The sequence below is a fragment of the Desulfobacterales bacterium genome, from assembly GCA_034003325.1.
GTDB lineage: Bacteria > Desulfobacterota > Desulfobacteria > Desulfobacterales > JAFDDL01 > JAVEYW01.
The window spans coordinates 230,489-274,560 of the sequence record JAVEYW010000006.1 but is presented as its reverse complement, the minus strand read 5'-3'; the positions used below and the strand labels follow the sequence as shown (position 1 = coordinate 274,560).

General features: G+C 47.5%; 47 protein-coding genes and 1 tRNA gene (1 of these 48 cut by a window edge). 26 read left to right on the top strand and 22 right to left on the bottom strand.

The annotated features are described in order from the left end of the window. The first annotated feature begins 147 nt into the window (after positions 1–147). A complete protein-coding gene (locus RBT11_08885) occupies positions 148–504 on the top strand; it encodes a DUF1801 domain-containing protein (protein ID MDX9786878.1) in 357 nt (118 codons plus the stop codon). A gap of 165 nt (positions 505–669) precedes the next feature. On the opposite strand, the gene RBT11_08880 is transcribed toward RBT11_08885, so the two are convergent. The 3 genes from RBT11_08880 to RBT11_08870 form a co-directional block, all read right to left on the bottom strand. Next, a complete protein-coding gene (locus tag RBT11_08880) occupies positions 670–1,962 on the bottom strand; it encodes a GMC family oxidoreductase (GenBank protein MDX9786877.1) in 1,293 nt (430 codons plus the stop codon). A gap of 211 nt (positions 1,963–2,173) precedes the next feature. Next, positions 2,174–2,620: a universal stress protein gene (locus RBT11_08875; GenBank protein ID MDX9786876.1), complete on the bottom strand. Its 447-nt coding sequence runs from the start codon at positions 2,618–2,620 to the stop codon at positions 2,174–2,176. Positions 2,621–3,302: 682 nt separating this feature from the next. Further along, entirely contained in the window at positions 3,303–3,533 is a 231-nt protein-coding gene (locus RBT11_08870; protein MDX9786875.1) for a hypothetical protein, read from the bottom strand. Positions 3,534–4,304: 771 nt separating this feature from the next. On the opposite strand from RBT11_08870, the gene RBT11_08865 reads away from it, so the two are divergent. Together RBT11_08865 and RBT11_08860 are read left to right on the top strand one after the other, a co-directional pair. Next, complete coding sequence (locus tag RBT11_08865) at positions 4,305–4,751, top strand: tetratricopeptide repeat protein (protein MDX9786874.1); 447 nt, start codon at positions 4,305–4,307, stop codon at positions 4,749–4,751. A gap of 43 nt (positions 4,752–4,794) precedes the next feature. Beyond that, positions 4,795–6,723, top strand: a complete 1,929-nt coding sequence (locus RBT11_08860) for a ParB/RepB/Spo0J family partition protein (GenBank protein MDX9786873.1) — start codon at positions 4,795–4,797, stop codon at positions 6,721–6,723. A 515-nt stretch (positions 6,724–7,238) separates the two neighbouring features. On the opposite strand, the gene RBT11_08855 is transcribed toward RBT11_08860, so the two are convergent. Together RBT11_08855 and RBT11_08850 are read right to left on the bottom strand one after the other, a co-directional pair. Next, positions 7,239–8,009: an ADP-ribosylglycohydrolase family protein gene (locus RBT11_08855; GenBank protein ID MDX9786872.1), complete on the bottom strand. Its 771-nt coding sequence runs from the start codon at positions 8,007–8,009 to the stop codon at positions 7,239–7,241. 5 nt (positions 8,010–8,014) lie between these two features. Next, a complete protein-coding gene (locus RBT11_08850) occupies positions 8,015–8,722 on the bottom strand; it encodes an SOS response-associated peptidase (GenBank protein MDX9786871.1) in 708 nt (235 codons plus the stop codon). Positions 8,723–8,966: 244 nt separating this feature from the next. On the opposite strand from RBT11_08850, the gene RBT11_08845 reads away from it, so the two are divergent. After that, positions 8,967–9,560, top strand: coding sequence for an AP2 domain-containing protein (locus RBT11_08845; GenBank protein MDX9786870.1), 594 nt, complete (start codon positions 8,967–8,969; stop codon positions 9,558–9,560). 204 nt (positions 9,561–9,764) lie between these two features. On the opposite strand, the gene RBT11_08840 is transcribed toward RBT11_08845, so the two are convergent. The 3 genes from RBT11_08840 to RBT11_08830 form a co-directional block, all read right to left on the bottom strand. Continuing rightward, positions 9,765–10,931, bottom strand: a complete 1,167-nt coding sequence (locus RBT11_08840) for a DUF262 domain-containing protein (GenBank protein MDX9786869.1) — start codon at positions 10,929–10,931, stop codon at positions 9,765–9,767. Next, a complete protein-coding gene (locus RBT11_08835; protein ID MDX9786868.1) occupies positions 10,928–12,136 on the bottom strand; it encodes an adenine-specific methyltransferase EcoRI family protein in 1,209 nt (402 codons plus the stop codon). The genes RBT11_08840 and RBT11_08835 overlap by 4 nt, the downstream gene beginning before the upstream one ends. 98 nt (positions 12,137–12,234) lie before the next feature. Then, positions 12,235–12,999: a DUF1883 domain-containing protein gene (locus RBT11_08830; GenBank protein ID MDX9786867.1), complete on the bottom strand. Its 765-nt coding sequence runs from the start codon at positions 12,997–12,999 to the stop codon at positions 12,235–12,237. Between the two features lie 863 nt (positions 13,000–13,862). Between RBT11_08830 and RBT11_08825 the strand changes: the two genes are divergently transcribed. Continuing rightward, complete coding sequence (locus RBT11_08825) at positions 13,863–14,084, top strand: hypothetical protein (protein MDX9786866.1); 222 nt, start codon at positions 13,863–13,865, stop codon at positions 14,082–14,084. Here the strand turns inward: RBT11_08825 and RBT11_08820 are convergent. Continuing rightward, positions 14,081–14,383 (bottom strand): hypothetical protein, encoded by a 303-nt coding sequence (locus RBT11_08820; protein ID MDX9786865.1) that lies wholly within the window; start codon positions 14,381–14,383, stop codon positions 14,081–14,083. The two genes, RBT11_08825 and RBT11_08820, sit on opposite strands and share 4 nt — an antisense overlap. On the opposite strand from RBT11_08820, the gene RBT11_08815 reads away from it, so the two are divergent. From RBT11_08815 to RBT11_08785, 7 genes are all read left to right on the top strand, one after another. Further along, complete coding sequence (locus RBT11_08815) at positions 14,270–14,518, top strand: JAB domain-containing protein (GenBank protein MDX9786864.1); 249 nt, start codon at positions 14,270–14,272, stop codon at positions 14,516–14,518. The genes RBT11_08820 and RBT11_08815 overlap by 114 nt on opposite strands. Continuing rightward, on the top strand, positions 14,464–14,715 hold the full coding sequence (locus RBT11_08810; GenBank protein ID MDX9786863.1) for a JAB domain-containing protein: 252 nt from the start codon (positions 14,464–14,466) through the stop codon (positions 14,713–14,715). The genes RBT11_08815 and RBT11_08810 overlap by 55 nt, the downstream gene beginning before the upstream one ends. 293 nt (positions 14,716–15,008) lie before the next feature. Continuing rightward, complete coding sequence (locus tag RBT11_08805) at positions 15,009–15,743, top strand: Rad52/Rad22 family DNA repair protein (protein MDX9786862.1); 735 nt, start codon at positions 15,009–15,011, stop codon at positions 15,741–15,743. A 334-nt stretch (positions 15,744–16,077) separates the two neighbouring features. Beyond that, complete coding sequence (locus RBT11_08800) at positions 16,078–17,016, top strand: DUF932 domain-containing protein (protein MDX9786861.1); 939 nt, start codon at positions 16,078–16,080, stop codon at positions 17,014–17,016. Between the two features lie 136 nt (positions 17,017–17,152). Continuing rightward, the gene (locus RBT11_08795) at positions 17,153–17,629 is read left to right on the top strand and encodes a hypothetical protein (GenBank protein ID MDX9786860.1); all 477 of its coding nucleotides are present in this window, start codon (positions 17,153–17,155) and stop codon (positions 17,627–17,629) included. A 78-nt stretch (positions 17,630–17,707) separates the two neighbouring features. Beyond that, positions 17,708–17,980, top strand: coding sequence for a hypothetical protein (locus tag RBT11_08790; protein ID MDX9786859.1), 273 nt, complete (start codon positions 17,708–17,710; stop codon positions 17,978–17,980). A gap of 225 nt (positions 17,981–18,205) precedes the next feature. Then, a complete protein-coding gene (locus RBT11_08785) occupies positions 18,206–18,379 on the top strand; it encodes a hypothetical protein (GenBank protein ID MDX9786858.1) in 174 nt (57 codons plus the stop codon). 474 nt (positions 18,380–18,853) lie between these two features. On the opposite strand, the gene RBT11_08780 is transcribed toward RBT11_08785, so the two are convergent. Together RBT11_08780 and RBT11_08775 are read right to left on the bottom strand one after the other, a co-directional pair. Continuing rightward, positions 18,854–19,786, bottom strand: coding sequence for a universal stress protein (locus RBT11_08780; GenBank protein ID MDX9786857.1), 933 nt, complete (start codon positions 19,784–19,786; stop codon positions 18,854–18,856). Between the two features lie 84 nt (positions 19,787–19,870). Further along, positions 19,871–20,893: a magnesium transporter gene (locus RBT11_08775; protein MDX9786856.1), complete on the bottom strand. Its 1,023-nt coding sequence runs from the start codon at positions 20,891–20,893 to the stop codon at positions 19,871–19,873. 1,767 nt (positions 20,894–22,660) lie between these two features. Here RBT11_08775 and RBT11_08770 point away from each other — a divergent pair. The 3 genes from RBT11_08770 (at position 22,661) to RBT11_08760 (ending at position 23,954) form a co-directional block, all read left to right on the top strand. Next, positions 22,661–22,921 (top strand): MerR family transcriptional regulator, encoded by a 261-nt coding sequence (locus RBT11_08770; GenBank protein MDX9786855.1) that lies wholly within the window; start codon positions 22,661–22,663, stop codon positions 22,919–22,921. Beyond that, complete coding sequence (locus RBT11_08765) at positions 22,914–23,099, top strand: hypothetical protein (GenBank protein ID MDX9786854.1); 186 nt, start codon at positions 22,914–22,916, stop codon at positions 23,097–23,099. The genes RBT11_08770 and RBT11_08765 overlap by 8 nt, the downstream gene beginning before the upstream one ends. A 219-nt stretch (positions 23,100–23,318) precedes the next feature. Further along, entirely contained in the window at positions 23,319–23,954 is a 636-nt protein-coding gene (locus RBT11_08760; GenBank protein ID MDX9786853.1) for a hypothetical protein, read from the top strand. A gap of 1,102 nt (positions 23,955–25,056) precedes the next feature. Here the strand turns inward: RBT11_08760 and RBT11_08755 are convergent. The 3 genes from RBT11_08755 to RBT11_08745 are packed head-to-tail and all read right to left on the bottom strand — an operon-like array spanning position 25,057 to position 26,795. Continuing rightward, a complete protein-coding gene (locus RBT11_08755; GenBank protein ID MDX9786852.1) occupies positions 25,057–26,265 on the bottom strand; it encodes a ThiF family adenylyltransferase in 1,209 nt (402 codons plus the stop codon). Next, the gene (locus RBT11_08750; protein ID MDX9786851.1) at positions 26,240–26,509 is read right to left on the bottom strand and encodes a multiubiquitin domain-containing protein; all 270 of its coding nucleotides are present in this window, start codon (positions 26,507–26,509) and stop codon (positions 26,240–26,242) included. Before RBT11_08750 ends, RBT11_08755 begins: the two co-directional genes overlap by 26 nt. A 55-nt stretch (positions 26,510–26,564) precedes the next feature. Then, entirely contained in the window at positions 26,565–26,795 is a 231-nt protein-coding gene (locus RBT11_08745) for a DUF2188 domain-containing protein (protein ID MDX9786850.1), read from the bottom strand. A 170-nt stretch (positions 26,796–26,965) separates the two neighbouring features. Here RBT11_08745 and RBT11_08740 point away from each other — a divergent pair, with 170 nt between their 5' ends. The 7 genes from RBT11_08740 to RBT11_08710 all read left to right on the top strand — a co-directional run bounded on the left by RBT11_08740 (position 26,966) and on the right by RBT11_08710 (position 33,324). Then, positions 26,966–27,628, top strand: a complete 663-nt coding sequence (locus RBT11_08740) for a hypothetical protein (protein MDX9786849.1) — start codon at positions 26,966–26,968, stop codon at positions 27,626–27,628. Continuing rightward, positions 27,619–28,041 carry a hypothetical protein gene (locus RBT11_08735; GenBank protein ID MDX9786848.1) on the top strand — a complete coding sequence of 141 codons (423 nt, stop codon included), beginning with the start codon at positions 27,619–27,621 and terminating at the stop codon, positions 28,039–28,041. Before RBT11_08740 ends, RBT11_08735 begins: the two co-directional genes overlap by 10 nt. Next, a complete protein-coding gene (locus RBT11_08730; protein ID MDX9786847.1) occupies positions 28,031–28,804 on the top strand; it encodes an ImmA/IrrE family metallo-endopeptidase in 774 nt (257 codons plus the stop codon). The genes RBT11_08735 and RBT11_08730 overlap by 11 nt, the downstream gene beginning before the upstream one ends. A 438-nt stretch (positions 28,805–29,242) precedes the next feature. Continuing rightward, the gene (locus RBT11_08725; protein MDX9786846.1) at positions 29,243–30,106 is read left to right on the top strand and encodes a hypothetical protein; all 864 of its coding nucleotides are present in this window, start codon (positions 29,243–29,245) and stop codon (positions 30,104–30,106) included. A gap of 47 nt (positions 30,107–30,153) precedes the next feature. Further along, positions 30,154–30,333 carry a hypothetical protein gene (locus RBT11_08720; GenBank protein ID MDX9786845.1) on the top strand — a complete coding sequence of 60 codons (180 nt, stop codon included), beginning with the start codon at positions 30,154–30,156 and terminating at the stop codon, positions 30,331–30,333. A gap of 855 nt (positions 30,334–31,188) precedes the next feature. After that, on the top strand, positions 31,189–31,476 hold the full coding sequence (locus RBT11_08715; protein ID MDX9786844.1) for a hypothetical protein: 288 nt from the start codon (positions 31,189–31,191) through the stop codon (positions 31,474–31,476). Between the two features lie 654 nt (positions 31,477–32,130). Then, a complete protein-coding gene (locus RBT11_08710; protein MDX9786843.1) occupies positions 32,131–33,324 on the top strand; it encodes a tyrosine-type recombinase/integrase in 1,194 nt (397 codons plus the stop codon). A gap of 27 nt (positions 33,325–33,351) precedes the next feature. Here RBT11_08710 and RBT11_08705 read toward each other — a convergent pair. The 6 genes from RBT11_08705 to RBT11_08680 all read right to left on the bottom strand — a co-directional run bounded on the left by RBT11_08705 (position 33,352) and on the right by RBT11_08680 (position 37,404). After that, positions 33,352–33,428 (bottom strand) — tRNA-Met (locus tag RBT11_08705). A gap of 47 nt (positions 33,429–33,475) precedes the next feature. Beyond that, complete coding sequence (locus RBT11_08700) at positions 33,476–33,790, bottom strand: DUF167 domain-containing protein (protein ID MDX9786842.1); 315 nt, start codon at positions 33,788–33,790, stop codon at positions 33,476–33,478. A gap of 40 nt (positions 33,791–33,830) precedes the next feature. Continuing rightward, positions 33,831–34,259 carry a thioesterase family protein gene (locus RBT11_08695; protein MDX9786841.1) on the bottom strand — a complete coding sequence of 143 codons (429 nt, stop codon included), beginning with the start codon at positions 34,257–34,259 and terminating at the stop codon, positions 33,831–33,833. 5 nt (positions 34,260–34,264) lie between these two features. Then, complete coding sequence (thrH, locus tag RBT11_08690) at positions 34,265–34,864, bottom strand: bifunctional phosphoserine phosphatase/homoserine phosphotransferase ThrH (protein MDX9786840.1); 600 nt, start codon at positions 34,862–34,864, stop codon at positions 34,265–34,267. 29 nt (positions 34,865–34,893) lie between these two features. Next, positions 34,894–36,207 carry a homoserine dehydrogenase gene (locus RBT11_08685; protein MDX9786839.1) on the bottom strand — a complete coding sequence of 438 codons (1,314 nt, stop codon included), beginning with the start codon at positions 36,205–36,207 and terminating at the stop codon, positions 34,894–34,896. A 27-nt stretch (positions 36,208–36,234) separates the two neighbouring features. Next, positions 36,235–37,404, bottom strand: coding sequence for an aminotransferase class I/II-fold pyridoxal phosphate-dependent enzyme (locus RBT11_08680; GenBank protein ID MDX9786838.1), 1,170 nt, complete (start codon positions 37,402–37,404; stop codon positions 36,235–36,237). Positions 37,405–37,599: 195 nt separating this feature from the next. Here RBT11_08680 and purM point away from each other — a divergent pair, with 195 nt between their 5' ends. The 4 genes from purM to tsaD all read left to right on the top strand — a co-directional run bounded on the left by purM (position 37,600) and on the right by tsaD (position 41,904). Then, entirely contained in the window at positions 37,600–38,643 is a 1,044-nt protein-coding gene (gene purM, locus RBT11_08675; protein ID MDX9786837.1) for a phosphoribosylformylglycinamidine cyclo-ligase, read from the top strand. 5 nt (positions 38,644–38,648) lie between these two features. Further along, positions 38,649–38,801: a hypothetical protein gene (locus RBT11_08670; GenBank protein ID MDX9786836.1), complete on the top strand. Its 153-nt coding sequence runs from the start codon at positions 38,649–38,651 to the stop codon at positions 38,799–38,801. A 91-nt stretch (positions 38,802–38,892) separates the two neighbouring features. Continuing rightward, on the top strand, positions 38,893–40,719 hold the full coding sequence (locus tag RBT11_08665) for a glycosyl transferase (protein ID MDX9786835.1): 1,827 nt from the start codon (positions 38,893–38,895) through the stop codon (positions 40,717–40,719). Positions 40,720–40,854: 135 nt separating this feature from the next. Further along, positions 40,855–41,904: a tRNA (adenosine(37)-N6)-threonylcarbamoyltransferase complex transferase subunit TsaD gene (gene tsaD, locus RBT11_08660; GenBank protein ID MDX9786834.1), complete on the top strand. Its 1,050-nt coding sequence runs from the start codon at positions 40,855–40,857 to the stop codon at positions 41,902–41,904. Between the two features lie 161 nt (positions 41,905–42,065). Here tsaD and nagZ read toward each other — a convergent pair whose 3' ends face one another. Then, positions 42,066–43,070: a beta-N-acetylhexosaminidase gene (gene nagZ, locus RBT11_08655; GenBank protein MDX9786833.1), complete on the bottom strand. Its 1,005-nt coding sequence runs from the start codon at positions 43,068–43,070 to the stop codon at positions 42,066–42,068. An 8-nt stretch (positions 43,071–43,078) separates the two neighbouring features. Beyond that, a protein-coding gene (mltG, locus tag RBT11_08650; protein ID MDX9786832.1) for an endolytic transglycosylase MltG crosses the window boundary here: on the bottom strand, positions 43,079–44,072 show its 3' portion. It continues 14 nt past the right edge of the window; 994 of the gene's 1,008 nt are visible here — the last part of the coding sequence; its start codon lies beyond the right edge, outside the window — the gene reads right to left on this strand; the stop codon is at positions 43,079–43,081.

The window sequence follows — 44,072 nt, the reverse complement described above, 5'->3', positions numbered from 1 at the left end:
TTTTTGAGCATTGTTCTCTCCTTTTTTTGAATTTTTTACTGATACAAAAGAACAATGTATTTATAGCATAACAGATTGTATTTTTAAAGTATTAACGCATTTAAGTTCCTTAAGGAAACGGCATTGGCCGTAGACTAAGGGAATCATATGAAGGAAACTACAACACCAAAGGAAATTGACGAGTACATCGCGGCCCTTCCCAAAGACGTTCAAAAGATACTCGAAAAGATCAGAGCAACGATCAGAAAGGCAGCGCCGGAAGCCAAAGAAACGATTACGCATCGAATACCGACATTCAAGTTAGAAGGCAATCTGGTTCATTTTGCTGCTTTCAAGACACATGTCGGGTTTTATCCTACCCCGACAGGAATCGCGAAATTCAAAACCGAACTATCTATCTACGAAGGCGCGAAAGGTTCAGTGAAGTTTCCGTTGAATAAGCCGATTCCCCTTGGGCTAATTGGTAAAATCGTCAGGTTTAGGGTGAGTGCTGATCGCAGTTGATTTCAGAGGCCTGAGATATTTATGACAGATCACAGCCGCACTGAACCCTTTGATATGAGAATAATATTCAAAAACTCGGCGATAAGCTTTTGTCCCAGATAATGGATCTTATGGGATCACCGGGGAGTCCTTGCTGCTTGGCAAACTCCCATAAATCCGGATTTTTTATTTCCGGGGGACTAAGTGTTTGGCCAGGCGCTTGGCCAGGCAGACCAGCGTAAATGTGGGCGGAAGTCCAAGAGCTTCCGGAATCACGGAATTATCACATACATAAAGATTGTCAATTTCAGTCATGAGATTTCGATCCACCACATCGCCTATCTTGGCTGTTCCGCCTGGATGACCGGCTGAATACCAGCTTTTATAAATGTCTTTGGCTCCGGCGTTCTCCAATATGGCTTTGGCTCGATGATAACCACTGGCGAACTTCTTTTTGTCATTTTGGGTCAAGCGTTTTCTCACAACCCCGTATTCTGTCAGGCTCCCCCCCAAATCTTCTCGAATCTTGATCATGATCTGTAATATTTTCGCATGGGCAAATATTTTCGGAAATTTGAAGACTTGTGCCGCGCTAAGGGCGTGAAAGGCCCAGGGAAAGGTCATGTCCGCCAACAGGTATCCCTCGTCTTCCATATGGACCCCATAGACCATGGGGACTTCCTTTCCCCCCTGAATATCATCAACCACCCCCAGGACAGAAATGACAGGGTCATAAAAAAAATCATACCCGGCCCGGCCGATGCCGCAGCGGCGCAATATCTTCGGGGTTCCCATTCCGCCGGCCGACAGAATAACTAGCGGTGCGTAAACATGACTCATTTTTCCCTTTTTACGATATTGAACCCCAATGGCCTTGCCGTTGTTCTGAATGACCCTGTCCACTTTGGCCTCATTGATCAGCGTCGCCCCGTTTCTCACTGCCTCTTCAACAAACATGCGGGTGTTCCATTTGGCGCCGTAGGGACAACCCCACGTACATTTGTCACAATCGGCCCGGCATTTGTCCTGGTATATGAATTTGGGAAGTTTATGCCACTGATAGTTTAAGTCGCAAGCACTCTGCATGATCCGTTTTGCCATGGGGCCAATCAGATCATCGGAAAGTTTACCGATGGGCAGTTCGGATCGAACCACATCAATTTCTTTGCGGATATCGACCCCATAGGATTGTAGCATGTCCACCGGCGGGTCAAAGGCCGTAGCATAGTAATAAAGACTGCTGCCCCCTGTTGTGATGCCCCTGATAATGCTCAGCAGTTCATTGGTGAGCAGAAGGCTTTTTCCCGGCATGAACAACTGGGGAACGGCCTGACGGGCGGTGCCTTTTACAGGCGCATTATTGCCCCATTCCAGAATCAATACTCGTTTTCCGGACTGGGTCAGCTCTTTTGCCACGGTGGCGCCACCCGGCCCACTTCCCACAACAATGGCATCAACTTCTTTTTGAGTGACTTTCAATTTAATCCCTCCTTTTTGGCGTGATTAGGGATAAGATGTGGACTTAAAAAAATTAGGCATAGGAGAGAAGTCACATTTGCCGGCAGTGGATGTACCCCCCAGCGGTGGAGCCGATGTCGGGGCGCGCCCAGCGATTTGTTTGGAAATATATTAAGGTTAATTGGATCCATTGTTAATTCGGTCGCTTCTTTCACTACATTAAGGATGGGCATCATTGGTTCAGCTCAACGGGGATGATAGTCACCGGAACAGGGGAATTCTTCACGACTTTTTCTGCCACACTGCCAAAGCGAAAATTGCCCTTTTCCCCATGGCTAGCCATAACCACTATATCCAACTTCTCCTTTTCGATCAACTTTAGAATCTCTTTAGCGGGGTCACCTATTGCTATATGTTTGATGTAAAGTGGACAGCTATCAAGGTACTTTTCACAGATTTGTCCCAACCGTTTAGTTGCTGTTTTGCTAAGATGTTCCATGAGTTCCTTGACATGTTTTCCCTCAAAGGAACCATACCACCCATCATGGTGGGCAATATCCTCAATTACGTAAAGAACGTGGACTTCTGCTCCGTATTGGGTGAGCGATTTTACATAAGGTAAGGCTTTTTCAGATATTCCTGAAAAGTCTGTCGGCCATAATATCTTTTTCGCGTCCATTATTGAACCTCCTTTAATTATCCGGGTCTATTTGCCATGCCCACATTTTGTTGATCCTGCAAAGATGATAAAGCCATCACATAAAGCGGTACTTCCGAACCTGCGGAATCAGCGAACCCAAATAGCCAATTCCAGATAACAGTAGCATATCACAAAATCTGTCAAACCGTTAACATTACCGGCTATTAGCTGTTTTTTAAAATAGTTGCCTTTTTTTGGTTTCTTAATTGCTGTGATAGCACATGGCGATCTATGGTTCACCCAACACTTTGATACGAGAATAATTTCAAACAGAAATCATACAATTTAAAATCCGGCGTAATGGTGTTATCCTCTGCCCGGATTGGCCGGCGGATCGGCAGAAACATTTGACGAGGGTGTTGGATGATTTGCGGCGGCAAATTAAACATAGGCCGGCTTTCCATCAGGGGCATTTGGGTGTGAACGGATTTTCGTCCTGACCGTGGTGTCATATCTTCAGCAATGGTAACCAGTGGCGGCCCGGTAAATAAAACTATCAAATACGCCGGAACGGTTAATTCTGAGCTGTAGGATTTTTCGAAATCTTTTTCGGGCAGGGTAATAACGGTAAGACCCTGCTCTATGGGCTCTTGATTCCAGCCTGAAGAGTTGCCGCAATGTTATCGGTAAATTTTGTCTTTTGAAAAGGATTCTGAGAAACCTAGGAAAGGTTGCCGGCATGAATATCATAAAAGGATAAGCTGATTTGCGGCCTTGCCTCACTGATTGTTTCCGACTTGCCTGCCCCGAGCGCATCTTTCCCGGTGATCCGGTAATCGGTTACGCCTGGCAGATCTCCGCCCGTACGATTTCGTCCGCCTCGTAATCCCTCAGCCCGCTTTCCATCAACAGGTTTTTCCGCTCCTGCGCCTATCTGCTCTTTTCCAGACAATGGCGTTCCAGGTCCTTTGCAGCCTTCAGTTCCTTGTAAAATTTCTTGTCCCGATTCTTCAGATATTCCTTCCTCAATTCGGCGAATCTGTCCATGGGTTATCCTCCTTTTTTTGATCAGGGGTTTCGATCAGGCTATGCGGACCGGACACAGGGTGTCAAGCGGGATTATTTCGGGGCATGGATTAAAAGGAGTTTTAAGGGGTTGCCTTTTAAAAAAGTTGTACAGGGGTTGTACAAAATCCCTGAAAGTGAAAAAGGGTTACAAGCTTTTTACCTGTAACCATTTGATTTTTATGGTAGCGGGGACCGGATTTGAACCAGCGACCTTCGGGTTATGAGTACGATTTCTAATATTTTCTATAAGTTGTAAAAACCGTTGATAGTCAAGGCTTTGCCCTAATTCCAATATCATAGAGACCGTTTCGGAACTGAAATAAACGAAATGGGCGAAATATGGTTCGTTCAGCGTGTCCCATTTTTGTACCAGAAAACAGCACCGAATTCCAACTTTTGAGTGCAAGGCATTCCCCATTCATCAGGCCCTCACTGATAATCAAAAACGACTCGCCTCTTCCCTATTCCACCCCATCAAATTAAAGCCCTCCCCCATCATGCCGATATGAAAACAGGATAGGTTTTTTATCCATAGTCCCAGCGCCATACAAACAATAGCGTTTTTCGGAATCACCAGTAGCCCAGAAATATCAAAATGTATAAGGAGCGCTTTGAATTGAGACCCGTGCCTTAAATACCAAGGAAAGGAAAATAAATGGACAAGCCGGAATTTTCAGACTTAGTTGTCAGCCTCGATGAAATACGAGGCATGGATATAGATGCATTGTTTCAGAAAGCCGTTCTTTTTATCAATACAAGCGGGATAGAGTGGAAAAAAACAGCGTATGTAATGTTCAAAGAAATTATCTACCGGGATTCAAATTACAGTTCTGGAAATGGTGAAACCCCACACTTCTATTTAGGAAACCTGGAATTTTTTAGGAAGGATGATCCCGAATCTGCAATTGCTCATTATACCAAAGAATTGGAAATGAATCCTAATGATACGTGGTCATATTTTTACCGAGGTGAGTGCTGGATGGATTTGAAAAACTATAAGAAAGCATTGTCGGACTATGAACAAGTGGCCCGACTTGATCCAAGTTTTCCTGATATTAAAGAAAAAATTGAAGCGGCTAAAAACCATTCCGAGGCAACATGAGTTTTAGTGACACCAAAAGTGCCTGCTATTGGGATCTCAAACAATGATCAAGAGACCCAATTTTGTTACGGCCGATCCAGCAGATCTCACCACAAGATCAGCACCTCTTCAAGCCAAAGAGTCCCCTTGGATAGAGGAAATCTGCCCAAGTCGGTCGGGCAATTGTAGCGTGCTACTGGTTGCGCCACATGGACATAATAAGGACGATACAAATACTGGGAAGCTGACTCGTGAGCTGGCCGACCAGTTGGATTGTTACGCGGTCATTAATGAAGAGTTCCTCAAGACGTCAACCGCCGGCGTTCAGAACGCTGATCCCGATAAATTCATTGCGGACTTTTACAAGGAAAGTGATGCAGCTTCACCTGCCCTGAAGTCACTATTTTATGAGAAGGTTGTTGAATTCAAAAAACATATTATCAATAATTATGACATGTTATATGTGTTATATATCCACGGCATTGCTGATGAAAATTCACTCAAAGTCGCCAAGCTAATACCTGAATACAAAGATAACGCATCTGAATTAAAGGCAATTATTGGTTATGGACAATGGAGTGGAGCACCAAAGTACACTGCTGATTTTAAAAAAACAATTGGGCCGCTAATTGAAAATTTTCGCAATTGCGGTTTGGAAGTTGCCATAGCCCCTACTAAGCCTATAATCGTGGAAGGGAGAAAAAAATGGTACTGTGGCCGGAATAGAGACCGATTGAATCAAGCTCTCTACGATTCAAAATTGCCTATGCAAAGCATGCAAATCGAGCTGAAGGAAGCCGGGATAAGAGATACCAACGCGAATTGTTCAGATAAAGCAATGGCCATGGCTAATGCCATCAGAACGTTTTTGGTCAGCGCTGTCCAAAAGGGCTCTATCCGGTACATTAAAGCCGAAGAAATAGATCTGGATGCCGGCAATGTTCAATTCAAATTCAGACAGGATGATTTCAGTTCTGACGAAGCCGAATTCGGACGCCTGGTCGATTCGATCAAGATCAATGGCATTCTGAATAACATCATTGTCAGAAAACGCTCTACCAGTAATGGCAAACTGTACCAATTGATCTCAGGTTTCAGAAGAATGGCTGCTCTACAGGTGGCTTTAGGAAAAAAGAATAGTTATGCAAGTACGACTGTACCAGCCAGAATTCTTGATGAGACAGTACCGGATGATAAGGCCTACCAAATCAGCTTCACTGAAAATCTGGCCCGGAAGAATCTGTCGTTATGGGAGATTGCTCAAGGATGCGCCAGATTAAAACGAGAATTGGAACCTCAGCGTCTATCAAAAAGTGTGATCGAGAATCGTCTTTCAAACCTAATTCAAAAAGACACCAGAACCGTACGACGCTATTTGAAGTTGGCATCGATAAAAAACAAGGACATCCAGGAGGCTGTTCATATAGGCAATATCAGCCCTACCGCGGCACTTGAAATCGGGAAAAAAGATTTCACTGAAGATGATATCGCAGCGTTATTGAATCATTTGCAAACTTATCCCAAGACGACAAGAGCATTCGAAAGGTTTTCAAATAACCTTTTCCATTGCTGCAATCTATCTGAGCTGTCCGTGCATGATGTTCTCGGATGTAAATATTCAGACAATTTCCTTTCTCTTGAAAAGGAAGAGCTCAATAGCCGCATCGAAAATCTAAAAAAACAAAGTGGTAAGGAATATCCTGACATTCTACAAGGTGAAGCAGGTTCATTAACGAAAAAAGTAGACCAAATTAAATCCGCACTGAAAAAACAGCAAGCAGTTGAGGACTTTCAGAAGTCCAAAAATGACATAGCAGAAAAAGTTGAAGCAGCCTTCAAGAATTCGAAAATTAACGGCAAGTTCAAAATTTCACCAGTTTCGAATTCCAAAGGTAACCAGATCAAGGTCACTATCACCTCACCGGAGGATCAGATATGGAATGCAATTGGTGCGGTATTGAAGGCAAATGAGCAGCTGGATGAAGAGACATAGTGTGAGACAAATTCCGTTTCAACTTTGTCAGATGAAAAAATTATTGTCCGGCAGTTTCATTTTTTCGTTACACCGGGAGTGAGTGTAAATAGCACCCTCCACCATGTAATTACGATCTGCCCAAAAATTGAACGTTTTGTCACGAAAAACATGTATCAGGCGTAATTACAATAATTTGCGAGGCACGATCTGACCAGGGTGGGAATCAGGTTTGTGGGGAAATTCATGCTTCAGAAAACCCATCCGAAATAGGTCGGTTATCCCATCGAAATCATATGGGAATTCCACTTGAAAATCTGGCTGGAAATGCCGGATAGTGGTAATAAAATAGTTATAGTAGCAGTAGAGGTAGCAGTAGCAGTCTCCATATCAATAGCAGTTCCGGTAACAGTACCAGTCTCCATATCAGCAGTACCAACACATCCCCTCACATCACAGTTCAATCAGCACCACCGTTAGCACACAATCCAATTCCACAAGTATCCAGTTCGCACTGGAAGTTCCCTTCCATCGGATCAGACACCGCACCCAAATTTCTCCTGAAAACTTACGACAACTTCCATCAAATCTGCTGGCAATTTTTCACTTACTGCCTCAACGATCCACCCCGGTATGTCCCGATAATATGCCTGGGCAATTCCTCCGGCAATACACGCCATGGTATCGGCATCGCCTCCTAAAGAAATTGCATTCTTGATGGCGCTCTCGTAGGACCAGGAATCCAGAAATGAAATGATGGACTCGGGGACAGATCCATGGCACGAAACATCAAACCGGTACCCGTGACGAATTTCATCAACTGTCCGGTTCATATCATAAGGGAAGCGTCCGGCGATTTCGTCTCGAATGATCTTTTTATTCCCCACCTTCCGGGCCAGAAAGATTGCCAGAGCAGTTGCTTGTGCTCCCCGGGTTCCTTCCGGGTGATTGTGCGTGACCTCTGCGGATCGTTTAGCCTCTTCCAGCACTTCATCTACCGTTTCGAAGGCGAATCCAACCGGAGAAACTCGCATTGCGGAACCGTTGCCCCAGCTATTGTAAGGTTTCGGGTCCCCGGACCACATCCAATCACGAAAAGATGCTCCATAGCCCGAGTTCGGGTATCTTTGTGCGAAATCAATGATGGATTCAGCATACCCGGCGCCAGTAAGTATGGAATTTGCCACCGCGACCGTCAGGACGGTGTCATCTGTGAACCCGGATACGATGATCTCGAAGTCCCTGGTCTTTATGGGGTGCCTCTCGTAGGGTGAACCAATCATGTCGCCGGCGATTGCACCAATCATGAATGTTACTCTTGCAAATTGATGGGCTGCATTAGATCAGGCCTATTGTTTCTCGTGCTATTCACATCACGTGAGACAGGATAAAACTTGAACTCCTCAACCTTACCCACTTCGAGCATCCCGATCAGTTCGTTGAGGTCCTGAAGTTCTGGATCGAGCCAATGCTGATATATTTCCGGATTGAGTATTACCGGCATTCTTTCGTGGATGTGCTCTATGACAGGGCTTGCCTCGGTTGTGATGATGGTACATGACTGAATCGTAGTTTCGCTGTCCTTGTCGGTCCACGTTTCCCACAGGCCGGCAAAGCCAAAAGGTTCATCGGTGAGTGTGGTGATGAAATAGGGTTGTTTATCCCCTTTGGTCCCAGTCCACTCGTAGTATCCGTTAGCCAGTACCAGACACCGGTGTTTCTTAAACGCGTTTTTAAAGGAGGGCTTTTCTGCCAGGGTCTCGGACCTCGCATTGATCATCCGGGAGCCGATTTTAGGATCTTTAGCCCAGAATGGAATGAGCCCCCAGTGGAGGTGCCGGATGTGAATCTGCTCTCTTTCTTTCAGAAGGACGGGTACTTCTTGAGTGGGCGAGATGTTGTAGTTGGAATCTGGTAACCAGTCCCAGTCACCAATGACGACCAGTTTTCTGACTCCTCCAATGGGACCTATGTAAGCATATCTTCCGCACATACCGATAGTGTTAGTCTGGGAAGGCATGATGTCAAGGGGATTGAGCCGTAGCCACCTGGTCGGCCTTTTCAAGAGGGGGCTATGATCGTTGCATATAAGTCCCAACAGTTCAGATCAGCAACATGTTTAGCATACGATCCCATAGCACCAGCATCCAATTCAAGCAGAAAGTCCCCCCGGTAATGCCCAACGGAAACCACAGCCCTTTACATCCTCCCCTTCATCCCTTTATATAAAGCCTGATCCATAAAAGCATTTCAGGGAGCATCCTATGCAAGAGCAGGCAGATATGGCTTTCATCACCCTGGTGGCCTATGAAAAGCAGCGTCCTCACTATTGGGTCCGTTTCGCAAAGTCAGTTAAGGGTAAGACGGAGCTGATTTCTCACAGGCGGTTTTATTTCCATGAATACGAGGGTGGACAGGAGGAGTCTCTATTCTGGGCGAAGGACTGGAGGGACTGGGAATATCAGGAACTCAGATCTCGAGGTTTGATTAAGGCCAAGGGTGATTGGTCCGGCGGGGTTCCGCCCTGTTACACAACGCCGAGAGTCGACAACAAGTTCGGGAAATGTGGGGTTCAGCGACACGACTACATGAGCATCGGAAAACATGTGAAGCAGGACGGCACCATTTCCTATTACAACAGGCACAATCTTGGATATTCCGCTGTGTGGATCGAATATGTTGAGGAGGATGGCATCGTCCGCCGGCGGTATCGAAACAAGACCTTCAGCATCAAAAAGTATGGGGAGGATAAGGCAAAACGGTTGGCCAGTGAGGCAAGGGATGTCGTTGAAAAGTACCTACGTTCCAGGGAGCATTTGGAATTGAGGGAACGTTACTGCGGTCAACGAGGGCAATAGGAGCTCACTTCTCCACGCGAAAATCATTTTTCCGCCTACCTGATTTGGTTGACATTATGATACTGGAGAGCTGTACGGTCAGTTCGGTAGTACCTACGCATGCAGGATACGAGTATCGAATCTCAAATTTTGAATGAACGGCTGCCATGAGGCGTGGCCTTTGGGACGTCGCCTCGATGGTTTTATTGGGGCTGTTGTTTACCTTCATCGATTGCCTTTTGCACGATTGTGAGTCTTGCACAACATCTGGCAGTTCTTGCGATCTGTGGGACCACCCTTGGTCCACGCTGCTACATGATCAGCGTCCATTTCTGAAAGCATCCAGACTTTGCTCTTATTGACATCATGGCCGACTGCGCAGAGCGGACAATTTGATACGCTATTAGCTTCGGCAACTGTAGTCTGCTTGGCGTAGACGGATTTCTTTGTAGCTTCGTCAAAAACACGGACATCCAGCAATTTCGTATCGGTTGAACCTCCAAGAATGTATTCGAAGACGCCGCGACGTTTCCTGACGTATGGGTCGCTATAAAGTCGCTTAACCTCTGAGGACACTTTGGCCGGATCATATGACTTGGAATGGTACTCCTCGTAGAGCCGTCCCCACTCCAGCCCCTGCATCTCCTTTTCAACATCCCTGAACACGCTCGACACCCAGTCGATGACACTGTCGTAGTAGGTCTTCAGCCCATTAATATTGTCATCGTTGCGATGAGCGCTCATGAAGCTGCCAATATCGCCCTTGCTCACCCAGTCCAGCGCCCGTTCAAGGAACTGCTGACGGTTTGCGCTGCCCCTGATGTACGCGCTCCATTTCTGGATGTTCGCGTTCTGGCTGTTGCTGAACTCGGCCTTGGCAAACGTCACGAACGGTCCGGAATAAATGGCGTTTAAGAGTTCTTGGGGGTTGAGGGGCACACCTGCGATGTTGATAGTCTCAAACCATTGCTTGATCTCGGTCTCCGTGCCCTCGCAGTCGTAGATCAGCAATTTCGATTCCAGAATTTTAGCTTTTTGGTCGGCGGGCAAGCTGTCGAAGTTCTTCGGATTGCCGTTATCCATGATCGCGAACTTGTTTGTAACGAACCGTCCGATACTGGTGATGCGCTGCTGACCGTCCAACACCTCGAACTTGTCCTCCGCGACTTTGTTGAAGTAGATCAGCCCGAGCGGATACCCCTTTAGTAGCGAGTGAATCACAGCCGCCTCCTTATTGCCGCCGTCATCCGCATAGATGTAGTTCCGCTGGTACTCTGGCTGAATGGTGAGCTTTCCGCCCAACCCGTACAGCCCCTTTCCCTCCAATTGGTTGTACACAAATCCGTCGCAGATGTCGGCCACGGTAATCTCGGTTCTCAGTGTGGTATTCACTTTTTCCTCCCTTTTGAAGGCCGGGCATTGCGACAGTGGCGGATTAGGACTCGCTTGAAAACCTTGACGCCGTTCACGACCCCGGAAGCATTGAGGTCGTAAACGCCCGGCTTGCCGAATCGCTCCCGATACGAATCACGGCACTCCTGAGACGTGTATACCCGCGTCCTAAAAGCATTGTCTGGGTCGTTGGACTCTGTGGTGCCAACAATCTCGAACTGGTCGGGATTGTATTTGTCGAGGAAGGTGATCGGGACGCCCATGACGCCGTCGTAGTCGCTGGGAATTGCCTTGTAAGTGCTCACCTCGATCGCTTCGTAGTTCTCGTATCGTTCATAAGCCATCTTTCCCTTCAAGTTCTTGCTGAACCGCAAGTTTTCCGCCATGGTCCTGAGGGACAGCTTCTGGTGGCGGCGGCCATGGTCGAGGTTTGTGAACCACATAATGCTCCCCATGCTGAAGTACTTTGTGCCATTGACAATCTTCTTGCGCGACTCCGTCTTGATGTCGTAGTCGTCCTGAACCTGGAACCACTTCGTTCCGCCGTTGTCAACTCCGAACCACAGCTTGTTGTCTTTGATGAATGGGAAGATCTCCTTATAGGTGATCGCGTTTTGGTTGCCTATGATCAGAAACTTCTTGCCGTGTTCCATAAGCTGGCCCACGTACTCGCGAAAGAGGGAGAAGGGAGGATTAGTGACCACGACGTCCGCCTTTTTCAAGAGAGCGATGCATTCAGCGCTGCGGAAGTCGCCGCCTTCAGAGAGGCGCGTGCGGGTGTGTGGGTTCAGCTTCAGGAACAATTCGACGTCTTCGATGCCGGTTGCGCCGTCTCCGTTGACATCCTTCACTTCCTTGATTTCGACGGCAATCGCCTTGGGTTTTTTGCGCTTGCCATTGCCCTCAAAGTACTCATCGAAGGTGAGTTGTGCACCAGCGATTGGGGAACCGTCGTAGCTGGTGATGACGAGTCTTTTCAGCCCGAGCCTGTTGAAGTTGGCGGCGAAGTACTTGAAGAAGTTGCTCTCGAAGGGGTCGTCGCAGTTGCAATAGACGACCTTGCCGCGGAACGTATCGGGGTCGAATTCGAGGTAGGCCTCAACCTCTTTCTGTATATCAACATACTGGGTGTAAAACTCGTCCTGCTTGGCCGCCTTCGCCGCGCCAAGCCCTTGATTCATCGGCTTGCTTTCCGCCTTCGCCATAGCCTATGCTTCCTCCACCATGATCCTCCGAACCGAAAAATCACAGGCGCCTGCTGTATGGCGTCCTGTGTAGTGTCGTTTTTATGCGTTACTTCCTATCAGTTTTGATTAAGAAGATCCGCAATTTCACCTGCTATTTCCTCAACAGTATGGGTCGCGGTGCTTCGTGCAACTTTATCTGCCAGAGATGGACTATAATCGACAACTTGTTGCTTAGTAATGTTATGCCAAATAGGAAGAAGGATCTGCTCTCCTGACACAGCTCGTGTGACAATTCCGTCGAGTTCGTAATTTGTCCAACCTTTGGAGATGAAGTTCGGCGATAAGACGACCAGTCCAACCCGACTATTTGCGAGCCCTCTGTCTATTTTCTGCCTCAAGCTGTCGCCTATTCGCAACGTAAACTCGTCGTACCATACATCAATGCCCTGCTTCACAAGAGCATTTGCGAGTGGTCTTACTATTTCGTCTTTGTCCTCTGATGCGTGAGAAATAAAGACATCGTGGGATTGTCCGCCTGAATCCATGGCAGGGGGAATATTGCGCCTTACAAGACCCGGCACTTCAGCTAAAGGAGTCTGGCGTATCTCCGGCAACGGTCCGGGGAGAACTCTTACTGATGCACGTGTGCTACCGCGCAAGCCTTGCATATCTATTGCGACATGCCAATGTCCTGAATTCGGAATAGGAAGCCTAATGGGAGATTGTTTAGCAAGGCCGCCGTAAAATCGATGTTGGCGGTCACTTTTGTAGCTCGAAAAATTTGAGCTATCCATCAGACGGACGTTCGCGCCGCTGGTAAGGGTGATTTCTACAATTTCACCTTGCTTACGATACCCGAGGTCGTTATGGATGAATTGCAAGCATCTTTCCTTTCTCGCTTTTTTTGGGGCATAACTTTATTTACTCACCGCAATACGATGAATAACCAATATACTTAAAAAATTGGGAATTTCTGAAACTGTTAAAAAATCCATGGCACTTGCTGGAAAGACGCTCCGTATTTAACATATCTGGCTGATAATTAAATTGATTTTTTTGCATTTCTATCAAAATATTTTTCCGTGGGTGAACAATTCCGACGGGTTTGCTCCCGATCTGGGTTACTTATCGTAAACACGGTGAGTTTTTCAACAACATAGGAGAGGGGAAATGATTCAGAAATTCAAATTATATTTATCCCGCAATAGGGTTCAGCTGTGTGAAAGTGTTCCTCCACAGTGACGCTCGAACTCGGGTTTTTTACCGTCAACCTTGCATGTGATAACCAATTTATTTGGCACTATCTCAATATTTTTACAATTGGTGATAGGAAACAATACATTGAAGTTGTCATTCCGATAACCTGGGGTCTCATCCTAAATCCAAAAGGTATCTGATGCCCGGAAAACCTTTGATACGTTTGTAATTTTACATCATCCAGCGTCCGAATCACATCCCCCATCATGGTCATTAGCCCCATAAAACCCGTCTATATATTTAGAGCGCCTCCCACAGTCTATTCTCTTTAACCCATACAAGCTGTCTTCTTGCTCCATCCAATGAGCCAACGTTCCATAATAGTGCTCAAGTTTCAAAATCTCCCCCGAGTGTGTGAGCTCTACCCTGTATGTAAGAGGGTATAGATCCGCCAATAATTTTTTATGCCGCCGCCATATCCCCTCCGTTGCCGGCGCCCCTTCCATCCCCATCCATTGAACAAAACCCATTCAAGAAAGGAGACACCATGAGCAACCTTATCCACGTGACCCTCAAGGACCCCACCAATTCCGGATACGTCTGGCGCGAATTCTATTGCCCGGATTGTCTGGATAAGAAACTGGCGTCATGCACCTGGCTGAAGGAGATCCGCCGGGTAAACGCAACGCCAAAGCACCTCTCAACCATCTATCCACAGCTTGTCAATGAACCGTATTGCAGAGATTGCGGTTCCATCTTCAGATTTTAATCCATCACCATTTCAGCGGAAGGCGGTTTTCGGTCATTGTGCCGGGAACCGCTTTTTGCGTTTGAATGAAAGGAGGCAACACCATGCAAAAGACCATACCCAGATCCAGAGCCACACAGAAACAACTCTTCGGAGCCAACCCAGACCCGCCAAAGGGGACCTTCGTTTCTGTCTATCGTGTTTCCCTGGTCAAGGATGCGAACATCTCGTTTGGGGGTCAGAGGCTTAACAACGCCGAAGAGGCCCAAGCTATCCTTCGCAAACTCATCCAGAAGCACGGACAATCCGACAGAGAACATTTTTGCGTGATCTTGCTTAATGCCAAAAATGAAATAATCGGTATGAACATCGTCTCCATCGGGGGGCTGTCAGTGCATCAGTGGTACCAAGGGAGGTCTACAAACCGGCAATCCTTGCCAATGCCGCCGCCATGATCCTTTGTCACAATCACCCCAGCAACAACCTTGAACCCAGCCGAGAAGATCTGGATCTGACCCGGCGCATCATTCAGGCCGCCAAGGTGATCGGCATTCAAGTGCATGAGCATCTGATCATATCCCTGGAGGATGACCAGTATTTCAGCTTCGCAGATCAGGGGATCATTCAGCGGATGTACAACGAAGCGAACTGAATCAATCAATACACTTTTCATGAGGGACCATTTGCCCCCGGGCAGATGGCTTTTTGCATTTTGAAGGGAGGTGAAATCCACAATGGCATACACGCCGGAACTGAGCCTGGCCTCATCTCAAACCTTGAGGCGTATCGCGTGGGCGCTTGGAATACCCATGACTCAGGCCATCGAAAAGATCTTCGAATACCTTCCCGGCATCTTGGACCGTAGCAAGGTTTGCAAGGCGTGCAGGGACAAATCCAAATGCAATACATGCTTGTTTTCAACACACACAACGAAAGGAAAAACACATGAATAGAGAAATTCTCGAAAAACCCTTTGGCCCGGAGCAGATCAAACAGCGGGAAGGGCATTATGGACGGACGTTCGATTATGTCGAGGGGCATGCCGTTATCAAGAAGTTGAATGATGCCTTTGACTCGGAATGGTCCTTTTCTATCCTGAAGCATGAAATCCTGAAAGATACGGATGAGGTGATCGTCCTCGGTGAACTCAAGGCCGGGGATATCGTCAAGACCCAATTCGGATCGAGTCGAATCACCCGTGCGCGTGAGACTGGAGAGATGATATCAATTGCCTGTGATTTGAAGGCAGCCGGCACAGATAGCCTGAAAAAGTGCGCCACCATGCTCGGTGTGGGACTGCACCTGTACAACAGGACAAACGCCCATATGGGTCAGAATGGAAACGGTTCAAATGGAGTCGGATATCGGTCTCAACAGGAGCCCAATCACGATCAGCCCTCCAGGGGAGATCGTACAAACGGCAACGGTAACGGCAATGGGGGCAATAATTCCCGGCCTCCCGGTAACGGCAATGGCAACGGAAACAATCATCCCAACAGGTCAGATTGTAATGAAAGGATTTCTGACAAACAAATGAATTACCTCATGCAACTCAATGAAGATCGGGGAAGGAGTAAAGCTCAACTCGACAGTTTCTGCAAGGAAGCTTATGGGTGTGTTGTAGAACACATTTCCAAGCGTGATGCTTCTGGATTGATCCGTACCATGCTGCCCAACTAAACCCATTCCAACAAATCAAAAGGCACACAGATGAGGGAGCCCCATAGGCTCCTTTTTTTATGCTCGGATAAAACAAGAAATGCCCTTCTGACGGCCCTGAAAGCCGTTTTGAGGGGCTTTTTTATTATGGAGGCCACCATGAGCACCATGAAAGTGGAGGTAGTCTGCAGCTATTGCCGACGCTCGATAGCTTGGAAGGAGTGTGAGGTATCTGTCCTCAATAACATTTCCAAACCCGTCTCCCATGGCATCTGCAGCGAATGTTTCCAACGAGAACTGGAGAAACTCAACGCAACAATGAACCCAACTACAAAAAAATGAAAGGAGCAGTATCATGGTAAAAACATCAACGCTTGAAACTGTCATCAACGAAGTCCATCAACGATCCGCCCAGCATTACGATGAAATCGTCCCCGTCCAGGATATGACATTTGACAGCCTGTCGCAGATGTGGGTGTCGAGGCGGCCAGTGGAAGTTTTACCCAGCGCCCAGCGACTCCTTGCAAACCGACTCCGGGTGCCATTTTCCTATCTGTCCCGTTGTCCCAAAGAATTGCAGGCAGAGAACCTCAATTACTGGATCAGGGAGGAGGCCAGAAACCGCCAAACCCTGTTTTGCCGGTTCGACGACAATAAATTGCGGGCCGTTTTTACTGAACGATATACCGCCATCGACCACATGGAAGTGCTAACCAAGATGCTGGAATATGGTTTCAACCCGGAAACTGAAATCCACATTTCCTTGGACAACGAAATCATGGTCCTGAAGGTGCCGGAATACGAGAGGACCTTCCGTTTGTCTGAAAATGACAAGGTGGTTCCCGGCATCAGCATCTCAAATTCGGAAGTGGGTTTCCTGGCGCTCTCAATCGAGGCCTTTTACTATCGCCTGGTCTGTACCAACGGAATGATCGCAAAAACCGCCGTTGATGCCCGCTACAAGCATATCTCAAGAAAGGTCATGGATGAGTTTCCGATGGTGCTCCAAGGCGTGGTGGACCAGTCCAGGCATGGCCGGGACAGGTTTATGATTTCCATAGGAACTCCGGTGTCCAATCCGGAAAGCACCATTGAATCCTTTGCTCGACAGTTCCAGATTACTGGACCCGAAACAGACATCGTAAAACGGGCTTATTACCAGGAGGAAGGTGCCACCATGTTTCACGTAATAAATGCCTTCACTCGTGCGGCCCAGGACCCTTCCCTATCCGCCACGGATTCCTATCGGCTTGAGAAGACGGGCGGGCATATCCTCGCGATGGTGAAATCGTAAACCCGATTCAGTCAAATCCCTTGTCTTCATTTTCATGTGTTTAGCCGACCGGCGACTAAACACTTTTCACAAATAACTCGGAAGGCCCTGTCATCAAATCGATGGCGGGGCTTTCCTTTTCCTAAAGGAGGTAGCCATGCAATACGTGGGTATTGTCGGAGCGCGAAAATACAAAGACAGGCAATCAGTCATCGACTTGATCCATTCACTTCCGGAGGATTCTATTATCATCACCAGTTCATGCAGGGGCGTTTGCACATGGGCCAATGAGGAGGCCAAGGTGATTGGCCTTAAAGTCCGCATTTATTCGCCGGATCTGACAGGCGTTGCAAGCCGACCGGAAATGGTAGAGCGTTACTACCAGCGAAATCGAGAGCTGATTTCAAAATGTGAGATTGTCCACGCCTTTATCAGTCAAGAGGATGGTCTCACCGGTGGTACCCGCTATGAGGTCCAGTATGCTAAACGACTTAATAAGGAACTGGTTCTTCATTGGGAAAATGACAAGGTTCAAAGGACCGGCCAAAGGTCCTTGCCATTCGATCACGAAGAAAAAGATTTTTCGAATAGCTGGATGAATTTCTTTTCTGAAGCGCTGGGGCAAGTTCCTTAATCCGGCAATAGAGGACAATGGCAAAAACATAAAATCTTGTGCTCGCAATGCGGGTACTGATTTGAAAGGAGGTATCAAATGGATGATTTCTTTGACGATTTTGACGGGGATAATGATGAGGGGTTCGATCATGATGACGATGACGCCGATTTTGGTGAAACTCCTGGTGAATTTGAATCTGAAGCAGGACCGGCTATCGATGAGGATGTATCTCTGGAGGCGGAGAATGACCATTGTCGCGGAATTCAGTGGCAGGATTGGATGTTATTGGGGCCGATCTCTGAAGAAATAGCCAGGGAAAAAGCAGAGGAGGAACGGTTGATACGAGAGAACGATAAGGGTGAGGATTAAAAAGGAGGAGCAACATGGGGGCTCAGTTGCATGACGGCTGCCCCCCATGCTGCAAGGGTTCTCATCAGTGCCGACACAATTAGGACTGATGACTGCTGGCGATACTAAATGTACATGGGTAATTTTTCAGGATAATAAATAGAGCTACTACAGGGTTTGAAGACACGTTTTCGGTTCAGATATCAAAGCCCTATCTTTACTGCACACAGAATTAAGTTTTTCCAAATGTTTAAATATTGGGAACGTCCCGAACTTCCGCCGGGCATTATCGGCGGCAAGGCCTTTGTCCTGGACACCTACCGGAAAGTAAAAGAAATATTTCAGTCCAAGCGGGACAAGGTCCCCAAGTCGATTTCAGGACTCACCGGCATTTACTCCCTGAAACGCCTCACGGAATGAAGATTCAGTCTTCGGGAAAAGAATCCGCCTGTCCATCCGACCCCGCGTCAGATCGCCATCTTAAACAACCCATGCTCTCTGCTTGAAGCATTCGCCGATGCTTGCGCTTCCCGCTCCTTTGTGATTTATGCGCAACCGCATCAAGCCGCCTTTCCGCCCTCGTTCCCTGAAACAAACATCATAAATACCTGTTTCCTGCCCCCTTATTTCTGCACCTCTCTAAATGGCTCTCATGCCCATCCAACGCGCTAATATTGCAAAAATTATCTCGAATTGTTGGACACCGTTGGGTCTTTGACTCAAACACACAACATAAAAAATGTCGCAACATAACGTCCCCCCCAGATTCCATACACAATGAACGCCTGTAACACCTAACTTAACAGACCACCAAAGCTGAGCCGAAAACGCACTGAAATGATTCATGAATTTGCGTGTTGCTCGCCAATCCGCCATTGGCAGGCCAGAAATCCGTTATTCGGTGAGCTTTACCGGTGTTTTAAATCCTGGGGGCTTTATGGCAAGCACCGAACATGATAGCTGACCAAGAATAGCTTCGGCGGTATTGCCGATGATCAGCCCCGAAATACCTGTGCGCGCAACCGTCCCCATGACTACAAGATCCGCCTGCAACTGCTCCGCCAAGGTCACGATTACCTTTTTCGCCGGTCCCTTGGGCAGGTGGGAGCGAGGAGAAATTATATCATAAGCATCGGTGCCGATCCCTTCACGCAACGTCTCGCCCAGCCTGTATAGTCCTTTTTGGTGGAGCGAGTACTGGTTTGCGACGTGGGTGGCAATCGTATTGTTTGGGATGTCCCCCCTCGCCAGCATGACTCTTTCGGCCATGGCTTCCCAGGCATGGACCATATGCAAGGAAGCAAAGTCGGATAGCGCAAGCGAACTGGCCAGTTCAAGAATCTCCAGGTTAAGGGCCTGCTCTGAGGCTGTAGGGTCTAAAAGATTGAAATCAACAGCCGCCAGAATGCAGTCGTAATTGGATTTTTCCAGTTGCCTCATGAGCCATATCGGACACGGGCATTTTCGCAGCAAATGCATATCGTCGCTGCCAAATACTCTTTTCATAAAATCGGGGTTTTCCGCAGCCTTGATCACCAAGTCATACGAATTGAGCAGTACGGAACGAATTGCCTCAAGGAAAACCTTGCCCATCAGAACATCGAGCTGGATTTTCATTCGATTCTGGTAGGGCTCGATTAAGACTTCTAACGCCTGCATGTGTGAATTCATTGTTTCCATCTGGTAATCATCATTAACAGGCGGGATTACGTCGATGATCGTCAGTTTTGCCTGGTTGTTCTCCGCCAGAGAGACTGCACGTTCTACTGCCGAAGATTGATCCACCGTTTCTTCATTCACATAAAGAATGTTTTGAAATTGTTTCATCCGTACCTCATCTTAGGACAATCTGCATGCTTTGTTTTGCCAATCTTACAGAGCCATAGCTCTTGTTCAATAATCGGGATTCTCTCATAGCAATGCCTCTGCGATACTGAAGTAGATAAGGAGTGTAGAAATATCGGTTAATGCCAGGGTCAATGGACCCGCCGCAATTTTCAGGTCAAGCTTCAGCTTGTGCAACAGAGACGGGATGCTTAGTCCGAATAAACTGGCTGCGCAAAGCGTCAGCAGGAGGCTGGACCCAATGGCAAGTCCCGACACTATATTCCCGCGCCATAGCCAGACAATTAGGCCCACCAAAATACCACACGCGGCACCCAGCAACAAGGCCGTACCGGTCTCGCGCCAGAGTGCTTGCACAAACCATTTCAGCGTCGGTAATCTTGACTGCAGCCCCTGAATGGTGACCGTCATGGACTGCATGCTGACACTCTCGCCCAATCCCAGAACCAGCGTCAGGAAAAACGCCAGAACCAAACTTTTGGCCAATGTCATCTCGTAAACACCGGCCAGCAATGCGCAAGCCGTACCGCTGGTGATCGTTGCCAATAGCCATGGAAACCGGAAACGGAACGCCTGCAGCGGTGAAGCGTCTCGCACCTGCAAGAGGCGAAAGCCGATCGTCTCAAACACTCTGTCCATGCTATTTTGATCGGCTAAATCAAAAGCATCTTCCGTAAACATTCCGATATCCACCACGCCCAATATCTTTTTTTGTTCATCCACCACCGGAAACGCAAGCAACTTGTGCAGTATAAAAAACTCGTAGGCCTCCAACACCGTTGCAGTCATCGGAATTGTAATTACGGAACTGATCATCACTTCGTATATGCGTTGCTCCAAGGGCGCAGCAAGCAGGCGCCGGGTCGGCACAACACCCACCAATCGATCGTTGCTGTCCACCACATAAAAATAGACAATTCTGTCTGCCAGCCTTTTATTTACTCTGATGTCGTCCAATGCTTGCTGAACGGTTGAATTCTGGGGCAACTTCGCAACGTCCTTGTGTGCGAGGGTGGCAATCGGCTGGTGCAGATGGTTTGTCTGTTCCGTCATCAGGAAAAATTTTCTTTCTTCGTTTATCGATTGCATGGTCAAACTCCTGACCATTAGCAATCACATATTCCTAATTTGAATTTTCGTAAAGTTGCCTTTTGTTCAAGGAAATTGGGGGCAAGGCCCCCAAACAAAAAGATGCCGGATCGCTGGTTCGTTCAGGTCCTATTTTAAGATACATATCTTTCAAGCAGCCAAAGCATAAGAAAAAAGATCACGGCAACTAAAGATAGCTTAACTCCGAAAACGATCTGGTTGCGCAGGGTGCTTGTTTTTGGAGAATAGTCAATTACCGGCTCCGAAGAGGGGCTGCTTTCGCTGACGTCTTGTGATTTCAAATGGGTATTTCGCATAAGGCCTCTTTGCACGCATCAATATAATGCTCTCCGCAGGCAAGTGGCTGCCATTTGGGTGGGCCGCATATCCATGGAGCTGCAAAAAAAATAGTTATAAGCCCGGAATTTAATCACACTATATCCTATTGCGGCAGATCAGAAATTTGATTTAACAGGATTGCAGGTGCAATTGAATCCAGGAGTTTATTACGAGTTGATCACGAACTATGTTTGTATGGGAATGGAGATGCTCGAATGGGAATTGCCGCACGGTCTACACGGTGGGCGAAGCTGGCGCTGTATTCTGTAAGAAAGAGTGAGGATCCCCTGGTAAAATCGAACAGAATTTGTCTGAGAATCAATGCGCCGTTAAATAGTTCATTGAAAGAATTGTAATTAGTCCGCCTATCGTGGGTGGAGGCTGATACCACGCAATCCAAGAAGGCAGGAGTAAAGAGAAAAGTCCTTGGGCGTGTCCTGGTGTCTTGCAGATCAACTGACAATTTTGTCTGTATGGCTACCGTTAACAGGCAGAGAGCCAGAAGCAAAGAAATGAAGATTCGTACATTTATCTTAGCTGCTGACACGGTTTGTCTCTCCCGAAAAAAATTCCGATAATTGGTGAGTGATGGCCCGGTGGAAAATATATGGGGCGCGATATCCATATTTACGCAAAGTATCAGGTCTGTGCTTGAATTTCAATATTTTTCTATAATATAATAAAAAAAATAGCACAAAACAATTATCACGATTTGATTGTTGCCCCCGGTGGGTGTCAAGGGAGTTGTCACCTAAAAAATGTTATGTGAAGCTCTGAATTATGTTAAGCTCCCACCTTTTCCTCAGCAATTCCCACATTTTCCTGTGTCAGCTCATAATTTCACTTCACATAATTGAGTGCCTTTTGCAAGGTTGTTTAGCCATGTCAGGATTTCCGGTTCATGCCATTGCGATTTAGCCTCGATAGTCGGCGCATTTGTTTTTTCGAGCATCCTCCGTTTCATTTCCATATCGATTTCGAGGTAGATATGGGTTGTGTTGATATCGGCATGCCCGAGCCAGTAGCTGACCATATTAATATCGTTCCCAGCTCGAAGAAGGGGATTCCCGGGACCTTGTTGACTCCGTTGGCATATTTTCCCGTTTGCTGCTTAAATATTGCCAGTTCCCAAACAGCCTTGAGAAATGAAGCTTTGAACCCTGTTTTTTCGTTATCAAATTGGAATCGTTGAGATAATACCTTTCCCCCGGTAAAAAGCAAGATAAAAATGTCTTCATGTTATGCGTATGGAGTGGGTCCGTGATAGTCACTTTCCTGATTGGCTATTCCACGTTTTCCCTGATTGGCGACAAGAAACATCTATTCCAGCCCTCAGAATATCCTTCCTTGCCTCGGAATTAACTTACCTGAGTAATAATAGAAGGGCATAAATTTTTGCCCAAATTCATTATTAGGAGGAAATTCCGAATGAGCAGAAAAAATCAAGAAACTTATTCAATCGGCGACACCGCCAAGATCACAGGAGCCACCCAGAAACAGATCAGAAACTGGGAAGCCAGGGGATACATCCCAGAAGCCGGCAGAGTCATATCCGGCGTCAGAGCCTACCGAAGGTTCACCCTGGAACAGATCGAGATCATCGGCAACATCAAGCTCTATCTCGGCCAGGGGTTCACCCTCCCGGTGGCGGTTAAAAAAGCGAATGAAGGAGGAAAGAAAAATGTATAAAAATCAGGCAAAAACAAAAACATGCCCGTTTATCGATCGGGCCTGCCTCAAAACGGAGTGCGCCATTTATCATGAGGGTTTTGATAAGTGCGACATCGATTTGATTCCGTATAACCTGTTCAAGAATACGGAAGCGCTACTGAAACAGACCGAACCCGAACGATCAGGGCTTCGGTAACATTCCAACGGGTGTGGGTTAGGCTGGGAATCATGAGCCCGGCTGAAAAGGTACCTCTCCACCTCCGCCCACACCTGAATTCAAAAAAGCGAGAGGACAATGAGGAGAGTATGAATAAGAAACTGAATTTCAAAATAACAAATGCCGTGAACACATCAAGAACGAAACCTTTATTGGCGACCATACCGCAGAAACAATGCAGGGGGCTATCAGTAAACGGTGGGTTTTAAGGGTGAATGGGGGTCTGAAGAACATACTTTAAAGATGTGCTTTGACATCATAAAGCTCGCAGTTAGAAATCACGGCATCCGACTCAAAATAACCCCCCATATAAATCGTACCGTCAAGTATTTGTTCGCCAGGCATGGCATTGAACGAAAAGAAATATACAACCATTTGTTTACTGTTTTCTGGGAAAGGGAAAAGCATCTCAAGTGGGACCCAAGCAAGTCCCCTTTTCAAGTATATGTGACCTTGTTCGTCCACTATGAACTCAAATCTCTCCGGAGGCTGCTCGACAACGGCCTGAAAAAGGAAAGAACGATCCCTTTATCACAACTGGAATATGATAACACCATAGACAGATCCGGGATGTCCACCAGTCGTTATGAAAGCGATGGGATAGATGGACTCATAAACGCTGTTTCCCCAGAGGATGAACTTATCGGAAGAGAGCTGATGCAGATAGCCGATGACTTTTTCGGACATCATGATCTGGCGGTGCTCCTGGGGGCCAGGGATCGGTGTGATGAAGCCAGAAGGCTTGGAATTGATTATTTCAGCTATTGCAAACGCCTGAACAGAAAGGTTGAACGATTCAGGTCCTACCTCGAAGACATCGGATACACTGACTGACCAAAAAGGCTCGCTGTCAAAAGCGGGCCTTTCTTTTAGACCCTTCCTTCAGCAAAACTTCATTTACCAGCCAGGCCGGCAACACAAAAAATGTTTCAGCAGACGCACAACTCGGCAGCGCCGCTAACACAAAAGTGATGTTTCAGCTTCCGCATAACTCGGGGGCCTGGTCATCACAGTTGTGCAAAAGCTTCGTGGCAGCGGGCACCGGTGGTATATCATTCTGCAAAAGCTGAAGCTGTCGCAAAGGTATCCTGAACTGATCAGAGAGCTTCCGCAATGCTCGTCTTGAAAAGTCTGTGGCCCCTGACTGGGGGCATGGGTGGTTTTTTAATTGCGGACAGCACAGAGCGCTGCCGTGTCAGACACTGATAAACGGAAACACTACAGACCGGTTTCTCACCTGTCTCAAGAAACAAACAATCACACAGTTGCGGAATTCTATAGGATACCGTTTCAAGTAGTCTCTATAATACTATATCGTTCAAACCATCGTGGTTGTGGACAAAAAAAATGAAAAAAAGTGCATTTATTTGAAAAAAGTTTCAAATTGGCTCTCCTTGGCTCTCTGATCGGCTATTTTATTCCAGTTTTGTACCATTTTATCCTAACGTTTTGTGTTTACCCAACCTGATTCAGGGAGGCAGGGTAGTTTGGTCCAGACAGGATACCCCCTACAAAGACTTCAGCCAACGTACCAGTGACTGCCAGGCTCTGATTATTCTGGAAATTAGAGCCGTCTGTTTCCTCTTTTTCAGGTTAACTGCCTCGATATATGCTTTTTTATCCGCTCTATCTCGTGCCTGGACTCGATCAATTTGCCACTGAGACATCCCATTTGCCCAAACCACTTGATTCTTTGAAATCAAATAGTGGGATTTGCATGCAAAACTCCAGTTACCAATAGATGGCCGAAGTGTAACGACCACTCCTTCCTTCCGGAGGGACCAATCAACCGGGGACAGCGGGGTAATAACTTCCTCACCACAGCCACAACAGCATTTGTGTGCGGCGGTTTTATATCGCTCACAGATATATAGTACACCTTCCTCTAAACGATCCGGAATAAAGTCTACGAATGCTGGCCTGATCGTTTTTCTTTTCATGATATGCTGTCAACTTTTCCAGTCATTTCATCCCTCGTCAAGGAGTGCGAATTAATCGAGTATGTCGTATGGTGGGCCTTTACAATATCTTGGTAAAAGCCGCAAACCTGCTTCCATTTAATAACCGCCAGGGCGGCATTGAGCGCATTCATATCCGCGACCTGAATATTTGTCCCGTAAAGATCGTTCCCATTGTCAGATCCTTGGGGGGCATGCCTTTCGAAGTGATCAGATTTATCCAAGGTGCTCAATGTTGCCCGACAGGTCCCAATAAGGCAATTTTCCTCTGAAACTATCACCAGCTCCATGCCAACGTCGACAAACGGGATTCCGTTTAGTCGGAGGAAATTTCCTATCAGCTTCCTGACTTCACCTTTATCCACGCATAGGAAAACAAAATCAAATCCCTCAAGTACACTGATGTTGCTTTCAGTGATATATTCCTCATAGGGAAAAATACCTGTCCGCATAGCACCATAAATGCGAGCAAAATAGGTTACTTTGAAAGGCTGATCCTCAAGGGTTTCGATCGATGCGGCACCTGGTGCTCTAAAAGCATTATGCTGTATAAATTTATCACCATCATATAGATGAATTTCACGAACCGGGGCTTTTGCAACCAGGTCGAGGACGTAGGAGCCGGTGCCTCCGAGCCCAACGATGGCTATCTTGTCCATGGCAAGTTTCGCAGATACAGTCATAATATTTGCTCGGCTTGATGCAGTATCCCAATATCGAAATACCGAATCTCCATCAGTTGAAACGATAACCCTGAAAGTGCAAGGAGTCACATCCGGATCTATTTTTTTAGCCTCATTGGAGATTATAGAAATGTAATTTTTCATCTTGGAATAGTAGTCGGGATAGCCGTTTGCCCCAAATGGCTTGTTTGAGAATCGGTGCTGTGCCTCAAATCCCGGCCAGAGCTGAATAGCTTGCGAGGAGTGGCGAATTGCTTCAATGGGCATTCCGGTATGGCGGCAAGGATATTCACCGACGAACCAAACCTGATGGTCGCCTGGTTTGCCCAGTTTTCCTACATTGCCATTAAGGTTGGTTACAACGATACCCCTTAAGACCTTTCTTTGCGCGTTCACGTATGGAACAGAGTGCACGAGAACATGTCCATTTTGCACTTCAACCTCATAACCCTCTTGCTGGAGGCGCTGAAGGTCGGGATCAAGAACGATTAGTTTTGGTGACATTGAAAATCATTCCTTCCTTGACATGCACTTCCTGCCCATTAACAAGCGTGCCATCTTTGCCGTGGGGGTTAGCGTAAGCGACTGTATAATCAATGTTGGCATCGGCTTGATCGTTGGGAAATGCAAGTTGGACGACTTGGCTATATGAGATCGTCTTTCCTGTCACTTCCCGCTGGCGACCGTTTACAATAATTGTGGTGGTTTTGTTCTGTCCAGGGGCATTGTCTGAATGATTGTTGCTCATTTGGTGTCTCCTCTAAAGCAATATTGTAGTGGCTTTGTATCCATGATAGTATCGCTCAATGTTTTGTGTCACATGGTGGGCAAGGGTCATTACCATAACTATCCTTGTCCCGAATTCTGCCGTCGGGTCGGTGTATAACAACTTCGCTCTGCTGTTTTATCGCGGTTTGGCGGGCAGCGGTGATTGCATCTGACTGTGTCCGATGTGTCGAGGTTACTCTCTGATTACCGGCACCTCTAACAGCCCAGTTGTTCCTATGAGGCACTACGTGTTGATTTTTTCCCATTGTGATAATCCTTTCTTGATAAAACTGATTTTGTTTGCATTGTCTCATTCTAAATGTGTATGCCGGTATGGAAACATTTTTTGCCATCTGAAATAGAAAAAATGGCAAAAATTGAATCGTAGGTGGCATTAGGTTATGAAACGACAGTGGAAATTCTATAAGGATATGTGATGCCCCGGTATAAAGATGCCTATGATCCGTCTATTCACAAACATCTCGACAAAGTGGATTGGGATGCTGTTTTACCCGCAGTGCTGAAATATGCTCGTTGGAGGGTGCAAATATTTCATTGGCTTGGTAAGGATATGGACCCCGAATCCCTTGTGCGAGAAGCGTTCGCTCGGGCGTATGGAATTGGGACTAACGGGACCTACCGTAACTGGAATAAAAAGACATGCCCGGACATTGCTATTTTTTTAAAAGGCATCATAAGAAGCATGACCAGTCATAATGCGGAGCATGAATCAGAATTTCCTACAGAATCTTTATTTTATGAGGATGGTTCCCCCAAGGATGATAAAATTTTTGGTTCTTCTGATGAAACCGTTGCAGCATCAAGACCCAAAACCCCAGAAGATGAGCTGATCGAGTCGGAAAACCTTCGAGTCCTAATGAATGAGCTCGACCAGATTAGTTGCGAGGATGATGACTTAGGAATGGTAATTTTATGCTTTGAAGAAGGGATAAGCAAACCACAAGGCATAGCTGCTCAAACCGGCTTTGAGGTTAATGAGGTCAATAATTTACTAAAAAGATTACGCAGGAAGCTCAAACAGTTCAACCCCAAACTGCAAGAACAATCTTCCATAGAAAGGCGGGAAGAATGGGCATAAATAACAAGCTGGAAATATTGGATACCCTGACAGATGCTTTGGGCATGAGTGAGCATCAAACCATTCAAGAGATAAAAGATGAGCTTGCAAACGATGGTATAGATGTCGAAGCCGCATTGTGTCGCTTAAAGATAGCCAGGGAAAAAATTTCAATGGCGGCAAAAAGATCCGTTTTGGACAAGGCAAAAGAAAAAAGGCTTAATCTCGCAGAACGAAGCAATGACATTATGGATCGATTCAAGGATTGGACCAAAGAACAGATCTTGGACCGACTAAAACAAGTGTCCAAAACTGAAGCTGGTTTCGCCTACAGAGATTTAGAAACCATGGGCATGGAAGAGATGAAAGCCCTTTTGGAGGACCTTGAATTATCCAAAGCATCTTTCCCTGACGAGTCATCAAATGAAGAATGATATCAGCTATAAATTAATCGAGGCTGAACGATTAGCGGCTGGCCTGATCGACGAATTTGGCATATGTTCACCAGAACACATCCGCATTCGAGATATAGCATTTATCAAAGGTGCTGTGGTTGTTGAAAAAAAAGTCCCAGGAGCAGCGGCAAGTATTGTTAAGCTTGGAAACAAGGCAACTATTCGAATCCCTGGTGGCGATCCTCCTGAGCGGCAACGATTCAGTATCGCTCATGAGTTGGGCCATCTTTTGATGAACCACCTTACATCGATCAAAAAAGTTTGCAACAACGAGGATATGTTTAGTTGGTATCAGAGTAGTCAGGAGACCCAAGCCAATTTTTTTGCCAGTGAACTTATATTACCAACAAAATTGGTGGAGCTGCGATGTGATGTTGGAACCGTCAATTTTGATCCAATTCGGGCAATAGCCAAGGATTTCAGGGCATCTCTTACAGCAACGGCAATTAAATTTGTCAGGCACTGCCCTGAGCAATGTGCGGTAATTTTTTCAGCCCATAATCAAATTAAATGGTTTTATAAGAGCCCGACCTGGTGGCGATTTATAAAACGAGAAAACAATTTGGACCAAAGAACATTGGCCTATGATTTTTTTGCCGGTGAACAAATGGAGCCAGATCCTCAGGAGGTCGATGCTGATGCTTGGGTCGAAAGCCGAGGCCTGGAAGAGGTTGTGGAGCATTCTATTGCGTCTCCAACCTTTGGTTTTGTCTTAACTGTCCTATGGGTAAAACCAGAGTAGTTCATGAAAGCAAGCCATTTTTTTAGGCCAACTCGGCTTTCGTATATCTCTCCACTATCACCACTGTGAGGGCACTCTAAAATCTGGTGACAGCTATTAACCATCCCGAATTCAGTCTATGGCTCCAAACGCCCTGAGATGCGTGGAGACCTTGTTTCTGCCGTGCACAAGGGCTTTGCCTCAGCTGAACAAAAAATCCCCTCATAACTTGGCATAAGGGCCTCACCGCATTGGCAAATATTCACATTGGTGGCACATCGAAAAAATGTTTTGGCCGGCAGCAGGATGATCCCATTGGTTGCAATAATTTTTAACCGTGCCTCACACTGTCTCCCCCTCTCATGTTTTGTGTTAACTTGTCGATAAATTCAAAGAGTTGTGGCAGATTGATCCCAATGGCCTTAGCACCGATATATGCATTGCGGCGGAAGGGGAAAAATGAACGGGTACGACTACATTTTAGCCAAACAGACTGCATGGGCTGCGAATTCCGGTCTCACCCTGGTTGGAAGCAAGGGGACTCGCGGACGTCTTGCCTACACTTCAAAACTGGAGCACAATCTGTTTCAGCCACTTTTGCCAGAGGTTCGGGAATCATTTGCGGGTGGAGATGGTGGAGAGCTCGGATCAACTGAGTTTCCCGGTAAAATGCAGGCGGTGCACTCATCCTCAGCGCTTGGGGTCAACGTGTTCCAGTATTGGAAATCAATAAATGCGGTTCCGGCGATGGCATCCTTATGTGGGCTTTGTCGGATGGGATCGCAGGTTTCATTCGATATTCGTTTCGAGGAGAAGTATCCCATCAGCGACAAATTCGGGTTCCATCCAAACATTGACGTTGTGTTCCATAATCAGCCATCCTCAAAATTCAAAAGGTTTGCCGTCGAATGCAAATTCTCTGAAGCCTATGGGGCTCATAAGCATGGCGGGCTCAAATCCCAGTATTTTGACCTTGATGACCTCTGGAATGATATCCCCAGCTTGCTGAAGCTCTCAAAGCGCATATCCCCCGATGATAATGAGTTCGCCCATTTGCACCCGGCACAGCTCGTAAAGCATATCCTCGGTCTCAAACGTCAGTTTGGAATAGGTGGATTTCGCCTGCTTTACCTCTGGTATGATGTCTTGGGCGATCAGGGCAAACAGCACCGGGATGAAATCACCGAGTTTTCAGAGGTGGCGAAATCTGATGGTATAATGTTCCATTCGCTCACCTATCAGGAACTCATTGTTTCTATGGCAAATAAACTACCGGAGGAACATTCAGAGTATGCCCGGTATCTTACTCAAAGGTATTTGTGACCAAGCCGGCCAAGGCAATTTCACCAAAAAATATAGACAGGAGACCCATGACAAAACCTCCATTCGATGACCAGTGCTCCGATCTCACTCAAACCATGACCATTGACATCCCCTGCGGTCTGGCAGAACGGGTGGAAAGGTATGCAGAGGAAAACGAGACTGATTTTTCCGGTGTAATCATTGAGGCGCTGGATGCCTTTTTGAGAGGGAGGAAGTCGGATCATTGAAACTGCAGCGAAGGTGAAAGCCTATTGAGCCGGCCCGAAAATAGTTTTGATAAAGCCCCACTCGTGCTTGGTAGTATTAAAATAATATAAACTGTAGTTCATCCCATAGCCACAATTCCGCATCATAGCACTGGACACCGTTCCCATCTGCACACCCTTTCCCGTTTCTGCTTGGTTGTTTGCTTTCGTATTGCGACCTATCACAAAACATTTTCGCATAAAGCCGAATATTGGAAATTTTATGAGACACCGTAAATGAGCATCTACATTAGGTTTACGAGCTCTAATAAAATAAAAGTAAAAATATTTTACTTCTTTTCAAGGTGGTAGAAATAAGTAAATTGTTTCTATGATATTTTTATCCAATACCTCTGGTAGCTTTTCTGATTTTTTTGGCTGAAGACTGTTTACTTTTTTTCTCAAAATTTGGTAATTTAATTCATATCGCCTATGTAATTTACTTCCACTTTTTCCGAGAAAATCTATCATCTCCATTCAATACGGGGCGTTAATATTTTGGCACACAGATTGCTTATTCAACCATTATCGGTGCATGGAAAAGCGCCGTAGGACAGTCGGGTTTCTTCCCGCCAGTGTAGATGAACTACTATCATTGATGATGCCGGTTTATACACTGTAGAAATTTAGAAATGCCCTTGAAGAGACAATAGAGTGTCAAGGGAGGTCGAGCAAGCAGATATATAGATATAAGCCTTGCTCCTGTTAAATTAACTCTTTACCCAAATTTTTATTGACGGGTGAGGTGTTTCTACAGGATGCAGGGCTTTTTTTATGCCCGCCTGACTGGAGCACCCGCCCAAAACAACCAACCATTTTTTAAAGGAGATTTTTAATATGGCAAGATTTACGGAAGCATACCTTGATGATGAAGCTCAGGAAATACTGAAAAAATATGAGGGCCGGGATGATATTACGCTTGTAGTATGGCATAAATCCTATGTGATTGTTAATGTTCCGATGGACATAGATGAATTTAGTTATGATGAACTGGTCTACTATGCTGCTTCTAATGCAATTCAAGACCCGTCCGAGCTTATTTTTTATATTGCAGTGACTAATAAGGACACTAAAGAAATTTTAGAGCGCATTAACCTTTTTCGTGGTGCGCTTAAAAAGGATTAATTTTAACCTGGGGGATGAAACAAGCCCCCAACTAACAAGGAGGTGCGACTATGGGTAGTGTAGTAGAGAAATTCGTATACCGTGCGGATCGTAGAAACGACACCGCGATCATAGGATCGTAAACGTTTACAATCTCAGAAAACTGATTGAAGCCCCGGTTGGTGGAATACAATTTCCCCCGCCGGGGCATGAGCGAAATCTCATTAAACTTCAGGCCCACACACCTCGGGCCAAAACAGGAGTCGGAGCCCAACGCTGCCGGCTTCACACGGTCGCAAATCCAAAACAGGCGACGTGGCAACGCCAAGGCAATTTGATGCCACTGGGAACCCAGCGAACGGCGTGTCAATCAAAATATTACGAGGTGTTTTAAATGGAAAGAAAGGACGATTTATGGGAAAATGAGTTGTTGACTCAAAGTGAAGTGGCATCGTATTTTAAGGTATCGGACAATACAGTAAAAAATTGGCGGAAACGGGGACTGTTTAGTTTTTTCAAAGCCCCTGGGTCAAGCCGTATTCTGTATTATCGTAAAGAGGTAGAGGACTTTCAGGAAAAATTTACAATTTGGCGAAAGGAGACAGAGAATAAGCAAAAACGAGCGTTAAGGGCAAAGCCGAGGCTATCCTCAAATGATGATTGGAGGATTAGCTAATGGCAAAAAATAAAAATAGGCATTTACAAGACAGAGACGGTATTTTTTACTTTCGTAAAAGGCACAACGGTACCACTTTCAAACGGTCTTTGAATACCGCTGATGTTAAGGTAGCCAGAGATTTAAGGGATTTATATTTGTCCAATCTGATTGAATACAGCCAACTGGACCGACCCGAAACACTGCCAGAGGAACTCATTACCTTCGGCGAAGTCGCAAAACAATGGGCTATTATCCACAAAACGGAGGTGAGACATTCCACATGGCCCGACTATGTGTCCGCCATGAACGGCCATATACTACCGGTTTTCAAAGATATGCCGATAAAAGAAATCTCTTATCACGACGTGGTAAAGTTCAGAAGCCTATTGAAGGTAGGATCTAAAAGAGCCAATAATATTCTGGTGCCAATGAAATCCGTTTTTGATTTTGCTCATCAAGAGAATATCGTAGAGAGTAACGTGATGCGAAAGATTAAAAGGCTCCCGGAGGAAGCTCCAGAAATCCATCCGCTGTCATACCAAGAAATCCAACTCATTCTTGGTGCCGTTAATCCCTGGTACAGACCCTATGTCTGTGTTGCGTTTTTTACTGGGATGAGGGCAGGGGAACTAAATGGATTGGAGTGGCAGGATTATTTAGCGGATATGAACCCGGAGCCACAAATTTTCATTCACAGGACCTTTGTGTATAAAAAGGACGGTGTTCCGAAAACAAAAAAATCAAAGCGGTACATTAAATGTTTGCCCCAAGTAATTGATGCGTTGGCGGAGCAAAAAAAACTGACTGGCGGTGGCAAACATATTTTCCTGACAAAGGATGGCAACCGAATGACCCCGGACCACTTCCGCAAGGAGGTCTGGAGCCCCGCTCTTGAAAAAGTCGGTATTCCATATCGACCCCCTATACAAACGCGACATACTTTCGCAACGATGATGATCTCGGCCAAAGAGGATGTCGGCTGGGTTCAAAACATGCTGGGGCATTCTTCTCTACAGATGATTTTTCAGAAGTATTACGCCTGGATACCGCAGGAAACGCGGGCCGATGGAAACGCCTTCTTACGGTCTATAGAAACGGCGCGGACGGAAATCGAAAAAATAGAGAGCGTGGAGGGGGAGACAGCGAATATGGACGATGTGTGTACCAATATTGTCCCACTGGCCGTATACAGAGACAAAAAAAGGGCTTAGCAATTGCATAAGCCCTTGATTTTATTATGGTAGCGGGGGCTGGATTCGAACCAACGACCTTCGGGTTATGAGCCCGACGAGCTACCAGACTGCTCCACCCCGCATCAATGTGGTGAACTTAATAGCCCAGAAGCCGTTGGGTGTCAAGCGATTAGTCCGCTAAGGCTTCAATTTTTCGCATCAGGGCCTGTTTGTCATCGGTGGCCCGAACGAAAATGTGTTTTGTGCGGCCGGTTTGACCGGAAACGATTTCAAGCGAGGATTTGGGTATTTTAAGGCACTTGGAAAGAAATTCCACACACATTTTGTTGGCGGCGTTATCCACGGGCGGAGCCGTAAGCCTCACCTTAAGCGCCTCCCCGTGAAGACCGGCAACCATATTTTTGGAGGCACGCGGTTGGACAAAAACCGTTACTATAAACCCGTCCAGTTTTTCTGTAATCCAGGTTGGGCAGATAAATTTCATTAGGTTGTTTAGATTTGTTGCGTTCGTTGGCGTTATGGCACTATGCGGTCGTGTCTCCCTCGTCGCCTGCTCCGTTTCCGACAATCTGCCGAAAAAACAAGGGGGGCCGCACCACCTTTCCGCCCCCGTTCACAAAGGCGTGCAAGGTGCTGCCCTTGGCAACGACTTCCGTGCCGGCCTGCCGGTAAATGACATAGTCGAATTTGACCCCTGCTTTAACGGACAGGTCCAGCACTGCCTCGATCACGAGCTCATCATCGTATTTAGCTGAGGACAGATACTTGCAATTAACCTCGGAAAGGGGCAGAAAATAACCTTTTTCCTCGATCTGCTTATAGGTCAGCCCCATGGCGCGAAACAGTTCCGCTCGCCCGATCTCAAACCATCGCAGGTAGTTGGCGTGGTAGGCCACGCCCATTGAATCCGTATCCCCGTAAATAACCCGATAGGTGGTTCGATGTGCGTACATAAGGATCACATCACCTGCTGCAGATGGGTCTTTAATTCGTCATAGTTCCGGGTCACCGGCAATTCGGGATATTCTTTGATCACATTTTCCGGCGGACAAAAAAGGATGCCGGCATCCGCTTTTTGAAGCATGCTGATATCGTTATAAGAATCTCCCATGGCGATAATACGGTAATTTAATTGTCTTAAGGCTTCCACAACCTTTCGCTTTCCATCCGGCTGGCGTAACTGATATCCGACGATGGCGCCATCATCGTCGATCGTGAGGGTATTGCAGAAAAGCGTCGGCCATCCGAGCTTTTCCATGAGTGGGCTGGCAAACTGGGTAAAGGTGTCGGAGACGATAATGACCGGCATTCGGGATCTGAGCCAATCCAGAAGGGCTTTGGCCCCCGGCAGCGGATCCATGCCGGAGATAACCTGTTGAATATCTTTAAGCTTAAGTCCGTTTTGCGCCAGAATTTCGATGCGCCGCTGCATCAACACATCATAATCCGAAATATCCCGAGTGGTTAACCGAAGCTCCTGAATTCCGGTCTTTTCCGCCACATTGATCCATATCTCCGGAACAAACACCCCTTCAAGGTCCGAACACACAATTTGCATAAGCAACTCTCTTAATAAGTTAAAGGTCTTTACTCTCCATTCTCATCTTCGATACGAATCAGCATCGGCTGATCGGCCACCACATTCAGATTCGCAATCTCTTTAAGAGCGGTATTCACATCTTTTTCGCGGGCCATGTGCGTAAACATGACGATCGGCACGGGGCCTTCGTTCTTTCTCCCCTTTTGATGAACCGAGCGAAGACTGATGCGGTTTTTGCCTAAGATTCCGGCAATCGCGGCCAACACCCCGGGCTGATCCAGTACTGAAAACCGGAAATAATACTGCGTTTCAATCTCTTCCATCGGCAACACCGGAAGCTTGCGAATACTGTCCGGTTGATAAGACAAAAGAGGGATTCTGCCGACAGCGCCCGTCATCATGTTTCTGGCAATATCAACAATATCACCAACCACCGCGTTGCCCGTCGGCATCATGCCCGCCCCACGCCCGTTTAGCACGATATCCCCCACGGCATCACCGGATACCCTCAAGGCGTTCAAGGTGCCATCCACATGGGAAAGCAGATTGTCCGCCGGAATCATGGTGGGATGGACCCGGGACTCGACCTTGCCGTCTTTTTCCTTCCCTATGGCCAGCAGCTTGATTTTATAACCGAACTGATCGGCGAACTGAATATCGAGCGGCGTTATTCTGGAAATTCCTTCCGTATAAATATCCTTGAAATTAATTTCCATGCCGTAGGCCAGGGCAGTCAGTATCGCAAGCTTGTGAGCGGTGTCGATCCCTTCGATGTCCAGGGTGGGGTCCGCTTCCGCGTACCCCTCGGCTTGCGCCTGGGCCAATGCATCGGCAAACGGGCTTTTATCCTGCAATATTTTCGTAAGAATGAAGTTGCAGGTGCCGTTTAAAATGCCGGTCATGGCATGAATGCGATCTGAAACAAGCGATTCCCGAAGGGTTTTAATAATCGGCATGCAGCCGCCGCAACTGGCTTCAAAGGCCAGATCAACCCCTTTTTCGGCAGCCGCCTTAAAAATCGTATTTCCGTGAAGGGCCAGGAGCGCTTTGTTGGCGGTCACCACATGTTTGCCGTTCTCGATGGCTCGCAGCATGAGTTCCCGGGCAATCCGGTCGCCGCCGATCATCTCCACGATGATATCGATGGATGGGTCCTCCACGACCGGCCAGGCATCGGCCACCATCACACCGGGGGATAAATTCAGGCCCCGGTCCCGATCGACTTCGATATCCGCAATATTTTTCAGGACCAGCTCAGCCCCGACACGAGCGCGGATAAGCGCCTTTCGTTCCAGCAAAATTCTGGCAACGCCCGTTCCGACCGTACCGCACCCCAGCAACCCGATGTTAATCCGCCGCATGAAGGCCCTCCTTTATCCATGATGCAATCACATGATCTTGCGAATACCGCGTATCGCCTGCCTGATTCGCATGGGATTCTCAATAAGCGCGAACCGCACAAACTCATCCCCGTATTCTCCGAAACCCAGCCCGGGAGAAACCGCCACCTGCGCCTCGCGAATCAGCATTTTGGAAAATTCCACGGAACCCATGTGAATATATTTTTCGGGAATCTTCGCCCAGACAAACATGGTGCCCTTTGGACTTTCTACCGGCCATCCTGCCCGGTTCATGCCGGTGATCAGCGCATCTCTGCGCTCCTGATACGTCATGCAAATCTCTTGAACCGGTTCCTGCGGACCGTTCAGGGCAATGATGGAAGCAATCTGAATCGGTTGAAAAATGCCGTAATCAAGATAACTTTTAATGCGGCGCAACGCGCCCACGATTTCCGGATTGCCCACACAAAACCCCACGCGCCAACCAGCCATGGAGTAGCTTTTGGATAGGGAATAAAATTCGACCCCGACATCCTTGGCACCCTTGGCCTGCAAGAAGCTCGGCGCCTTGTACCCGTCGAAAACCAGATCGGCATAGGCAAAGTCGTGCACCACCATGATATCGTGTTCTTTGGCATAGGCCACGATTTTTTCAAAAAAGTCGAGCTCCACAGTTTCCGTGGTCGGGTTATGGGGATAGCTGATGATCAGCATTTTGGGTTTGGGCCAGGTTTGACGGGTGGCAGTGACCAGGTTTTCAAAAAAATCCTGATCCGGCCCCAGGGGAATGCCGCGTACATCCCCACCGGCAATGATGGCGGAAAAAGGATGAATCGGATAGGTCGGTGTTGGTGTTAACACGACATCTCCGGGTCGAATGGTCACCAGCACCAAGTGGCTCAAACCCTCCTTTACGCCGATGGTCACAATGGCTTCGTTTTCCGGATCAATGTCCACATCAAAGCGACGTTTGTACCAGTCCGCGATAGCCATTCTCAGCTTCCGGATGCCCATGGACGCGGAGTATCGATGATTATGGGATTTTCTGGTGGCCTCCACCATCTTGTCGACGATATGCTCCGGCGTTCCAAGATCCGGGTTGCCCATGCCGAGATCGATGATATCCTGACCGGCGTGCCGCGCCGCCATCTTTATTTCATTTACGGTGGCAAAAACGTAAGGGGGGAGTCGGTCAAGCCGTGCAAATTGTTTCATCATGCTAACCTCATTATCTTGGGCGATCGGGGTCGCCAGTAATATAACGCCGCTTTAAACGGATTCAATCAACAAAAAGCATTTAATTACAATACACCAAGGGTAATGTCAAAAAAATTTGTTTTGACATTTCGGGCAAAGGGGTCTAATTTTTGTCGTAAAATTCAGGGGTAAAGCACGTTATTGAAGGAGATTTTTATGGCGGAGTCCATCACCTATGCCGACGCAGGGGTTGATATCGATAAAGGGAACAAGTTTGTCAAAATCATTAAAAAACTGGCGGCGCAGACCTCCCGGCCCGGAGTGATGGGTGAAATCGGCGGCTTCGGCGGACTGTTTTCCCTAAATGTCGAAAACATTAAAAATCCGGTCCTCGTCAGCTCAACCGATGGGGTGGGCACAAAACTCAACATCGCCTTTTTAATGGACAAACACGATACCATCGGCATTGACCTGGTAGCCATGTGTGTCAACGACATCGCGGTTCAGGGTGCAAAACCCCTTTTTTTCCTTGATTATCTTTCGGTCGGGGCACTCAACACCGATACCGCCACGGCCATCATTCAGGGCATCACGGAAGGCTGCATGCAAGCCAAATGCGCGCTTATCGGCGGGGAAACCGCTGAAATGCCGGGGTTGTATAAACCAAACGAATACGACCTGGCCGGTTTCACCGTCGGCGTGGTCGATAATGATGAGATTATCGACGGTTCTGAAATTCATGTGGGCAATCAACTGATCGGCATCGCCTCCAGCGGGCTGCACAGCAACGGGTATTCCCTAGTCCGTAAAATTTGCTTTGATGTTCTGAAGTTGAAAGTGGGCACCTATATGCCCGAATTCGGTCGAACACTGGGGGAAGAGCTGCTGACGCCCACCAAAATTTACTCCGAGACCATCCGGGGGCTGATTCGGGATCTGCCCATCCTCGGGCTGGCGCATATCACCGGCGGCGGCATCGTTGAAAATGTGGTTCGCATTATTCCCAACGCCTGCAAAGTCATTCTGAAAAAAGGGGCATGGGAGATTCCACCGATTTTCTCTTTTCTGCGGCAAGGCGGCAATATTACCCCTAAAGAAATGTTGCGAACCTTTAATAACGGCATCGGCCTTATCGCGGTTGTCCCGGAAAAAGCGGTGAGCGAGGTCATGCAGCGACTCCGCGCCATGGATGAACAAGCCTTTGTTATTGGAGAAATCGCGGAACGGAACAAAGCCGCCGCAAAAATCCAATGGGTATAGCGCAAATGTCACCTTTATCAGGCATTCCCCCGAAAACCGGCGCACCGGCATCCGCCCGTGACAAGCACGGTGTTTTTGGCGTATTCATCAAGCCGATCAAACGCCTTTTAAAATGGATATCGGAAGGCAAGCGGAAAGCGCCTGTTTGCAAAAACTGAACGCGAGGTTGATTGCGCACCCGTTGGGTGCCGACCAAAAAAAGGATGACGGGAACAGCCGATTTTCTTCCCGGTTGTTTCGATTGGGTTTATGAATAAGTATTTACCAATAATTTCGTTCATCCTGTGTCTTTTCTTAACACCACTGGTGAGACACGTTGCTAAAAAAAAAGGATGGATAGCCTATCCGTCCGATGAGCGATGGCATAAGCGGCCCACCGCCCTTTTGGGCGGCATCGCCATCTATTGTAGTACCGGGCTGACATTGCTGTATGTAACTGATTTTTCCATCCTGTTAAGACAAGCATCTCTTCCTTCCGGACAGCAAGCCCCCCTTCCGATCGGCCCGGTTTTGTGGCTGGGCATGACCCTCTGTTTTTGTCTGGGGCTATTGGATGATTATATTCGTATCAAACCGCACACCAAACTGATCGGCCAAGTTCTGATCGCCTCCATCGCAGCCTTTCTGGGATTTCGATTGCACTGGTTTTCATCCCTGACACTGGACACCACCCTGACCATCGTCTGGATAGTCGGCATCACCAATGCCTTCAACCTCATCGACAACATGGACGGGTTGTGCGCCGGCATCGGGCTCATTGCCGCATGCTTTCTATCCTATTTATTTTTCACCATAGACCCCCTGATCTCCATATCCGCTATGATTCTGGCAGGCGCGCTGGCCGCGTTTCTCTTTTATAATTTTTCGCCCGCCACCATTTTCATGGGGGACAGCGGCAGCCTGATGATCGGATACGCACTGGCCATGATGTCGCTCTACCATTCTGAAACCATTTCCACCAACCCGATAACGCCCTATGCGGTTCCGGTCCTGCTGTTGATGGTTCCCATTCTGGATACCACCCTTGTCACGCTCATTCGGCTGTTAAGCGGCCGAAAAGCATCCGTCGGCGGAAAGGACCATACCTCTCACCGACTGGTACTGATGGGATTGACGGAAAAGGCGGCTGTTCGGTTTTTATATCTGATCGGTATCGTCTCTGGTTTTGCGGCTGTATTTGTCAGCAAAAATGACACCCTGACCTCACCGGTTGTCATCATTCCGGTCGCGCTTGCCATCATTCTCATGGGGGTTTATCTATCGCAGCTTCGCATATACCCCGAAAAGGAGTTTTCAGTTCTTCGGGATCGGCCCTATACGCCGATCCTGCTGGAACTTACCTATAAAAAACAGTTACTAATGGTTATACTCGATTTTGGTCTGGTGGCATTTTCCTATTACCTATCCTACAGGCTGCGATATGATCAGGCTGTTTTCCCCGCCTATTTTGTTGTGTTTCTTCGCTCCATGCCGGCCATCATCGCGTGCAAGCTCCTTATCTTTTTCATCATCGGCGTTTATCGGGGAATCTGGGGGTATATGAGCGCCAATGACGTTTATGTTCACTTAAAGGCGTCGACATTGGCCTCCCTGGTATCCGTGGGCATCGTCACCTTTTTCTACCGGTTTGATGGATTTTCCAAAGGGGTCTTTGTGATCGACTGGCTGGTCACCACAGGATTGCTATTGGGCACCCGGGGCTCCTTTAGAATATTTCTGGATACCATGAAACGCAAAACCCTGACGGGTAAAACCGTTTTGATCTATGGCGCCGGCAGAGGCGGAGAATTTTTACTGCGGGAAATCATGAACAATCATCGTCTTCAATTGAAACCCACCGGTTTTCTCGACGATGATGTGCTCAAGGTCGGCAAAAAACTTCAAGGATACCCGATTCTGGGTCGATTTGAAGATCTGCCGAGATTGGTTGCCGAATACAAACCAGACGGAATGGTGGTGTCTTTCAACGGTCATGGAAAAGATAAAATTAAACGGATAACGGATGCCTGTCGTACCAATAACCTGTTTTTAAAACAGTTCGCCATTAAACTGGCGGACATCGATGAAACCCCTTAATCCGGCTTGGCCGCAAGCTGACAGCCGGGAAGCTGGAAAGCTAACACGCATTAAGGGGAATAAACCATTATTTCCCAGATACGAACCTACCCGTTTTTTGTGTCGGGTTACAATACAGGTTCCAATATAGTTCTTATGCTTATTCTCGGAATTGAATCCTCCTGCGATGAAACAGCGGCCGCCGTGGTTAAAGACGGCCTCCACATCCTTTCCTCCGTGGTGTCTTCTCAGGTATCCATTCATCACCCCTATGGCGGTGTGGTGCCCGAACTGGCGTCCAGAAAACATACCGAAGCCATCGTACCCGTGGTGAGTGACGCGCTTAACCAAGCCGGCTTGAACTTTGCTCAAATCGACGGCATTGCCGCTACCCGCGGCCCGGGACTGGTAGGCTCTTTGCTGGTGGGCTTTTCATTTGCAAAAGCGCTCGGCTATGCGCTGAAAATTCCATGGGTCGGCGTCGATCACCTGGAAGGGCATCTCTTCAGTATTTTTCTGGAACCGAATCCACCGCCTTTCCCGTTTGTATCCCTCCTTGTTTCAGGCGGGCACACCAGCCTTTACCATGTGACATCGCATATGCAATACTGCCTGATGGGACAAACCCGGGATGATGCCGCCGGTGAGGCATATGACAAGGTGGCGAAAATGCTCGGGCTCGGTTATCCGGGCGGAATGATCATCGATCAGTTGGCTAAAAAGGGGAACCCGAAACAAATCCGGTTCCCGAGAGCCCATGTCAAGAAAAGCGAATTTGATTTCAGCTTCAGCGGCCTTAAAACCGCTGTAAACCGATATATTCAGACCCATTCGACGGAATATCAGGCGCAGATTCGTGATATTGCGGCCGGTTTTCAAGAAGCGGTGGTGGAGGTGCTGGTCCGGAAAATCGTTCGAGCAGCCATCGCAAAAAACTGTCAGCATCTTTCCATTGTCGGCGGTGTCGCCGCAAATAGCCGACTTCGGCAGAAGATCGTGAAAGAAGCCAATACCAACGGGCTTCAAGCGCATCTGCCTTCTCCTTCCCTTTGCGGCGACAATGCCGCCATGATCGCCGCCGTCGGATACCATTATTTGAAAAGCGGGCGGGCAGATTGTCTTGATCAGGATGTATATTCGAGAGCTGTTAAACGGTTAGGCCCTTTAACCCCTTTATCAGAAACAGGCACAAAAAAGCGTGCATAAATGGAGAAGGTCGTTGGCCGCCAGGCCGCCCAGCTGATAGCTTTACCAGATTAGGCCCTTTACTAGAAACATGCACGCTTTTGCGCGTATATTCGCCGAAGGTGAAAAATGGCTTTTATGCTTCCCAGCATCCCAGCATTCCAGCATCCGGCTTTGCCGGATTAGGCAGTTAGAAACCTGTTTTTTAGTGATAAGATTCGGTTGACCGAAATCCGGCAACGCTCGTAATCGCTCTCGGAACGATTTAATCGGGACCGGATGGCATTAACCCCCATTTCCATTTTTTCACTTCGATGGCAAATAAGCGCGATATCGATACCCGCGGCCATCACCTGTAACACGGCATTTTCAAATCCAAAATATTTGACAATGGCCCCCATATCAAGATCATCCGTAATCACCACACCCTGATAGCCCAGTTGCCGCCTTAAAAGAGTCTTCGCAATAACCGGAGACAGGCTGGCCGGCCAATCGGCATCGAGTTGCGGATACATGATATGAGAAAGCATCATGCCAGCCACATTGGCATTGATGGCGCGCTGAAATGGAATTAAATCAAACGATTCCAGTTCTGACAGCGACGAATCAAGCGTCGGCAGATCCAAATGGGAATCCAGAATGGTTCTACCGATTCCGGGAAAATGCTTGACCACGGCCATGACGCCGTTTTCCTGCAAGTGCTGAATCACGGTCTCTCCCATTAACGCCACCCGATGGGGCTCCGCGCCAAAGGATCTGCCCGCCATGATACTTTTCATCTCCAGCGGCGCCACATCCAGCACCGGCGCAAAATTCATGTTGATGCCGACCGCCTTTAATTCCTTGGCGCAGATATGCGCGAATCGAACGGCATCATCGGTGTCTTTCATGGCGGGCTGGCCGTCAAACTCGGTAAACGGCTTTTTCAGGCGGGCGACTTGTCCGCCCTCCTGGTCAATCGCGATCAGAAGCGGCGGCTGACCACAGGCACGCGCATACTCCTGTGCGGAAACGCACAGCCGGCGAATCTGCTCGGGTGATTCGATGTTGCGCTTGAAAAGAACGAGGCCTGCCACCTTGAGGGTATCAATCAAGTACTTGAGTTCGGCATCGAGCACCAGGCCGTCAAAACCCACCATCAACCGCTGGCCCGCCAGTTGTTCCACTGTAAATGATTGAAGAACCATGCATGTCCTCATTTGCGGAGCTGGTATTGACTTACAGCCCGCAAGTGTTCTTTCATATCTTTAGAGAAATGATGCGTGCCGTTTTGTTTTGAAACAAAGAACAGGAAGTCGGTCTGCTGAGGAAACAGCGCCGCATGAATGGCTTCCTTTCCGGGATTGGCAATGGGGCCGGGGGGAAGACCTTCAATTTGATAGGTGTTATAAGGTGTTTTTTCTTTCAGATGATTGCGGGTAATATTGCCGTCAAAATCCGTAATTCCGTAAATAACGGTCGGATCGGATTCAAGACGCATGCCGCGATGAAGACGGTTAAAAAAAACCGAAGATATGATGGCGCGTTCCTCGGGCGCACCAGTTTCCTTTTCGATAATGGAAGCCAGTGTCATGACCTGATGAACGGATAATTGAAGCTGGGCCGCCCGCTCCTTCCATTGGCTCGTCATCACCGTTTCGAACCGGTGAATCATGGCGGTGATGATTTCACGGGCAGTCACCCCTCTCGGGAAAAAATAAGTGTCCGGATAAAGATAGCCTTCCAATGTTTCCCCCGGAACACCGAATTGACGCACCAGTTCGGCATCCCGAGCCCGGGTGATGAATTCGGATGCCGTTACCAAGCCCGTCTTTTCCAACAAGTCGCCTATTTGCCGATACGTATAGCCTTCAGGCACGGTAAGCCGGTGAAGCACCACTTTCCCTAAAATCAGCGTTTCAATCACCTTCGCCGGCGACATAGCGGTGGAAAGCAGATATTCTCCGGCTTTAACACGTTTATCGTAACCGTATAACCGCGCAAACGCTCTAAAGCGATTGGGCTTTTGAATAACGCCCGCCTCAAGCAATTGCTCGGTTGTATCGACAAATCGCTGCCCCGAGGGCACGATCACCGTCCGAGGTTCATCCACAGTCGACGCGGCGCCGTTATAGGCATAACGCATCAGATCGAAGACCGCATAAAACACGGCGAGCATGAAAAAAACCAAACCCACACCCAATGGTAGT

Excerpts from the sequence above, each read along its gene's own strand:
- RBT11_08845 (MDX9786870.1), top strand. The coding sequence starts at position 8,967 with ATGCAAGAGCAGGCAGATATGGCTTTCATCACCCTGGTGGCCTATGAA.
- RBT11_08850 (MDX9786871.1), bottom strand. The coding sequence starts at position 8,722 with ATGCCTTCCCAGACTAACACTATCGGTATGTGCGGAAGATATGCTTAC.
- RBT11_08700 (MDX9786842.1), bottom strand. The coding sequence starts at position 33,790 with ATGAAATTTATCTGCCCAACCTGGATTACAGAAAAACTGGACGGGTTT.
- RBT11_08770 (MDX9786855.1), top strand. The coding sequence starts at position 22,661 with ATGAGCAGAAAAAATCAAGAAACTTATTCAATCGGCGACACCGCCAAG.
- RBT11_08825 (MDX9786866.1), top strand. The coding sequence starts at position 13,863 with ATGAGCAACCTTATCCACGTGACCCTCAAGGACCCCACCAATTCCGGA.
- RBT11_08665 (MDX9786835.1), top strand. The coding sequence starts at position 38,893 with ATGAATAAGTATTTACCAATAATTTCGTTCATCCTGTGTCTTTTCTTA.
- purM (MDX9786837.1), top strand. The coding sequence starts at position 37,600 with ATGGCGGAGTCCATCACCTATGCCGACGCAGGGGTTGATATCGATAAA.
- thrH (MDX9786840.1), bottom strand. The coding sequence starts at position 34,864 with ATGCAAATTGTGTGTTCGGACCTTGAAGGGGTGTTTGTTCCGGAGATA.
- RBT11_08720 (MDX9786845.1), top strand. The coding sequence starts at position 30,154 with ATGACAAAACCTCCATTCGATGACCAGTGCTCCGATCTCACTCAAACC.
- RBT11_08745 (MDX9786850.1), bottom strand. The coding sequence starts at position 26,795 with ATGGGAAAAAATCAACACGTAGTGCCTCATAGGAACAACTGGGCTGTT.
- RBT11_08750 (MDX9786851.1), bottom strand. The coding sequence starts at position 26,509 with ATGAGCAACAATCATTCAGACAATGCCCCTGGACAGAACAAAACCACC.
- RBT11_08855 (MDX9786872.1), bottom strand. The coding sequence starts at position 8,009 with ATGATTGGTGCAATCGCCGGCGACATGATTGGTTCACCCTACGAGAGG.
- RBT11_08800 (MDX9786861.1), top strand. The coding sequence starts at position 16,078 with ATGGTAAAAACATCAACGCTTGAAACTGTCATCAACGAAGTCCATCAA.
- RBT11_08670 (MDX9786836.1), top strand. The coding sequence starts at position 38,649 with ATGTCACCTTTATCAGGCATTCCCCCGAAAACCGGCGCACCGGCATCC.
- RBT11_08710 (MDX9786843.1), top strand. The coding sequence starts at position 32,131 with ATGGCAAAAAATAAAAATAGGCATTTACAAGACAGAGACGGTATTTTT.
- nagZ (MDX9786833.1), bottom strand. The coding sequence starts at position 43,070 with ATGGTTCTTCAATCATTTACAGTGGAACAACTGGCGGGCCAGCGGTTG.
- RBT11_08835 (MDX9786868.1), bottom strand. The coding sequence starts at position 12,136 with ATGGCGAAGGCGGAAAGCAAGCCGATGAATCAAGGGCTTGGCGCGGCG.
- RBT11_08820 (MDX9786865.1), bottom strand. The coding sequence starts at position 14,383 with ATGTTCTCTGTCGGATTGTCCGTGCTTCTGGATGAGTTTGCGAAGGAT.
- RBT11_08785 (MDX9786858.1), top strand. The coding sequence starts at position 18,206 with ATGTTTAAATATTGGGAACGTCCCGAACTTCCGCCGGGCATTATCGGC.
- RBT11_08740 (MDX9786849.1), top strand. The coding sequence starts at position 26,966 with ATGCCCCGGTATAAAGATGCCTATGATCCGTCTATTCACAAACATCTC.
- RBT11_08680 (MDX9786838.1), bottom strand. The coding sequence starts at position 37,404 with ATGATGAAACAATTTGCACGGCTTGACCGACTCCCCCCTTACGTTTTT.
- RBT11_08790 (MDX9786859.1), top strand. The coding sequence starts at position 17,708 with ATGGATGATTTCTTTGACGATTTTGACGGGGATAATGATGAGGGGTTC.
- RBT11_08780 (MDX9786857.1), bottom strand. The coding sequence starts at position 19,786 with ATGAAACAATTTCAAAACATTCTTTATGTGAATGAAGAAACGGTGGAT.
- RBT11_08730 (MDX9786847.1), top strand. The coding sequence starts at position 28,031 with ATGAAGAATGATATCAGCTATAAATTAATCGAGGCTGAACGATTAGCG.
- RBT11_08875 (MDX9786876.1), bottom strand. The coding sequence starts at position 2,620 with ATGGACGCGAAAAAGATATTATGGCCGACAGACTTTTCAGGAATATCT.
- RBT11_08765 (MDX9786854.1), top strand. The coding sequence starts at position 22,914 with ATGTATAAAAATCAGGCAAAAACAAAAACATGCCCGTTTATCGATCGG.
- RBT11_08755 (MDX9786852.1), bottom strand. The coding sequence starts at position 26,265 with ATGTCACCAAAACTAATCGTTCTTGATCCCGACCTTCAGCGCCTCCAG.
- RBT11_08775 (MDX9786856.1), bottom strand. The coding sequence starts at position 20,893 with ATGCAATCGATAAACGAAGAAAGAAAATTTTTCCTGATGACGGAACAG.
- RBT11_08735 (MDX9786848.1), top strand. The coding sequence starts at position 27,619 with ATGGGCATAAATAACAAGCTGGAAATATTGGATACCCTGACAGATGCT.
- RBT11_08865 (MDX9786874.1), top strand. The coding sequence starts at position 4,305 with ATGGACAAGCCGGAATTTTCAGACTTAGTTGTCAGCCTCGATGAAATA.
- RBT11_08695 (MDX9786841.1), bottom strand. The coding sequence starts at position 34,259 with ATGTACGCACATCGAACCACCTATCGGGTTATTTACGGGGATACGGAT.
- RBT11_08805 (MDX9786862.1), top strand. The coding sequence starts at position 15,009 with ATGAATAGAGAAATTCTCGAAAAACCCTTTGGCCCGGAGCAGATCAAA.
- RBT11_08685 (MDX9786839.1), bottom strand. The coding sequence starts at position 36,207 with ATGCGGCGGATTAACATCGGGTTGCTGGGGTGCGGTACGGTCGGAACG.
- RBT11_08885 (MDX9786878.1), top strand. The coding sequence starts at position 148 with ATGAAGGAAACTACAACACCAAAGGAAATTGACGAGTACATCGCGGCC.
- RBT11_08725 (MDX9786846.1), top strand. The coding sequence starts at position 29,243 with ATGAACGGGTACGACTACATTTTAGCCAAACAGACTGCATGGGCTGCG.
- tsaD (MDX9786834.1), top strand. The coding sequence starts at position 40,855 with ATGCTTATTCTCGGAATTGAATCCTCCTGCGATGAAACAGCGGCCGCC.
- RBT11_08860 (MDX9786873.1), top strand. The coding sequence starts at position 4,795 with ATGATCAAGAGACCCAATTTTGTTACGGCCGATCCAGCAGATCTCACC.
- RBT11_08715 (MDX9786844.1), top strand. The coding sequence starts at position 31,189 with ATGGCAAGATTTACGGAAGCATACCTTGATGATGAAGCTCAGGAAATA.
- RBT11_08795 (MDX9786860.1), top strand. The coding sequence starts at position 17,153 with ATGCAATACGTGGGTATTGTCGGAGCGCGAAAATACAAAGACAGGCAA.